This is a genomic window from Flavobacterium sp. LS1R10 (assembly GCF_003968825.1).
In the GTDB taxonomy this organism is placed as follows: domain Bacteria; phylum Bacteroidota; class Bacteroidia; order Flavobacteriales; family Flavobacteriaceae; genus Flavobacterium.
In genome coordinates this window covers 1-57,671 of record NZ_RYDH01000004.1, presented here as the reverse complement: position 1 = coordinate 57,671, position 57,671 = coordinate 1, and the positions used below count along the sequence as shown (strand labels likewise).

46 protein-coding genes and 2 pseudogenes are annotated in these 57,671 nt (G+C 34.4%); 20 read left to right on the top strand and 28 right to left on the bottom strand.

The genetic code is table 11. From position 1 onward, the window contains the following. Nucleotides 1–61 precede the first annotated feature (61 nt). From EKL96_RS08830 to EKL96_RS08815, 4 genes are all read right to left on the bottom strand, one after another. Nucleotides 62–2,209 carry a TonB-dependent siderophore receptor gene (locus EKL96_RS08830; RefSeq protein ID WP_126461005.1) on the bottom strand — a complete coding sequence of 716 codons (2,148 nt, stop codon included), beginning with the start codon at nt 2,207–2,209 and terminating at the stop codon, nt 62–64. A 188-nt stretch (nt 2,210–2,397) separates the two neighbouring features. Further along, a complete protein-coding gene (locus EKL96_RS08825) occupies nt 2,398–2,877 on the bottom strand; it encodes a DUF6265 family protein (RefSeq protein ID WP_126461002.1) in 480 nt (159 codons plus the stop codon). Between the two features lie 648 nt (nt 2,878–3,525). Then, on the bottom strand, nt 3,526–5,817 hold the full coding sequence (locus tag EKL96_RS08820) for a DNA topoisomerase 3 (protein WP_126460999.1): 2,292 nt from the start codon (nt 5,815–5,817) through the stop codon (nt 3,526–3,528). Nucleotides 5,818–6,819: 1,002 nt separating this feature from the next. Beyond that, complete coding sequence (locus tag EKL96_RS08815) at nt 6,820–8,622, bottom strand: phospholipase D-like domain-containing protein (protein WP_126460996.1); 1,803 nt, start codon at nt 8,620–8,622, stop codon at nt 6,820–6,822. A 573-nt stretch (nt 8,623–9,195) separates the two neighbouring features. On the opposite strand from EKL96_RS08815, the gene prfA reads away from it, so the two are divergent. The 5 genes from prfA (at nt 9,196) to EKL96_RS08790 (ending at nt 13,611) form a co-directional block, all read left to right on the top strand. Beyond that, complete coding sequence (gene prfA / locus EKL96_RS08810) at nt 9,196–10,272, top strand: peptide chain release factor 1 (protein WP_126460993.1); 1,077 nt, start codon at nt 9,196–9,198, stop codon at nt 10,270–10,272. A 63-nt stretch (nt 10,273–10,335) separates the two neighbouring features. Beyond that, a complete protein-coding gene (locus EKL96_RS08805; RefSeq protein ID WP_126460991.1) occupies nt 10,336–10,695 on the top strand; it encodes a four helix bundle protein in 360 nt (119 codons plus the stop codon). A 38-nt stretch (nt 10,696–10,733) separates the two neighbouring features. Continuing rightward, nucleotides 10,734–11,561 (top strand): orotidine-5'-phosphate decarboxylase, encoded by an 828-nt coding sequence (gene pyrF, locus EKL96_RS08800; RefSeq protein WP_126460988.1) that lies wholly within the window; start codon nt 10,734–10,736, stop codon nt 11,559–11,561. 201 nt (nt 11,562–11,762) lie between these two features. Beyond that, complete coding sequence (locus EKL96_RS08795) at nt 11,763–12,575, top strand: ABC transporter substrate-binding protein (RefSeq protein ID WP_197037203.1); 813 nt, start codon at nt 11,763–11,765, stop codon at nt 12,573–12,575. A gap of 250 nt (nt 12,576–12,825) precedes the next feature. Beyond that, on the top strand, nt 12,826–13,611 hold the full coding sequence (locus tag EKL96_RS08790; RefSeq protein WP_126461574.1) for an alpha/beta fold hydrolase: 786 nt from the start codon (nt 12,826–12,828) through the stop codon (nt 13,609–13,611). 274 nt (nt 13,612–13,885) lie between these two features. Here the strand turns inward: EKL96_RS08790 and purU are convergent, their stop codons facing one another. Next, nucleotides 13,886–14,740 carry a formyltetrahydrofolate deformylase gene (gene purU, locus EKL96_RS08785; protein ID WP_126460985.1) on the bottom strand — a complete coding sequence of 285 codons (855 nt, stop codon included), beginning with the start codon at nt 14,738–14,740 and terminating at the stop codon, nt 13,886–13,888. A gap of 239 nt (nt 14,741–14,979) precedes the next feature. Between purU and EKL96_RS08780 the strand changes: the two genes are divergently transcribed. From EKL96_RS08780 to EKL96_RS08770, 3 genes are all read left to right on the top strand, one after another. Next, complete coding sequence (locus tag EKL96_RS08780; protein ID WP_126460982.1) at nt 14,980–18,432, top strand: methylmalonyl-CoA mutase family protein; 3,453 nt, start codon at nt 14,980–14,982, stop codon at nt 18,430–18,432. A 470-nt stretch (nt 18,433–18,902) separates the two neighbouring features. Further along, on the top strand, nt 18,903–19,775 hold the full coding sequence (locus EKL96_RS08775; protein WP_126460979.1) for an alpha/beta hydrolase: 873 nt from the start codon (nt 18,903–18,905) through the stop codon (nt 19,773–19,775). Nucleotides 19,776–19,965: 190 nt separating this feature from the next. Further along, nucleotides 19,966–20,466: a hypothetical protein gene (locus EKL96_RS08770; protein ID WP_126460976.1), complete on the top strand. Its 501-nt coding sequence runs from the start codon at nt 19,966–19,968 to the stop codon at nt 20,464–20,466. 60 nt (nt 20,467–20,526) lie between these two features. Here EKL96_RS08770 and EKL96_RS08765 read toward each other — a convergent pair whose 3' ends face one another. Next, nucleotides 20,527–21,492: a TerC family protein gene (locus EKL96_RS08765; RefSeq protein ID WP_126460973.1), complete on the bottom strand. Its 966-nt coding sequence runs from the start codon at nt 21,490–21,492 to the stop codon at nt 20,527–20,529. Nucleotides 21,493–21,794: 302 nt separating this feature from the next. On the opposite strand from EKL96_RS08765, the gene EKL96_RS08760 reads away from it, so the two are divergent. The 3 genes from EKL96_RS08760 to EKL96_RS08750 all read left to right on the top strand — a co-directional run bounded on the left by EKL96_RS08760 (nt 21,795) and on the right by EKL96_RS08750 (nt 25,918). Further along, nucleotides 21,795–23,984, top strand: coding sequence for a glutamine synthetase III (locus EKL96_RS08760; protein ID WP_126460970.1), 2,190 nt, complete (start codon nt 21,795–21,797; stop codon nt 23,982–23,984). A gap of 333 nt (nt 23,985–24,317) precedes the next feature. Further along, nucleotides 24,318–25,496 carry an AIR synthase related protein gene (locus EKL96_RS08755; RefSeq protein WP_126460967.1) on the top strand — a complete coding sequence of 393 codons (1,179 nt, stop codon included), beginning with the start codon at nt 24,318–24,320 and terminating at the stop codon, nt 25,494–25,496. 62 nt (nt 25,497–25,558) lie between these two features. Further along, a complete protein-coding gene (locus tag EKL96_RS08750; protein ID WP_126460964.1) occupies nt 25,559–25,918 on the top strand; it encodes a hypothetical protein in 360 nt (119 codons plus the stop codon). Nucleotides 25,919–26,100: 182 nt separating this feature from the next. On the opposite strand, the gene EKL96_RS08745 is transcribed toward EKL96_RS08750, so the two are convergent. The 4 genes and pseudogenes from EKL96_RS08745 to EKL96_RS08730 form a co-directional block, all read right to left on the bottom strand. Next, on the bottom strand, nt 26,101–26,310 hold the full coding sequence (locus EKL96_RS08745; protein ID WP_126460961.1) for a hypothetical protein: 210 nt from the start codon (nt 26,308–26,310) through the stop codon (nt 26,101–26,103). A 125-nt stretch (nt 26,311–26,435) separates the two neighbouring features. Then, on the bottom strand, nt 26,436–28,280 hold the full coding sequence (locus EKL96_RS08740; protein ID WP_126460958.1) for a PLP-dependent transferase: 1,845 nt from the start codon (nt 28,278–28,280) through the stop codon (nt 26,436–26,438). A gap of 250 nt (nt 28,281–28,530) precedes the next feature. After that, entirely contained in the window at nt 28,531–28,998 is a 468-nt protein-coding gene (locus tag EKL96_RS08735; RefSeq protein ID WP_126460955.1) for a hypothetical protein, read from the bottom strand. A gap of 81 nt (nt 28,999–29,079) precedes the next feature. Beyond that, a pseudogene (locus tag EKL96_RS08730) lies at nt 29,080–29,407 on the bottom strand (IS1595 family transposase); the annotation flags it as partial. Nucleotides 29,408–29,694: 287 nt separating this feature from the next. Here EKL96_RS08730 and EKL96_RS08725 point away from each other — a divergent pair. From EKL96_RS08725 to EKL96_RS08710, 4 genes are read left to right on the top strand one after another with little or no spacing between them, the layout of a single operon-like run. Then, nucleotides 29,695–30,087, top strand: coding sequence for a hypothetical protein (locus EKL96_RS08725; protein ID WP_126460951.1), 393 nt, complete (start codon nt 29,695–29,697; stop codon nt 30,085–30,087). Beyond that, the gene (locus EKL96_RS08720; RefSeq protein ID WP_126460948.1) at nt 30,088–30,708 is read left to right on the top strand and encodes a hypothetical protein; all 621 of its coding nucleotides are present in this window, start codon (nt 30,088–30,090) and stop codon (nt 30,706–30,708) included. 14 nt (nt 30,709–30,722) lie between these two features. Then, nucleotides 30,723–31,514, top strand: a complete 792-nt coding sequence (locus EKL96_RS08715; protein WP_126460945.1) for a sensor histidine kinase — start codon at nt 30,723–30,725, stop codon at nt 31,512–31,514. 3 nt (nt 31,515–31,517) lie between these two features. Then, nucleotides 31,518–32,183 (top strand): response regulator transcription factor, encoded by a 666-nt coding sequence (locus EKL96_RS08710; protein ID WP_126460942.1) that lies wholly within the window; start codon nt 31,518–31,520, stop codon nt 32,181–32,183. A 133-nt stretch (nt 32,184–32,316) separates the two neighbouring features. On the opposite strand, the gene EKL96_RS08705 is transcribed toward EKL96_RS08710, so the two are convergent. Beyond that, nucleotides 32,317–33,036, bottom strand: a complete 720-nt coding sequence (locus EKL96_RS08705) for a DUF547 domain-containing protein (protein WP_126460939.1) — start codon at nt 33,034–33,036, stop codon at nt 32,317–32,319. A gap of 310 nt (nt 33,037–33,346) precedes the next feature. Between EKL96_RS08705 and EKL96_RS08700 the strand changes: the two genes are divergently transcribed. Next, nucleotides 33,347–34,606, top strand: a complete 1,260-nt coding sequence (locus EKL96_RS08700; RefSeq protein ID WP_126461571.1) for an asparagine synthetase B — start codon at nt 33,347–33,349, stop codon at nt 34,604–34,606. A 384-nt stretch (nt 34,607–34,990) separates the two neighbouring features. On the opposite strand, the gene EKL96_RS08695 is transcribed toward EKL96_RS08700, so the two are convergent. The 7 genes from EKL96_RS08695 to EKL96_RS14200 all read right to left on the bottom strand — a co-directional run bounded on the left by EKL96_RS08695 (nt 34,991) and on the right by EKL96_RS14200 (nt 41,491). Beyond that, a complete protein-coding gene (locus EKL96_RS08695) occupies nt 34,991–35,794 on the bottom strand; it encodes an endonuclease/exonuclease/phosphatase family protein (RefSeq protein WP_126460936.1) in 804 nt (267 codons plus the stop codon). Nucleotides 35,795–36,149: 355 nt separating this feature from the next. Beyond that, entirely contained in the window at nt 36,150–36,557 is a 408-nt protein-coding gene (locus EKL96_RS14205) for a hypothetical protein (RefSeq protein WP_126561875.1), read from the bottom strand. Between the two features lie 129 nt (nt 36,558–36,686). Continuing rightward, the gene (locus EKL96_RS08690) at nt 36,687–37,742 is read right to left on the bottom strand and encodes a type I restriction endonuclease (RefSeq protein ID WP_126460933.1); all 1,056 of its coding nucleotides are present in this window, start codon (nt 37,740–37,742) and stop codon (nt 36,687–36,689) included. Between the two features lie 164 nt (nt 37,743–37,906). Beyond that, the gene (locus EKL96_RS08685) at nt 37,907–38,131 is read right to left on the bottom strand and encodes a hypothetical protein (protein ID WP_126460929.1); all 225 of its coding nucleotides are present in this window, start codon (nt 38,129–38,131) and stop codon (nt 37,907–37,909) included. Nucleotides 38,132–38,866: 735 nt separating this feature from the next. Further along, complete coding sequence (locus EKL96_RS08680) at nt 38,867–39,535, bottom strand: response regulator transcription factor (protein WP_126460926.1); 669 nt, start codon at nt 39,533–39,535, stop codon at nt 38,867–38,869. A 10-nt stretch (nt 39,536–39,545) separates the two neighbouring features. After that, complete coding sequence (locus tag EKL96_RS08675; RefSeq protein ID WP_158615222.1) at nt 39,546–41,270, bottom strand: tetratricopeptide repeat protein; 1,725 nt, start codon at nt 41,268–41,270, stop codon at nt 39,546–39,548. 56 nt (nt 41,271–41,326) lie between these two features. Continuing rightward, on the bottom strand, nt 41,327–41,491 hold the full coding sequence (locus EKL96_RS14200) for a hypothetical protein (RefSeq protein WP_156063249.1): 165 nt from the start codon (nt 41,489–41,491) through the stop codon (nt 41,327–41,329). A 338-nt stretch (nt 41,492–41,829) separates the two neighbouring features. On the opposite strand from EKL96_RS14200, the gene EKL96_RS08670 reads away from it, so the two are divergent. Continuing rightward, the gene (locus EKL96_RS08670) at nt 41,830–42,690 is read left to right on the top strand and encodes a hypothetical protein (RefSeq protein WP_126460920.1); all 861 of its coding nucleotides are present in this window, start codon (nt 41,830–41,832) and stop codon (nt 42,688–42,690) included. A 104-nt stretch (nt 42,691–42,794) separates the two neighbouring features. On the opposite strand, the gene rplT is transcribed toward EKL96_RS08670, so the two are convergent. The 4 genes from rplT to thrS all read right to left on the bottom strand — a co-directional run bounded on the left by rplT (nt 42,795) and on the right by thrS (nt 46,168). Further along, on the bottom strand, nt 42,795–43,139 hold the full coding sequence (gene rplT, locus EKL96_RS08665; RefSeq protein WP_035633036.1) for a 50S ribosomal protein L20: 345 nt from the start codon (nt 43,137–43,139) through the stop codon (nt 42,795–42,797). A gap of 170 nt (nt 43,140–43,309) precedes the next feature. Further along, a complete protein-coding gene (rpmI, locus tag EKL96_RS08660) occupies nt 43,310–43,507 on the bottom strand; it encodes a 50S ribosomal protein L35 (protein WP_022827375.1) in 198 nt (65 codons plus the stop codon). 140 nt (nt 43,508–43,647) lie between these two features. Further along, nucleotides 43,648–44,205 carry a translation initiation factor IF-3 gene (gene infC, locus EKL96_RS08655; protein ID WP_370273076.1) on the bottom strand — a complete coding sequence of 186 codons (558 nt, stop codon included), beginning with the start codon at nt 44,203–44,205 and terminating at the stop codon, nt 43,648–43,650. A gap of 16 nt (nt 44,206–44,221) precedes the next feature. Next, complete coding sequence (gene thrS, locus EKL96_RS08650; RefSeq protein WP_126460917.1) at nt 44,222–46,168, bottom strand: threonine--tRNA ligase; 1,947 nt, start codon at nt 46,166–46,168, stop codon at nt 44,222–44,224. A gap of 432 nt (nt 46,169–46,600) precedes the next feature. On the opposite strand from thrS, the gene EKL96_RS08645 reads away from it, so the two are divergent. Continuing rightward, a complete protein-coding gene (locus EKL96_RS08645; protein WP_126460913.1) occupies nt 46,601–47,173 on the top strand; it encodes an FAD-dependent oxidoreductase in 573 nt (190 codons plus the stop codon). A 25-nt stretch (nt 47,174–47,198) separates the two neighbouring features. On the opposite strand, the gene EKL96_RS08640 is transcribed toward EKL96_RS08645, so the two are convergent. Beyond that, the gene (locus tag EKL96_RS08640) at nt 47,199–48,266 is read right to left on the bottom strand and encodes a DUF3810 domain-containing protein (RefSeq protein WP_126460909.1); all 1,068 of its coding nucleotides are present in this window, start codon (nt 48,264–48,266) and stop codon (nt 47,199–47,201) included. A 109-nt stretch (nt 48,267–48,375) separates the two neighbouring features. On the opposite strand from EKL96_RS08640, the gene EKL96_RS08635 reads away from it, so the two are divergent. Then, the gene (locus tag EKL96_RS08635; protein WP_126454018.1) at nt 48,376–49,839 is read left to right on the top strand and encodes an aminoacyl-histidine dipeptidase; all 1,464 of its coding nucleotides are present in this window, start codon (nt 48,376–48,378) and stop codon (nt 49,837–49,839) included. Nucleotides 49,840–50,193: 354 nt separating this feature from the next. On the opposite strand, the gene EKL96_RS08625 is transcribed toward EKL96_RS08635, so the two are convergent. The 5 genes from EKL96_RS08625 to EKL96_RS08605 form a co-directional block, all read right to left on the bottom strand. After that, nucleotides 50,194–50,961: a carboxypeptidase-like regulatory domain-containing protein gene (locus tag EKL96_RS08625; RefSeq protein ID WP_126460905.1), complete on the bottom strand. Its 768-nt coding sequence runs from the start codon at nt 50,959–50,961 to the stop codon at nt 50,194–50,196. A gap of 88 nt (nt 50,962–51,049) precedes the next feature. Next, nucleotides 51,050–52,972, bottom strand: a complete 1,923-nt coding sequence (locus tag EKL96_RS08620; RefSeq protein WP_126460901.1) for a DEAD/DEAH box helicase — start codon at nt 52,970–52,972, stop codon at nt 51,050–51,052. A gap of 204 nt (nt 52,973–53,176) precedes the next feature. Beyond that, nucleotides 53,177–53,755 (bottom strand): non-canonical purine NTP diphosphatase, encoded by a 579-nt coding sequence (locus tag EKL96_RS08615; protein ID WP_126460898.1) that lies wholly within the window; start codon nt 53,753–53,755, stop codon nt 53,177–53,179. 270 nt (nt 53,756–54,025) lie between these two features. Continuing rightward, nucleotides 54,026–55,039, bottom strand: coding sequence for a M28 family metallopeptidase (locus EKL96_RS08610; protein WP_126460895.1), 1,014 nt, complete (start codon nt 55,037–55,039; stop codon nt 54,026–54,028). 378 nt (nt 55,040–55,417) lie between these two features. Then, nucleotides 55,418–55,993: a GIY-YIG nuclease family protein gene (locus tag EKL96_RS08605; protein WP_233579284.1), complete on the bottom strand. Its 576-nt coding sequence runs from the start codon at nt 55,991–55,993 to the stop codon at nt 55,418–55,420. 275 nt (nt 55,994–56,268) lie between these two features. Between EKL96_RS08605 and EKL96_RS08600 the strand changes: the two are divergent. After that, a pseudogene (locus EKL96_RS08600) lies at nt 56,269–56,358 on the top strand (transposase); the annotation flags it as partial. Between the last annotated feature and the right edge of the window lie 1,313 nt (nt 56,359–57,671).

The window sequence follows — 57,671 nt, the reverse complement described above, 5'->3', positions numbered from 1 at the left end:
TAAATGGATTAAACTCCTCCAGGAAAAGAGGAGTTTAGTTAGACAAAACGAATTAGGAATCTTAAAATTTATATGTCAAACCGGCAGTTACACTTCTTAATCGCTGTGGAGTTACAGTAGACCAACCTGAATAATATTTTTCGTTTAATATATTATTTAATTTTAAAGCTAAATTGAATTTATCATTTGAATACGACAAAGCCGAATTTAATATGGTATAACTTGGTAAGGCAAACGTTCCGATATTCGCTCTGTTCAACGTTTTATATTCACTGGCATGGTTTCCGCCAAATCCAAGACCGAATCCTTTTAATTTCCCGGAAGTCAACGTGTAATTTGCCCAAAAATTTACTAGCGTTTCTGGTCCGGCTTCTTCAGGTCTTAATCCTAAATATCCATCACCGGGATTGTCTTTTGTAACTTCACTTTTGTTATTACTGAATCCAGCAATCACATTAAATCCTTTCATTGGGTTTGCCGTAAAACTGATTTCAACTCCTTTACTGTTGACTTCACCGCCCTGAATTGCGTTGTTAATATTGTTTGGATCCGTCATTAATCGGTTTTTTACATCAATGTTGTAGTAGCTAATCGATGCCGAAATGATGTCTTTGTATAAGTTTGTTTTTAATCCAAATTCATATTGATTAGCTTGCTCCGGATCAAAAGATTCCATTCTTGGATTAGAACCATCCACTTCAGAAACTTCTCGTGGCGTTACATTTACAAAGCCATTCATATAATTTGAAAAAACCGAAACTTTATCTTTAATCAACATATAAACCAGACCGAATTTTGGAGAAACGGCTGCTTGGCTGTTTTCTTCGGTCGCTGTTTTCGATTTGAAATGATCGACGCGCAAACTAATCATTGCCGATAATTTATCGGTAACATTCAACACATCTGAGGCGTACGCACTAATAACCTCAATTTCAGCAGTTGAATTTCCGTCAAACGAATCTACTAAAAGATTATCAACTCCCGCTTGGGTCAAATCTCCAGTATCTGATCCATCGATTAAGGAGACAATTCCGTTTCCAACCCAACCGGTACTCCCGTTTATAATATTTGATTTATAATAATCGACACCAGCAACCAATCGGTTTCTTAAGTTTCCAATTTTAAAGTCTCCAATAAAATTTTGTTGAATATCCGTTGCTAAAGTTTCTCCGTTTCTTTTAGAAATGAATCGTGTAAAATCATTTCCGTTTGATGCATCAAATAAATAGGAATAATACCCATTTGTTTTACTGTTGCTTCTGGATAATACCGTTTGTGAAGTCCACTGATCCGATATTTTATAAAACATTTGAGCCTGTAAATTATAAGTAGGATTGCTGATGGACAGCTCGTTTGAAGTGAATGATTTATTATAGTTTTTTTCGAATAATTCCATCGAATCAAATGATAGAGCGGAATTTCTGTTCAAGAAAAGCATCGGGGCATTTGATGAATTTCGGTTTGTAAATTCAGTATTGATCAAGAACGAAAGTTTATCACTAACTTTATAACTCAAGGAAGGCGCAAAGAAAAAGGATTTGCCAAAACCGGCATCCTGAAACGAATTTTCTTTTTGGTAGGCTGTATTGATTCGTACGGAAACATCTGTGTTTAGTGGGATATTTACATCTGCAGTAAGGCGATCCATACCATACGATCCGGCATTATAACTGATTTCTCCACCAAATCTTGAATAAGGTTTTTTAGTTACAATATTTATTAAACCTCCGTATGAAATCAAACTACTGCCAAATAATGTTCCTGAAGGTCCTTTGATCACTTCAATATTGTCCACGTTGGCCGGATCAATACTTCCATTGTTGATTCCGGGAAGCCCGTTGATCATTGTTGGCTGAACTGAAAAACCTCTCATGGAAAAATATTCAGCACCATCGCCGCCACGCCCGGTTGATTCCCAAAGACGCGTGATTCCAGTTGCATTTTTTAGCGCATCACTAAAGTTAGTAACCACTTGTTCTTTCATTAACTCGCTGGTAACGGTATTGTACACCTGTGGATTTTCAATATTATTCAAAGGCATTTTAGAGACTGTGGTGCTTTTTTCTCTTTTATACCTGTATTTGTTGGTGTTTATAATCACTTCTTTCAATGTTTTTAAGGTATCTTTTTCTTGCTCTTTCTTTTCTTGAGCAGTAACCGTTATTCCAAAAAGCAAAACGAACAGGTAAAAGGCAGGTATCTTTTTCATTTATTTAGATTAATTAAAAATAAGTTGCAAATATAAGAGTGCTTTTGCTCTTAACAAAACTTATTTAGACTAATTACAGATAATATTTAAAATTAATTTTTATTCCACTGCAAAACAGTTTTTTAACGGTATAAAAAAACCTTGCTTATTTCGAGCAAGGTTTTGATTGGAACTAAAATGTTAAAATTTTAGTTGATTTTTTTCATTGAATATTGTTCGGAACTAGGTTTTCCTTGCTGGATTCCTGAAATTTTTGTCACCATACTGTCTGGATTGATTTGACTATAAATAATTTTTTGAGGATAATCATATTTCGGGTTTTCAAAAACCAGTTGTTTCTCAGTTGTCGTTGTCAACTTGAATGCGACTGCTTTATCCTCGTTTTGTCCTTTTACCATAGTTGAATACGTTAATTCTTCTCCTTTTTGTTGCAAAATAATAGATTCAAAATGCAAAGTGTCTTTTTCTTTGATAAAATAGGATTGCGCTTCAAAAGTACTGTCGTTTACTTTTTTCCAAGTTTCAGAAAGATTTCCATCAACGGACTTATTTTCCCAATTTCCTAAAATCCAATTGGCGGCTTTCATTTTTTCTAATTCATTTGCATCCGATTCTTTGCAGGAAAAAATGGTTAACAAAAGTAATATAAGAGTTGTTTTTTGAAACATTGGTGTAAATATTTGGTTTTATTTTGAACTGCTAAATTAAGAAAAAATAGAATAACGTCGCTTTTTTAGTTTTGGAATCACAGGTTCACCATATAAGTCATATAAGTTTTTAATTTGAATAGAATAAAGGAAAAAAACAGTTCATTTAAGGAAAGTCGCATAGTTCATAAAGAATGTTTTAACTTACGTTCTCTTCAGCCAATGTGACAAATAAACTAACTTTCTTAACCCGTTGGGTGCAATTAATTTTTGATGATAATTTTCGTCAGTTCGAGTGATCCCGCTTTTGGGCGGGATTATATCGAGAACTAGAAAATTAGTATTAAAAACGGTTCTCGATACACGTCACTTCGAGTGCGAAGCGTATCGAGAAGTTTGTTCCGTTTTACTACACAAAAAACACTCGAACTGACGTTTTGAATAATTGCACCCAACGGGTTTTCTTATATAACTTAAGTAATGACTAAAATTTAATGTCGTATTTTAATAAAGCACTAAATTTCTTTGCCACAGATTTCACAGATTAGCACAGATTAATTCGTTATGTAATTTTAAAAATCTTTTTAATCCTTACAATCTGTGGCAAAAACTCTTTTTAATAATTGCGACAATATATCTTTCTTGCTACTTATATGGTTAAAACAAAATTTAATCACTTTCATTCAAAATAATATAAACCAATTCTTTAGTTGGTTTTTGATCTTTCAGTTTTGCTCTGACCACATCAAAAGGCACTTTGAAATCACAGCCTGATTTATAATCGCTGCAGCCATAAGCCATTTTTCCTTTTAGCACCGTTCCTTTCTTGCATTTCGGACAGGCTAATTCGTCCGGAATGACTTTTTTTAAAGCTTTCTTGGCTTCTAATTGAAGTTGGAAATTTTCGTCAAAACGAAGCAAACCTTCCACAGTGCCGATATCAGTTTTAAAATCTTTCATGTTTACAGTAGATCCTTTTTGTAGTAATCGCAAGTATTGGTTCTCGGATATTTTTTTCTCTGCAAAAGTGTAAGGCAATAGGAACGTGCAACCTGCTTTATAATTGGTACATCCAAATGAAGATTTTCCTTTGATAAGTGTTCCTTTTCTGCATTTTGGACAGGCTTCCGCCAAAATTCCTGCGGCTTTCTTTTTCTCGACTTTGACAACTTCTTTTTGAATGCTTCCCACATGCGAGATATTGGCACGTCTGGTTTCACTTCGCACTTCATAGACCAAAGCTTCTACCATGTTTTTCATGTTCTTAATAAACGCAGCAGCGGTAAAAGTTCCTTTTTCAATATCTTTCAACTGCTTTTCCCAAGAGCCGGTGAGTTCAGCTGATTTCACCAAATCATTTTGAATGGTGTCAATAAGCTGAATTCCCGTAGGTGTTGGCAATACCTGTTTTTTGTTCCTAATGATGTATTGGCGTTTAAACAGCGTTTCAATAATATTGGCTCGCGTGGAGGGACGCCCAATACCGTTTTCTTTCATCAATTCGCGTAAATCTTCATCATCCACTTGCTTGCCTGCGGTTTCCATGGCGCGCAATAAAGTAGCTTCGGTGAACTGATTCGGTGGTTTGGTTTCCTTTTCTAAAAACGAGGGTTCATGTGGCCCTTTTTCACCTACAACAAAACTCGGTAAAATATCGGCTTCTTTTTCTTTGGCGTTTGGATCTTCAAAGACTACGCGAAATCCCTTTTTCAGGATTTCTTTTCCTGTCGTTTTGAAGGCTACATCTGCTGCTTTCCCAATAACGATGGTATTGGCAACCAAACAATCGTCATAAAACACGGCTATAAATCGCTTGGTAATTATGTCATATACTTGCTGCTGATTGTATTGCAAGTTGGATTGAATCCCCGTTGGAATAATCGCATGGTGATCCGTAACTTTTTTATCGTTGAAAACTTTGGTCGATTTTTTTATCTTTTTTTCCAAAAGCGGTTGCGTCAATGCAGCATAATTCGTCAAGTTTTTCAGAATCCCAGCCACTTTTGGATAGATATCATTGGGCAAAAACGTCGTATCAACTCTGGGATACGTAACTACTTTTTGTTCGTACAAAGTCTGCACAATTTTGAGCGTTTCATCTGCCGTAAAACCAAATTTGGTATTGCAATACACCTGTAATCCTGTTAAATCAAATAGTTTAGGTGCAAACTCATTGCCATTCTTTTTTTCGACCGAAACTATTTCGAACTCACTTTCCTTGACCTTATTGGCCAAGAGTTCGCCATCTTCTTTTTTCAAAAAGCGCCCTTCTTCATAGCTGAAAAGCGTTTCTCTGTATAAAGTTTGCAACTCCCAATACGGTTGCGGTTTGAAATTCTCGATTTCCTTGAATCGGTCCACAACCATTGCCAATGTTGGGGTTTGTACCCTGCCAATAGACAAAACTTGTTTGTATCCGCCATGTTTTACGGTGTACAAACGCGTGGCATTCATGCCCAGTAACCAGTCGCCAATGGCTCTGGAAAACCCTGCATAGTATAAATTATCATAGTTGGCAGATGGTTTCAAGTTCTGGAAACCCTCTTTGATGGCTTCGGTGGTTAGGGAAGAAATCCACAAGCGTTGCACCTCGCCTTTATAATTGGCTTCGTTCATCACCCAACGCTGAATAAGTTCACCCTCTTGCCCGGCATCCCCGCAGTTAATGACCAACTCGGCTTTGTCGAAAAGGCTTTTTATGATTCGGAATTGCTTTTGGATCCCCGAATTCTCGACCACTTTGGTTTCGAATTTGTCGGGAAGCATGGGCAGATTGTTCAAATCCCAACTTTTCCAATGGGGCTTGTAATCGTTCGGTTCTTTTAAGGTACATAAATGCCCAAAAGTGTAGGTGACCTGATAACCATTGCCTTCATAATATCCGTCATGCTTGGTATTAGCTCCCAAAACGGATGCGATTTCGCGGGCGACACTTGGTTTTTCGGCAATACAGACCTTCATTTTTTCCTACTGATTTAAGGGTGCAAATTAGGAATTTAGAAATTGGTATTAAAAATAAATTTTATGGAGTTATGAACTGGTATGTGATTCATTGCGAGGAACGAAGCAATCCCATTCAGTTGGTCTATTATTTATTTGCTTATCGTTATGGGCACAGAATACAATTCTGCGCTAACGATTGTGGATATTCGAGCGATCGGTAATACAGACCTTCATTTTTGCTACTTATTTTGAGGGCGCAAATTAGGAATTTACAAATTGGTATTAAAAAGAAATTTTGTGGAGTTATGAACGGTTAGGACGTGCTGTTTTTAGGAGCAGAACGACTGTTTTTCTCAACGAAGAACCGTCCTGCTGTCTGCTGTATTCCCGATTAATAAAATCTACGACTGAAAAAGCCTTGTTTTTCTATATCGGGAGATGCCGCTTCCATCAGGGCTATTGATTACGTCTCATTTTCATAATAACGAAAGAGAAAATGCCGTAGATTACTTCATATATTCTCATTTACTGTTAGCGCAGAATTGCATTCTGTGCCCACTCCAATTGACACCCAAACTAATTTACAAAATTACTTCTAAATCAGCTTTAAAAATTAAAAAAAAAGCTAATATCGTTTTTCGGACATAGCTTTCTGACTTGTTTTACCTGTCCTCGTTTGTGGGCACAGAATGCAATTCTGCGCTAACGATTGTGGATATCTGAGCGATCGGGGTTAAGTCATTGCGAGGAACGAAGCAATCGCATCTAGTTAGTCTATTATTTTATTTGCTCATCGTTCTGGGCACAGTTTGCAAAACTGCGCTAACGATTGTGGATATCCGAGCGATCGGGTGTTAAACATTAAAAAAAAGCTAATATCGTTTTACTGACATAGCTTTCTGACTTGTTTTTTCCTGCCCTCGTTTGTGGGCACAGAATGCAATTCTGCGCTAACGATTGTGGATATCTGAGCGATCGGGGTTTATTGTTCGGCTTGCAGCCGCTACGGAACCCTAACTGTTATACCACGTTTTTTTTTAAGATTTTTAAGATTATGAAAATTGTAGTTTTAGAAAAAAAATGCAAAACTTTTTTGTTTTCGGCATACATTACAAATTTAGGAGAATATTTGTAATACTTACTGATAAAAATTCTGCCTAAAAAATGTAGTTGTAGATTTTGGTCTCTAAAACGTCTAAGGACTAATACGTCAGGATGTTCGTAATTTTTGTATACCATTGTTGCAATGTAGCATCCTTCCTTTTGTTTTTTTGCAATTGCTTCTTTTTCTAATTGAAGTTTAACTCTTTCTCTTTGATATTGATTGAAAAGAGTATTTATCGTTGTAATATTTGAATAATTAGATTTTAATTCATTAAACTCTTTAACTGTAATTGATGTATTAACACTTGAAAGACTGATTTTTGAAATGTCAAATTTGAAAGATTTAATATTTTGGTAAAAATCTTTATATTTATAATCAAAATCACTTAAAAAGAAATAATTCAAATTTTCATTCTTTTCTGTTCTGTCAATTTTAAATTTTTTAATAAGTGAATAATTGGCAATTGAATATCTATGAACAATCAAATCAACATTTGCGGTATTACTATATCTATCATACTTTATATAAGTTGATTCTCTAACATAGTCATTAGTTGTATTAATCTCTAAAATTGGATATTCAATAAAATCAATATAATCTTCATTTGTTTTGTAATAATAGTTATCAAATTGCGTCGCTATAACAACTTCATTATTTTTATTTAATAATCCACGAATAAATTTTGAATTTTGATAATGTGATATAATAAAAACATCGTTATTAATAATTTCATTGATGTCGTATTTAGTGAAGGTCTGCTTTAAGTTTTTATCAATAAAATAAGGTTCCCAACCGTTTCCTTGGATTTTCATTAAGTATAAATCACTTGATAACTTATTGGTATATCTATATTTTTCAGATGTTGGTTGTCCAGCTTTATCTATTGAGTAGATATAATACCTATCATAACCAGAATTATAGTTCTTATTTTTATGTTCCTCAATAACATATTTTTCATTTAGAAATTCGGCTACGTTATTCTTATCAACATTATTTAAATGCACATAATTAAATCTTATGGGTAATGAAATTTTTTGTTGTTTTATTTTTAGTATTTTATTGATTGAATATTTAGTATGCAATAAAAAATAATACCACAGGAAATTTTTTTCCCCTTCGTGATTATTCAGCAAATAAACATAACCCTTGATATTTGTAAATAAGTTCTCTTTTGATGGTTTAAAATTGATTAAATCAATGAAATAAGGAAATTTGTATTTAGGCCAATTTGAATAATAATTTTCAAATTCGTAATCTATATTTTCTAAATTCGATAGAGAATACTCAAAATGAGAATCAATACTTTTACAATTCGAGGCTAACTTTTCAAACTCGTCATTAAATTTATTTGCAAGAGAAAAATTGTTATAACTTATCTGAATATTTTCATCGTTCGAATTTGCATTTAAAGTCCAGTTATATGAACCATTCAAAACAGTTTTGTTATCAATTATACAGAATTTGTTATGCATTAATTTTTTTGAAAGATAAATTTGGGCTTTGTTATAATAAAGTTGCTCAAATAAATCTTTTTGATTTACACGATCATCATAAATAATAATTGAAACATCGACGCCTTTTTCAATTAAATGATTTACTTCGGAAATTATTTTTTTGTCGGTAAACCATGCTACAGCAATTTTTAAATCAGAATCACATTCCTTTAAATGCTTAATTATTTCATTTCTAATATTTGTAAAAAAAACTTCTTGATTCATTTTAAGTGCACGGTTTTATAAAATGTGGTATAACTCGTATGTAGGCGAAGTTTTCTTTCGCTAATCTAACCAAATTAATATGTATATACGAAGTTAAATCCCGCATTTGTTGTTTCAAATATATAACTTAATACCGAAAATACTGATAAAAATATTTCAATTTTAAATCTCCACCCAAAACTAACTCCTTTTGTTTCAAGAACTTTACGGGAAACCGTAAAACGTTTCTTTTTTTATAGCTTCAGAACGATTATAACTTTTCACAGGCTTCTAGATACGATTTTTAGTTGTAAAGCTGTCGCATTACTACTAAAAATCACTCGAACGGACGGTACAAGAAATTGATTTATTCGAATAAAATATATTGAGTAGTACAAATGCCATAGCCCTGATGGAAGGGAAAATCCTTTATTGATAAAACGCGGAGCAAGTTTTATCAATAAAGATTGGAATGACAGCAGGAATCAGCTCCTCGAAAAAAATGTGAAATCTGCAATCCAAAATGTGAAATCTTTTCACTAAATAATGTGAAATATTTCACTAAATTTGCACCCTAAATAAAGGACTAAGAAAATGTTAGATAGACTTCAAATAGTAAAACAACGTTTCGATGAGATTTCGGATTTGATTATTCAGCCGGATGTTATTATGGATCAGAAGCGTTATGTGCAATTGAATCAAGAGTACAAAAGTTTAAAAGCTTTGGCTGAAAAACGCGATGAATATGTTGTTTTGATGGCAAACATCGACGAAGCAAACGAAATAATTGCCGATAACAGTGATGCGGATATGACCGAAATGGCCAAAATGCAACTGGACGAAGCTAAGGAAAGATTGCCGGAACTGGAGGATGAAATCAAATTTATGTTGATTCCTAAAGATCCCGAAGATGCTAAAAATGTTATGGTGGAGATTCGTGCCGGAACGGGTGGGGATGAAGCGAGTATTTTTGCCGGGGATTTGTTCCGTATGTACACGAAATATTGTGAGAACAGAGGTTGGAGAACGTCGGTAGTGGATATGAATGAGGGAACTTCGGGTGGTTTCAAAGAGGTGATTTTTGAAGTTACCGGTGAGGATGTTTACGGAACCTTGAAGTTTGAAGCGGGTGTTCACCGTGTACAACGGGTACCGCAAACGGAAACACAAGGACGTGTTCACACATCAGCGGCGACTGTTATGGTATTGCCGGAAGCAGAGGAATTTGATGTGCAAATTGATATGAATGATGTGCGTGTGGATTTCTTCTGTTCGTCAGGACCTGGTGGACAATCGGTAAATACAACTAAATCAGCGGTTCGGTTGACGCACATTCCAACTGGATTGGTGGCGCAATGTCAGGATCAGAAATCACAACACAAGAATAAAGATAAAGCTTTTGGCGTTTTGCGTTCCCGTTTGTACGAACAGGAATTAGCCAAAAAACAAGCGGAAGATGCTACAACGCGTACGTCTCAGGTAAGTTCTGGTGACCGTTCTGCAAAAATCCGTACCTATAATTATGCACAAGGCCGTGTAACGGATCACCGTGTAGGTTTGACGTTGTACGATTTGGGAAATATCATGAATGGTGATATTCAGAAAATTGTAGATGAGTTGGCGTTAGTCAACAACATGGAAAAACTGAAAGAAGCCAGCGAGGTTTTTTAAATAGGTTTTGGGCGCCGGGTTTTAGGTCTTAGTAGGTTATAGGTTTTTGTAAAACTAAAATATATGAGAAACTTTAGGGATTTAGAAGTTTGGCAAAGTTCTGTTTTGCTTGTTAAAAAAATTTATATTATTACTGGTTCGTTTCCCAAAGAAGAAAAATTTGGACTGGTTTCTCAAATCAATAGATGTGCAGTTTCAATTCCTTCGAACATAGCGGAAGGTTGTTCCAGAACTTCTCAAAAGGATTTTTCTAGATTTTTACAGATAAGTTTAGGTTCGGCCTTTGAATTAGAGACTCAAATTGAAATAGCTAAAGAGATAGGTTTTGTGGATGTGTTTTTACACTTAGAAATTATTTCCGAGCTTAACATAATTCAAAAAAGAATTCAATCCTTAAAAAAGTATGTTGATTCCAAGGTTTAAAACCAACACCCAACATCTAAGAACCCACCACCTAAAAAATGACTACACAACAACTTATTGACCAAATCAGAAGCAAGAAATCATTCCTAGCAGTAGGACTCGATGTCGATTTGACTAAAATTCCACAGCATCTATTAGAATTGGAAGATCCCATTTTCGAATTCAATAAAGCGATAATCGATGCAACGCATGATTTGGCTGTGGCTTATAAACCAAATGTTGCTTTTTATGAAGCGTATGGTTTGAAAGGATGGACGTCTCTACAAAAAACAATTAATTACATCAACTCAACGTATCCGGATATTTTTACTATTGCCGATGCCAAACGCGGTGATATAGGCAATACGTCTGCCATGTATGCCAAAGCTTTTTTTGAAGATTTGAATTTTGACAGTATTACCGTTGCTCCTTATATGGGAAAAGATTCAGTGGAGCCTTTTCTGGCTTTCAAAAGTAAACATACGATTATGTTGGCTTTGACTTCTAACGAAGGTGCTTTTGATTTTCAGACTTTAAACTTAAACGGAAAAGAATTGTATAAACAAGTTTTGGAAATATCTAAAAACTGGAAAAACAGCGAAAACCTGATGTATGTTGTAGGTGCAACAAAAGCTGAATATTTCACTGAAATTCGCAAAATTGTTCCTGACAGTTTCTTGCTTGTTCCCGGAGTAGGAGCACAAGGCGGAAGTCTGGCTGAAGTTTGTAAATACGGAATGAATGCGAATGTTGGATTACTAATCAATTCTTCCAGAGCGATTATTTATGCTTCAAACGGAACTGATTTTGCCGATAAAGCAAGAACCGAAGCGTTGAAAATGCAACAGGAAATGGAGCAAATTATGCGTTTGAAGTTTAACGTTTAACGTTTTTGGGTTTTTATAAAATATTTTGAATTCAATCATTCTTCATTTTAAACCATTAAGAAATTAAGTTTTATTACCCTTGCGCTAAGATTTGAATCAAAAATTTTAGCGCTAAACTTTTTAAGCCTTAATTTTTCTAAATTTCTTAATGGTTTAAAAATATAATTTTTGATTAGATTTACTAAACATTAAACATTAAACTTGAGACAAAAAACTTTAATCGATCAACTCGGAATAACACATTCTTTTGAAACTTCGCCAAAACGCATTATATCATTGGTTCCCTCACAAACGGAATTGCTGTATGATTTAGGTTTGGAAGACCGAATTATAGGAATTACAAAATTCTGTGTGCATCCGTATCATTTTAAGTCGACCAAGAAAATAGTTGGTGGTACCAAAAAAGTGCATTACGAAAAAATCAGATTGTTGCAACCGGATATTGTCATTTGTAACAAAGAGGAAAATACCGCTGAAATTGTGGAAGAGTTGCGTAAAATTTGTCCGGTTTGGGTGACCAATATCATCACGATTGAAGATAATTTTCAGATGATTGCCGACTTTGGTCAACTTTTCAATTGCAGAACCGAAGCCCAGAAATGGAACGATAAATTGGCTTTTGCCCTGAGCGATTTTAAAAACTTTATAAAAGATAAGCCGCAACAAAAAGTAGTATATTTCATTTGGAAAAATCCTTTTATGGTTGCCGGTTCTAATAATTTTATCAATGAATTACTGAAACTAAACCATTTTCAAAACATATATGCAGGCAATGCCGAGACTTCTGGACGTTACCCGGAAATTGAACTCAAAAAAATGCGTTTAGAAGGGGATCCGGATTTGGTTTTTCTTTCATCAGAGCCGTATCCTTTCAAAGAGGAAGATGCTTTCGAAATAGGAAGGCATACACACCACGCAAAAACGGTATTTGTAGATGGTGAAATGTTTTCCTGGTATGGAAGCCGATTGCTAAAAGCGTTTGACTATTTTAAAAAAATGCATCAAAAATTATAATTCGCATTCTTCTAAAATCAATTTTTCTGTTATCACGATCGATTTAACAGAAGAATTTTCGATATGGAAATTTAGTTCTGAGAACTTTTGGTACTCTTTTTTAAGCTTTTCTATTTCACTTTTCTCTTGCAATAATCCTTTCATGGGTGATGATTTTATGCAAATTTACATTTTACGATCTTAAAAGAAGCATTATTATTTGTTAAGATTGGGATTTAAAATTAATGTGCTATTTTTACAAAAAAAAGACGTGATCAATTATACCATTTACGAAAATAAAAACAGCGACCAATGGGTAACTTTTGTTCACGGTGCTGGTGGAAGTTCGTCTATATGGTTCAAACAAATACGGGATTTTAAGAAACAGCATAGTGTTTTATTATTGGATTTACGCGGTCACGGGGAATCAAAACCTACGCTGAAAACAGCTTTCAAACAAAAATATACTTTTTCGGCTTTGGCCAATGATATTCTGGAAGTCTTAAACCATCTCAAAATTGAAAAATCACATTTTGTCGGAATTTCATTGGGAACCATACTCATCAGACAATTGGCTGAAATGTATCCGGAACGCGTGCAAAGCATGATCCTTGGCGGTGCGATATTGAAAATGAATTTCCGTTCTCAAGTATTGATGCGATTGGGTAATTTGTTTAAATATGTACTGCCTTATTTGGTTTTATATCAGTTTTTTGCCTTTGTCATCATGCCAAAAAAAAGTCACAAACAGTCTCGGGTGCTTTTTATCAACGAGGCCAAGAAATTATACCAAAAAGAATTTATCAAATGGTTTAAACTCACCGCCGAAATAAATCCGGTACTCAAATGGTTCCGTCAGGTCGAGTTAAATATTCCTACGCTTTATGTGATGGGCGAAGAGGATTATATGTTTTTACCATCAGTTAAAAAAGTGGTAGAAAATCATTACAAATCGTCCACGTTGTTTGTAATACAAAACTGTGGACATGTAGTCAATGTGGAACAGCCTAATGTTTTTAACGATGCTGTTCTTTCTTTTATAAACACTGCTAAATAAAAATTGCCTGCATTTTTTATGCAGGCAATTCTTTAACTAACCAAAACCAAAATAATAAATAACCAGTTTATTACTCTGCAAAGATCACACTTACAGAGGCGTTTTGCTGTTAAGATTTTGTTATTACTTTGTTGTACATACGTTAAGTTTTTTTTTACTTTGTTTCAATGCATACTTTTTGTTCACTCGGTAGCAAGTTACACGATGGACTGTCTCAGGTTTTAATTTTGAGTTATCTTTTTGTTTAAGACCTGGATTTTAAAGGGTAATAAGTCTATAGAAATACTATCGTTTTATTGTCATATACTATTGTTTTTCTCTCGGCATGCAGTTTTATGGCTCTTGCCAAAACCGTACGTTCCAGATCACGTCCTTTCATGATGAAATTTTCAATAGAATGACTGTGTGTAACTCGGGTAATATCCTGCTCGATAATTGGACCTTCATCCAATTCCTCAGTCACATAATGACTGGTAGCGCCTATGATTTTAACACCTCTCATGAAAGCTGAGTGATAGGGTTTTGCCCCGGGAAACGCAGGGAGAAAGGAATGATGAATGTTGATGATTTGATTCGGGTATTGCGCAATCAATTTAGGGGTGATAATCTGCATGTAGCGAGCCAAAACAATAAAGTCAATAGTATACTGCTTCAGTAAATCCAGTTGTTTTTGCTCGCCTTCGGCTTTTGTATCTTTGGTAAAAGGTACATAATGAAACGGAATATTAAAACGGTCTGCTACTGGTTTCAAATCCTCATGGTTGCTTATTATCAAAGGAATTTCTAGTGGCAATTCACCAGCGCTGTGGCGTCCTAAAATATCATACAAACAATGGTCGTATTTTGAAACAAATAATGCCATTTTTGGTTTTTCATCTTGGGTGTACATTGCCCAGGACATATTAAACGGTGAAGCCAACGTTGCTTGAAAATCATTTTTAATAGCTTCAATATTCCAATTTTTGGTATTGAATTCACATTCTAAACGCATGAAAAACACATTCTCATTAGCATCAACGTGTTGGTCTAGGTAGATTATATTGCCATCAATGAAGGCAATATAATTTGTAACGGAGGCAATAATTGCTTTTTGATCTTTGCAATGGATTAGGATTGTAATTTTTTGCATTAGCATTTTGTTTTTAGCTTTGTTTTTTAGTAATGATTAGTGTTTTTCAAAACTAAATGTATCTGTGTTTATAAAAAAGTTAGATTGGGTTGTTTTATGTTTAAAAAAATAGCCCAATTTTAATCTATTTGTTGTCCTGCATGGCATAAACTTTATTATTTATTAATAACCAACAGTAACAACGGATAATTTTTAAAATAAAATTGTAAATTGCAGTCTTAAATTATCATATTCATAAAATGGAACAACAAAAACCATATATCCCTAACAATAAAGTAAGAATTGTTACCGCAGCTGCGCTTTTTGACGGTCACGATGCTGCAATCAATATTATGCGTAGAATCATTCAGTCTACAGGCGTTGAGGTAATCCATTTGGGTCACGATCGCAGTGTGGAAGAAGTGGTCAATACCGCGATTCAGGAAGATGCGAATGCTATTGCGATAACTTCGTATCAAGGCGGACACAACGAATATTTCAAATACATGTATGACTTGCTTCAGGAAAAAGGAGCTGGGCAAATCAAGATATTTGGTGGGGGAGGAGGAGTAATCCTGCCTTCTGAAATTGCCGAATTGCAAGCGTACGGAATCACCCGTATTTATGCGCCGGATGACGGTCGCGCGATGGGATTGCAGGGAATGATTAATGATTTAGTACAACAATCTGATTATCCCGTTGGAGATAAACTGACGGATGAAATAAAACATTTGGAAGAAAAAAATCCAAAAGCAATTGCCAGAATTATTTCATCAGCAGAGAATTTCCCAGACATAGCGGCCAAAACTCTGGAAGTTATCCAAAAAAAGAATCAGGGTTGTAAAACTCCGGTTCTTGGAATCACAGGAACAGGTGGAGCAGGAAAATCTTCTTTGGTGGATGAATTAGTGCGTCGTTTTCTAATCGATTTCCCGGAAAAAACTATCGGATTAATATCCGTCGATCCATCAAAAAGAAAAACCGGCGGTGCCTTGTTAGGTGATAGAATCCGAATGAACGCTATTAATAACCCTCGAGTTTACATGCGTTCTTTGGCCACACGCCAATCGAATTTGGCTTTGTCTAAATATGTTGCCGATGCAATCCAAGTGATTAAAGCAGCAAATTATGATATCATAATCCTGGAAACCTCAGGTATAGGACAATCCGATACAGAAATCATGGATCACTCTGATGTATCCTTATATGTAATGACGCCTGAATTTGGCGCTGCAACTCAATTGGAAAAAATCGACATGCTTGATTTTGCTGATTTGGTAGCGATAAACAAATTTGACAAACGCGGATCTCTGGATGCATTGAGAGACGTGAAAAAACAATACCAACGCAACCATAATTTATGGGATGCGAATTTAGATACGCTTCCGGTTTTTGGGACTATTGCTTCGCAGTTCAACGATCCGGGAATGAATACGCTGTACAAAGCGATAATGGATAAAGTCCATGAAAAAACGAATTCTGATTTGAAATCAACATTCCAAATCACTCGTGAAATGAGCGAGAAGATTTTCGTTATTCCGCCACACAGAACCCGTTATTTGTCTGAAATTGCCGAGAGCAACCGGAAGTATGATGTTACGGCCGTTAGCCAAGAGCAAGTGGCTCAGAAATTGTACGGGATTTTTAAAACGATTGAATCGGTTACTAGAAAAATCCCTGAATTGAATAAAACAGGAATTAATGACGATTCGGTTTTGCCAAGTGCTTTAGAATCTGAAAAACCGGGTGCTGCTGAGGACAAAATATTTTTAAATCTTTTACTAAATCAATTTGATAAAATAAAAATGGATTTGGATCCATACAACTGGGAAATCATTTTGACTTGGGACGAGAAAGTAAACAAGTACAAGAATCCGGTGTATACGTTCAAAGTTCGGGATAGAGAAATCAAAATGGCCACGCACACGGAGTCCCTTTCACATTCTCAAATTCCGAAAATTGCATTGCCAAAGTACAAAGCTTGGGGTGATATTTTACGTTGGTGTTTGCAGGAAAACGTTCCTGGAGAATTTCCCTTTACCGCAGGTTTATATCCTTTTAAACGTGAAGGAGAAGATCCATCTCGTATGTTTGCCGGAGAAGGCGGACCGGAAAGAACGAACAAACGTTTTCATTATGTAAGTGCGGGATTACCGGCAAAACGATTATCAACGGCTTTTGACAGTGTGACTTTATACGGAAACGATCCACATGTACGCCCTGATATTTATGGAAAAATAGGTAATGCCGGAGTTTCTATTTGTTGTTTGGATGATGCTAAGAAATTATATTCTGGTTTTGATTTGGTTCATGCAATGACTTCGGTGAGTATGACTATTAATGGACCGGCACCTATGTTATTAGGGTTTTTCATGAATGCAGCGATTGACCAACAATGTGAGTTTTACATCAAAGAAAATGGCCTTGAAAAAGAAGTTGAGGTAAAAATCAACAAAATATATGCAGCAAAAGGAGTTGAAAGACCGCATTATCAAGGGGATTTGCCCCAAGGGAATAACGGTTTAGGGTTGCTGCTTTTGGGTGTAACCGGAGATCAGGTTTTACCTTTGGAAGTGTATAACGAAATAAAAGCAAGAACGTTATCTCAAGTTCGTGGAACCGTTCAGGCCGATATTCTTAAAGAAGATCAAGCGCAAAATACCTGTATTTTCTCTACTGAATTTGCGTTGCGATTAATGGGTGACGTACAGGAATATTTTATTACTAAGAATGTAAGGAACTTTTATTCGGTTTCTATTTCAGGGTATCATATTGCCGAAGCGGGAGCAAATCCAATTACACAATTGGCTTTCACACTTTCTAATGGGTTCACGTATGTAGAATATTATTTGAGTCGTGGTATGAATATTAACGATTTTGGACCCAACTTATCGTTTTTCTTTTCGAATGGTGTAGATCCTGAATATGCCGTTATCGGTCGTGTGGCACGTAAAATTTGGGCGAAAGCCATGAAAAATAAATATGGCGCTAACGAGCGTGCGCAAATGTTGAAATACCACATTCAGACTTCGGGGCGTTCTTTGCACGCACAGGAAATAGATTTCAATGATATTCGTACTACTTTGCAAGCGTTGTATGCCATTTATGACAACTGTAATTCCTTGCATACCAATGCGTATGATGAAGCAATTACAACACCTACAGAAGAATCTGTGCGTCGTGCGATGGCAATTCAGTTGATTATCAATAAAGAATTAGGACTGGCCAAAAATGAAAATCCAATTCAAGGTGCTTTCATTATTGAAGAGTTAACGGATTTAGTCGAAGCGGCAGTTTTATTAGAATTTGACCGAATTACAGAACGTGGTGGCGTGCTTGGAGCTATGGAAACCATGTACCAAAGAAGTAAAATTCAAGAAGAAAGTTTGTATTATGAGACTTTGAAACATACAGGTGAATTTCCTATCATTGGTGTGAATACGTTTTTGAGTTCCAAAGGTTCTCCAACAGTAATCCCCGCCGAAGTAATTCGCGCCACAGAGGAAGAAAAACAATACCAAATTGATATGTTGAACCATTTGCATCAATCCAATCAGGATGTAGTGAAGGATCATTTAAATACGCTTCAGGAAGCAGCCATTAAAAACGAAAATTTATTCGAGCATTTAATGGAAGCGACCAAGGTTTGTTCCTTGGGACAAATAACAGCTGCTTTATTTGAAGTAGGTGGACAATACAGAAGAAATATGTAAGCAGAGAACCACTTTTTGCATCGCAAAAAGTGTGTGAATCGCTTATCCCGCTTTTGGGCGGGATCTTAGGTAATCAGTATTGAATTGCATCGCAAAAAGTGTGTGAATCGCTTATCCCGCTTTCGGGCGGGCATGATCTTTTTTTTTAAGACCTTACAGTAATGAGAGGTCTTTTTTTGTTCATGTAATTATTGCGACTTTATTACATTTATTCTAAAGTAGCTGTTGGGTGTAATCCAATGCGTTTAATTTTTTAACCACATAGAAACATAGATTTTAAAATTATGTAAGTCGTTTCACTTTTTTGGAGAAAATCATAGCTATATGAAGCCAAAAATTGGGCTGTCCAACTCTTTTTTTCTATGTTTCTATGTGGTTCATTTTTTTAGTTAAGATTAATTGAAATTTTCATTAATTACACCCAACGAGTTAAAGTACTATATTTACATTTTACCTTAAAACCGAATAGTATGAAAAAACTTCAAATTGTATTCTTATTTTTTCTTCTTGGTCATACTGTAGTTTCTTATGCAGCAAAAGCCGATACATTGCAAATTCCTAGTATGGCAATGAATAAAACGTATAAAGCTGCGGTAGTATTACCAAGTTCGTATGCAAAAAGCAAGATTAATTATCCCGTGCTTTATCTGTTGCATGGCGCTTATGGTCATTTTAATGATTGGTTGTCTAAAACTCCGGATAAGAATTTATTGCACAATTTAGCAGATCAGTATAATATCATAATCGTAATGCCGGAAGGAGAAACATTCAGTTTTTATCTGGATAGTCCTGTGAATAAGGGAAGTCAGTTTGAAACGTATATTACAAAAGAAGTAATTCAGAAAGTAGACAACACTTATCGGACAATAAACAACAGAAAAGGACGTGTAATTACGGGACTTTCTATGGGAGGTCACGGAGCATTGTATCTTTCGGCAAGACATCCAGAACTATTTTGTGCAGCAGGAAGTATGAGCGGCGCTGTTGATATGGGAAGCATGATTAATCCGGAATCTAAGGAAAGAGTTACTAAATTAATGGAACCTGTTTTTGGGATTGAAGGAGCGCCACAGGAAGTATATGCCTCCAGTGCAGTTTTGAATATGGTGGATAAAATAAAAAGTAACAAACTGGAATTGATTATAGATTGCGGTGTAGATGATTTTTTGATTGAATCCAATAGAGAATTACACCGAAGGCTTGTTTATAATAAAGTTGCTCACGATTATACGGAACGGCCAGGAGCGCATACGTGGGAATATTGGGAAAATGCGTTACCTTCTCATGTGTTGTTTTTTAGCAAAATTTTAAACAATAATGGCGTGGCTGTTGTGGAGAAATAATAACCGAATAGTAATAAAATTTTAAAAAAGCCTTTCATCTGAGAGGCTTTTTTAGTTCCTTTTAAGCCCAGGATTATTAGGTATAATTTAAGTTTTTTTTTCCATAATTGAAAAGCACTTTTTTTTGAAAATAAAGTTTGGCACAATTCATGAATAGAGTTTTTTAATATAAATTATAAAACGATAACGAATGAAAAAAATTACCTTATTTTTAGTTTTCATCGGGATGATGACTCTACAAAGTTGTGAAGTGACAGAACTATATGATACCGTTGATAACGGTCCTCGAACTGAAGTGTATGAAGTTACAACTTCGTTCAACTCCAATAATAATTATAGCAGCTTGGTTGTATTTGATCCGCCAATTTATTCTTCGGATTCTGTTTTAGTATACCATTTGTATGATACGGTAAATGGAGCAGATATTTGGAAATTAATGCCTCAAACGTATTATCTGAATAATGGTGGTGAATTAGATTTTAATTTTGATTATTCCAGGTTTGATGTTAAAATTTTTCTTGCGGCTAATTTCAATCTGAATACTTTAGATTCCAGTTGGACACAAAATCAAACTTTTAGAATAGTAATTGTACCAGCAAATTTTGCCTCTACAATAAACAAAAATAATATGGATGCAGTTATGTCCTCATTGAAGGTTAGTAAAAGTGAAATTCAAAAAATAAATTTATAATTTCAGAGAAGTCAAAAAAAAAGGAAATCGAAAGATTTCCTTTTTTTATAGACCTTAAAATTAGGAGACAAACTCTTTGCTGTTTTTTCTAAGTGAAACTACAATTCCCACTATAAGAGCCACCGCTATAAAAGCCAGTGACATCCATTCCGGAATTTCATAATTGTATTTTTTTAGTATGTCATGGGTTAACATTTTCACACCAACAAAACTTAAAATAGCGATTAGACTGTATTCCAGATAACTAAATTTAGCTAACATATTAGCCAGAAAGAAATACATGGATCGCAATCCTAGAATGGCAAAAATATTAGAACTGAAAACTAAAAAGGGGTCATTAGTAATGGCTAAAATAGCAGGAACACTATCAATGGCAAAAACCACATCCATGACTTCAATAACCACAAGAGCTACAAATAGAGGGGTTGCGGCAGTAATGTGTCTTCTTTTGACAAAGAAATGCTCCTCATCCATATGATTAGATATGGGCATTATTTTTTTTAGGCTTTTATAGACGAATGATTTTTTAGGTTCAAATTTTTCATTTTCATTTCCAAACAACATTTTCATGGCAGTATAGATCAGGAAAGCACCAAAAATATACGTCATCCAAGAAAATTTATTGATTAGCATAACGCCAAAAAAGATCATTAGGCCTCTAAAGAATATTGCCCCTAATATTCCCCAAAATAAAACACGATGCTGGTATTGTGGCGGAATTTTAAAAGCAGAAAAAATTATGGCTATGACAAAGATGTTGTCAATGCTTAATGATAATTCAATTAAATATCCGGTAATGAACTTTATGGATGCTGTTGTGGGAGTTAATTGATCCGGATTTGCGATATAATTATTGTTGTAGAGCCAATAAATAACGCCGGAAAACAGGAATGATAAAGTAACCCATATTGCAGTCCACTTACCCGCTTCTTTTGAACTTATAATATGTGGCGTTTTGTTGAAAACACCTAAATCAAGAGCCAAGAAAATCATTACGGCTACTAAGAAAGAAATCCAGACAATCATATATCATATATTTAAAAAGTTGCACAAAGATACTTTTAGATTGTTTAACTTCAATAAATATTTAATCGAAAGTTTGCTGTTGTTTGTGATTGTCTATGTTTATTTTATTTTATGAAAATATCAGTAAAAATAAATAGGGGTGTTTAAATTGCTAAGTTGTTATTATAATTAATATTTTTTGTTAATTTAATAAATTTGACGTGGTTACCCATAAAAAACAGAGGTAATATTTTATAAAAGTAATTATTAAATTATATTTGCATCAAAATAATAGGGGGTTTAATTAATTAAAACAAAATTGTATGTCATCATTACGTTTTCAAGCTTTGAAAGAAGCATCAAACAGAGTTCCAGTAAAATTTGAAGAGACTGATAGAAAATCAACTATTTTTGGTTCAAATGTCTTTAATGACAAAGCAATGAAACAGTTTTTAACTTCAGATGCTTTTAAAGGAGTGCGCGATGCAGTTCAACATGGAACTAAAATAGACAGAAAATTAGCGGATTATATCGCAATGGGAATGAAAGAGTGGGCCTTGGCTAAAGGGGTGACTCATTATACACACTGGTTTCAGCCACTTACAGGAACAACCGCTGAAAAACATGATGCTTTCTTTGAAACTTCGTATGATGGCAGTGATCCAGTAGAGAAATTTGGTGGCGCTCAATTAGTACAACAAGAACCGGATGCATCTAGTTTTCCAAATGGTGGAATCAGAAATACATTTGAAGCTAGAGGGTATACAGCTTGGGATCCAACATCTCCAGCATTTATTTTTGGAACTACTTTGTGTATTCCAACGGTTTTTATTTCCTATACGGGGGAAGCTTTAGACTATAAAACACCTTTGTTGAGAGCTTTGACCGCTATGGATGACGCTGCTACCGAAGTATGTAAATATTTTGATAAAAATGTAAAAAAGGTAACTGCAACTTTAGGTTGGGAACAAGAATATTTCTTGATTGATAGATCTTTAGCAAATTCGCGTCCTGATCTCATGATGACCGGTAGGACTTTGTTAGGACATACATCGGCTAAGGGGCAACAATTAGATGACCATTATTTTGGGTCTATACCTACTCGTGCCTTAATGTATATGAGAGACTTGGAACAAGAATGCATGTTGTTAGGAATTCCTGTGAAAACACGTCATAATGAAGTAGCACCAAATCAATTTGAATTGGCTCCTATTTTTGAAGAAACAAATCTTGCTGTTGATCATAACTGCTTGTTGATGGATGTGATGCAAAAAGTAGGAGAACGCCATGATTTGAAAGTGTTGTTTCATGAAAAACCTTTCAAAGGAGTGAACGGTTCCGGAAAGCATAATAACTGGTCCTTGGCAACAGATACAGGAGTGAATTTATTGAGCCCTAGTAAAACTCCAATGAGTAATTTACAGTTTCTGACTTTCTTTATCAATACAATAAAAGCAGTAAATGATTACGAGTCTTTATTAAGAGGTGCAATTGCTACTGCAAGTAATGATCATAGACTAGGGGCAAATGAAGCACCACCAGCAATTATATCCGTATTTATTGGGGCGCAGTTGACTAAAGTTCTAGCAGAATTAGAAGGTGTAACTGCAGGGAAACTATCTCCAGAAGAAAAAACAGACTTAAAACTAAATGTAGTAGGGAAAATTCCAGATGTTCTTTTGGACAATACAGATAGAAATAGAACATCACCATTCGCTTTTACAGGAAATAAGTTTGAGTTCAGAGCAGTAGGATCATCAGCTAACTGTTCTAATTCAATGACGACTTTGAATACTATTGTAGCAAAACAATTAAAAGATTTCAAAATTGAAGTAGATGCGCTGATAGAATCTAAAGACATGAAAAAAGATGATGCTATTTTCAATGTTTTGAGAGAGTACATCAAAGTTTCTAAGAAAATCCTTTTTGAAGGTGACGGATACAGTGAAGCATGGGAAATTGAAGCGGGTAAAAGAGGGTTAAGTAACTTTAAAACAACTCCTGAAGCACTAAAAGCAAGAGCTTCTAAGCAAGCTTTAGATTTGTTTTCTGAAATGGGTATCATGAATCATATTGAAGTGGAGGCACGTTATGAAATAGAATTAGAGGAGTATACTAAGAAAATTCAAATTGAAGGTAGAGTTTTAGGTGATCTTTCTCAAAACCATGTTATTCCAACAGCCATTCGCTACCAAAACACTTTGATTGAAAATGTGAAGGGACTAAAAGAGATTTTTGGTGCTGATTTTGAAAAAATTGCAAAAGAACAAATCATTTTAATCAAAGAAATTTCCGGACATATTGAGGGGATCAATTCTAAAGTTCATGAAATGACCGAAGCTAGAAAGAAAGCCAATGCAATTACTGATGCACATGAAATGGCTCTAGCTTATTGTGATAAAGTAAAACCATTTTTTGAAGAAATTAGAAGCCATTGTGATAAACTGGAGCTGTTAGTGGATGATGAGATTTGGACACTAACAAAATACAGAGAATTGTTATTTACGAAGTAATCTACTTATTAACACATCGAGTGTCATTATAAGTCAAATAATATCTGGATTTACCGGTGCTCTAGGGTAGTATTATTTTTTGACGCATGCATGCTTGATTGGGAGTAATTTATTGCGCCATTGAAATTTAATAAAAATGTCTATCTGTTTCAGGTAGACATTTTTTTGATGTTTTGCACCTTGAAAGGCTAAATTGAAGGGTGTAAACAAATATTCTTAGTATGACAATTTTAGCAAGAAACACTTCTGATGACTCGATAGGCAAAACCCAAAAAAATAATTACCTTTGCCGCACAACTACCTGCATAAAAGCAGACTTCACAACTAGACTACATGAGTTCAGATACTTCAAAAAGATATGCGCTTCGCGGTGTTTCGGCATCCAAAGAAGATGTTCATAATGCGATAAAAAATATTGATAAAGGATTATATCCACAAGCTTTCTGTAAAATTGTCCCTGATTATTTAACTCAAGACGAAGAATATTGTCTGATCATGCATGCTGACGGAGCGGGAACTAAATCCTCTTTGGCCTACATGTATTGGAAAGAAACAGGCGATATTTCTGTTTGGAAAGGCATTGCCCAAGATGCTTTAATCATGAATATTGACGATTTATTGTGCGTGGGTGCAACGGATAATATTCTGCTTTCATCAACCATTGGAAGAAATAAAAATTTGATTACCGCTGAAGTAATTTCAGCAATTATTAACGGAACCGAAGAACTGATTAAAGAACTGGAATCTTTTGGGGTGACCATTCATTCAACAGGTGGAGAAACTGCTGATGTAGGCGATATTGTTCGAACTATAATTGTAGATTCAACAGTAACTGCTCGTATGAAACGCAGCAAAGTAATTGATAATGCTAATATTAAAGCCGGTGATGTAATTGTAGGATTGGCTTCTTTTGGCCAGGCTACCTACGAGAAAAACTATAATGGCGGAATGGGAAGCAACGGGTTAACATCGGCGCGTCATGATGTTTTCGGGAAATATTTGGCAACCAAATATCCGGAGAGTTTCGATGCTTTAGTTCCTGAAGAATTAATCTATTCTGGACAAGTAAAATTGACAGACGCCGTTGAAAATTCACCAATCGATGCCGGACAATTAGTGCTTTCGCCAACCAGAACGTATGCACCAATCATTAAGAAAATTTTAGACCAATATTCTTCCAATCAAATTCACGGAATGGTGCATTGCAGTGGAGGAGCCCAAACTAAAATTTTACACTTTGTAGAAAACCTACACATTATAAAAGACAATTTATTTCCAGTTCCGCCATTATTTCAGTTAATTCAAGAACAATCTAAAACGGATTGGAAAGAAATGTACCAAGTTTTCAATTGCGGTCACCGTATGGAAATTTATGTTCCGGAAGCTGTTGCACAAGACATTATTGCGATTTCAAAATCATTTAATGTTGATGCGCAAATCGTAGGTAGAGTAGAAGCTGCTACTTCAAAAAAACTGACTATTACCAGTGAATACGGAACTTTTGAATATTAAAAAGCTTCAATTGAAGTTCATTTTTCAATCTTTCAATTCTTTAATCTTTTAATTTTTTATCTATGTACGAATTGGTTTTTTGGAAATATCTGGAGGGGATTTATCTCAACCATCACGAAGTTTATGAAGCTGTTTCAGAAGAACAAGCTGAAATTGAAGGTCTTGAAGAACTTCCGGTACAAGTCATTTTGAACAGAATTGCTTCTGTATTCTCCAAATGGGAAAAAGTAGACGAGAACAGTTGGAAAAATAACTATGGTGCAGGTGCTTTTCATATCAGGATGACGCCCCAAAGTGTAAAAATTGATTGTTATGGCACTGAAGGAAAAACAATGGATACTTTAGTGAATATAATGGATGAATTCAAATGTTCGCTGTATGATCCCCAAGTTCCGGAGCGATATGATGAAATGAGTGAATAAAATTTTCACATCTATCGCGGCTATGAGAATCAGTGATGTAAGTAAGTCGAAAGTTTAAAAGTCGTAAAGTCAAAAGAATTAACTTTAAGTAAAACAGCTTTAAATCATATTGTTACATAATTTTATCCTGATTTTAAAATACGACATTATACCATGGTTATTACTTATAACCCAAATTAGTTTTAAATCAGCTTATTTACCGCTGGTGTATTCAGAAGAATTGGCGTTCCATAACCAATTTTCTTCAGCTTTTTTAACTGCGTTTCAGCATCACCTACCACTAAATAGATCATTTTATCAGCATTCAAATACTTTTCTGAAAGCTTTTTTATGGAGCCAATAGTAATTTTGTTTGGTATTAATAACCAAATCTTTGACCTATCCCTCCACATTGGTTTACTTGTAATGATTGTCTGTTTCTGTAAAAAAAAAATCAGAAAATTCTATTTTAGTTAATATGGATCATTACTTAGTTTTTTCCTTCAAGGTTAAATAGAGGAATGGTATAGGATCAGAATTAAATTTGGCTGACAAAATCTAAAAAAACTTTTTTGTGAAGTTCTAAATCCATGGTAGGAGAAAGTGCTACACGTACGATGTAATCTTTGTCACCCTCTTTAGTCGTCCCTTGAGTTGATGTTGCCGGAATAGTCCAGTAACATCCTTTTAACTGCCCATAACTCACACAAAACTTGCTTTCATTAGGTATTTCTCTAATCATTAAATTTATTAACCTAAGATTTAACTCTCTTTTATGAGCTTCTTTTTCTTCCGTTGTGTTCCCTTTACTGGGAAGGTCTAATGAAAACACAGAGGGGGTAAATCCTTGGTCTGCCAATGCTGACGAAACAAAATTAATTTTCGCCGCTGGTAAAGTTTTGTTTATGAAGTTTACAAATTCATGTGTATTATGATATGCATCCTTTATTCTTTGATTCATAGAAGGCAATTGTTTTGCCAAAATCTCCATTTGAAGATTGGTAGCCTCATTATCGCAAAGTTTTAGATGAAATTCTATTTTTTTCATCAACCCTTCCGTTTTTTTATTTCCCACACAATAGCCCGCAGTACATTGCCCGCCACTTGGAAATTTAGATCCGCTTACATATGAAATGGTCCTAATTGGTGATAATATATCCTCTTCACCTAAAAAGTGTACATTTGGACAAAAGGTTTGATCTAAAACAAAAATAGGATCTGTAGCAATTTTACCAGTTGCAGTTTTTCGCTGTTTACTCAAAGTAGCGCTTAATTTGAAAAGATCCGGAACTTCAACTCTGGGATTTGTTGGAATTTCAGCAATTATGATTGGAATAGCATCCTCGTCAGCAATTTTATCTAAAAGAAGCGCAATACTTTCAACCATATCTTTACCACCGTCAACCAGTAAATCCAGTATTTCAACAGAGTCAATGCAAGCAGCAACTCGTCTGGCTTGGTCGTTTGTACCACCGTAACAATTGGGGGGAACAATAATTTTGATCGCCTTTCCTTTATGGTTTTCCTTCGCATCATGAATTAATCCCATGACAACCGCATATTGAATTGATAGTCCACTGGAAGCAATTAGTGCTTTTGTCTTGCTTCCGGTAATGGTCGCAATCGAATCTAAAACCATTGCTTTGTTTGTCTCGATAGTATTCTCTTTTGGTTCTAAAGAAGATTGTGCTGTCAGAATTTTCAACATAGCAAGACAATTGGCTGGCGTCATTGCAATGGTCTCTCTTCTTCTGACATGCTGAATTTCGGGGATATAACTTTCGTTTTGGTCTCCATTTACAACTAAAATACTTCCAAAGTCAGAATGAACATTGATAAAAAAGTCAATGTTTTTGGTAAAATCAAAAGTGCTAATTTCATCTTGCTGCGTAATGAAAATGGTACTCCCGTCAAACTTGGAAATGGCTGTTTCTTTTTCAATCTTCTTTAAATCAAATGTATAGCCATAAATGTGCTGAAGTACTTCAACATCAAAAAATTCTGGTAATTCACCAGTGTAAATAATTTGAGTGTTTTTGCCAGCTAATAAATTTTTCCTTAGTACTGCCAAAATTGGAGTCGTCTTTGAGGAAAAACTAATTACATTTTCTGGTTTTAAATGATGTAAGTGGGCAATCACCCATTCTAATATACAAGATAATGGATGCCCTAATCGAATATAGTCATAAGCAGTGGGTAACTCTCCTAATGCCTTTGATTCAGAATTATTGCTATTAAATAAAATTTCAAACTGTTCTAAGAATTGAGTTTTCGCCAATTTTTCGTCATAAATATCTAGTCTGTGAGTTGTTAGATTCAACCAGCCAGTTGGCTTATTTTCTAACACGTCTTTAATATAACGTAATATTTTATTGTCTTTCATAATTTCCACCTTTAGATAAGATGGTAATATACAGTAATTAGATTTATTTAAAAGTGTTACAAGAGGTTTTATTATTACAGATCTGTTGTCAGTGTTGTGAAAGTGTCAGGAATAAATCCTCTAGGAGTGCTCTTTTTGGTTAGTCAGTAAATAAATATATGGCATAGAAACTTCAATCAGAATTCTTTAACAAAAATTATTTCGTCGGTCTTAAAAAAGATATTATTAAAAAAAAATAGTTTACCCGTAATTAAAAAATCCCTAAACGAATGCTCGGAGTGCTTACTCGCACCGGAGTGTTTATTATAGTACGATTTGGTCTTCTCTGATAGTTGTGTCTGTTGTCGTATTGGTAATAATAAAACTGGGCATTGCTATAAAAATAATCGCTATGGTGATCGTGATTGCAATGTTGGTGATGTTCTGCGTATGCCTCTTTTTTTCCTTGTATGTAGGCGCGATAAGCTTTTTTGTTGTTTTTCTTTAATTGTTTTTCGTATTTTTTTTGTTCTTTCCAAAAAGCTTTGTCTTCGCTGTTGTTTTGAGCAGTAAACTCCTGCTCATATTTTGCATCCTCTGCAGCGCGTTGTTGGTAATAAGTTACCGTAGCTTGTTTTGTGTTTTTTTTTGGTTCATCGGTACTATTGGCTTCTTGCGCATTTATATTTATGGCAAAACCAATAGTGATCAAAATGAGTAAGGCTTTAAATGTGTTCATAATTTTTATTTTAGTGATTATTGAGTGCTTCTTTATTGATAGCATTCTCAAGTAAGACAACTCTAAAGCAATTTACCCTACCAAGGGTTCATAATGTTTGTGACCCAACATACGTTGTATTTCTAATGCCGAAAAACTCTTTTGTGACAGCATCACGAGTTCAATACAGAGCATCCAATATTGGAAAAGGCAAATTAGTATTCTCCATAACGGTGCCTGAACGAAGACTGACACGACTACCGCATTTTTTGCATTGAAATTTTAAATCTGCCTTACGAAAGTAATGTTCGGTGTGTTGACACTTTTTACATACAATTACCATTTCAAGTAGTTTAGCTTTGAATCCCTTATTACGTGTGGCTTAATCAGGGTATTTCTCTAAAAATTCAGGTAGGTTCATAGCTCGTATTTAATAGGTTGATGACTCAAAAACAAGCTATTTTTAGCATTGGTACAAGTGACGGATAGTCATATTAAATTAATACCATTCAGCAGGGCTAATACAAATTAGGTTCTCTACAAACCAAATTAGGGTTACAAAAACTAAATAAGCGATCAGGGCGATCGGTGCTTATTTTGAAAACTAACCCTATAGCTTGTATAATTACTAAGCTGGTTTTGTATAAACAATAAAAAACAGTAGTTTAGCTAATAATTTTTTATTTATAAAATCCGTAATCTGCAAACCTAATAAATATGTCACAAGAAACTACTTCTGGAAGCCTAAAAAAAGGAAAAGTTGTGAATGTCATTCCGTTAAAAACAGCCCAAAGATGGGCAAAACGATGGTCTAAACGAGAAGGGGATTATAACAAACACCATCATTTAAATGCTTTTTTGATCCCTAAAATTGATTTAGTAGAAGTCCTCAAAGAAGGGGTCGATGCAGTGAGAGCATACATAGGAGTTGATGATGATGGAGTAGAAAAATTAATGATTGTGGGAACAAAATATGATCCCCTAACTCAAATTTATGTTGATATGATCACTCAAGACAATGGTGACGCTGGTGCAACGGAAGATGATATTTATGATTTTACGTCTCCTTGTCCATCTACTTGTGATCCTGAAACTCTAATGCTGCAATAGATGTTAAATGTATTTATATATGTAGGTCTCTTGGTTTTATTTTTGAATTTTGTTTTATTTATCCGGTGCTTTTCTCTTCAGGATAAAGTATTTAAGATTTTTACAGGATATTTAGGGTTGGTTTTAGTTATCCAAATAATTTCGAATGTCTTGGCAAGAGTTAATATTAATAACCTTTATTTGTCTCATTTTTATTTTGTGGGTCAGTTTATAATACTCAGTTTTTTTTACAAAGTTTTATTAAAAGAGACGTATCAAAAAAAGATTGTTACAGTGGGTTTGTATGCTGGTTTAGCAGTCATTGGAATTCAATACGTACTAGATCCGAGTTTGTTTTTTAAATTCAATTTATTCGAAATATTCATTACCTCTTTTTTAATAGTTAGCTACGCAACCCTACATCTTTACAACATATTAAATGAGAAAAAAGAGTATTATTATATCAATATGGGTATTTTACTCTATTTATTTGGAAGCACCATTTTATTTATAGTAGGAAATTTGACAAATATATTGAGACTGGAATACACAAAAATACCTTGGGTATTGAACTCAGGACTCTATATAGTCTACCAATTATTCATTTTACTAGAGTGGAAAAAAAGTTTTTCCAAAAAGTAATTAAATAAATATTTATGAAGGCAGAATTAATAAATGAAAGTGATATAATCGAAATAATTATTTATTCCTGTGTTGCTTTTCTTTTGATGGGATTCGTCTTAATCTTGTTTTTCTATTTTTCGAGAAAAAAAATTATCCAGAAAGAATTAGAAAAAAAAGATCTGGAAATCCAGTATCAAAAAGAGCTATTGAGTGCCGTAATTATTACGCAAGAAGAAGAGCGCAAGCGTATTGCCCAAGATTTACATGACGACATCAGTTCTCAGCTTAATATTGTGTCTTTGAACAGTCATTTGTTAAATACTCCAAATTTGACCAAAGATGAGGTAGGAACAATTACCGAGAATATCATCAATCTGACTGCCAAAGCGCTGGATAGTTCCAGGAAAATCGCACACGGTTTGTTACCTCCGGTTTTAGATAAATTTGGACTAGATGCAGGAGTGGGAGAATTATGCATGGAATGCAATAGTTCTCAAGTTGTCACGGTAAATTATGAAAATACAACCTTCTTTGATATTAAAGATAATATGAAGCATTTACACGTATTTAGAATCTTGCAAGAGTTGATCAATAATTCCATTCGGCACGGTAAGGCAACTGTCATATCTATTCTTTTTGAGGACAATTACGGACTCAAAAAATGCTCTTATTCTGATAATGGAATTGGTTTTGATATGAAAAATAAAGACAAGCAAAAAGGTCTTGGGATGAAAAATATTAATAGTAGAGTCGCTTTTTTAAACAGCACTATTGTCATTAATTCAGCTGTAAATAAAGGGATTACGGTCACTTTTAATTTTTAAATAATGAATGATGTTATTCAAATAATTTTAGTAGATGATGAAATTCTTTTTAGAAAAGGAATCTCTTTTTTGCTGGAACGGGAAACAAATATTGAGATTGTTTTTGAAGCCTCCAATGGGGATGAATTGATTTCCTACCTTCGCAGTACTAAAAATCATCCCGATATTATTATCATGGATCTGAAAATGCCAATTTTAAATGGAGTCGAAGCCACTAAGATCATCCATAAAGAATTCCCTGAAATAAAAATTATAGCGCTAACCAGCTATGATTCTAAATCTTTTGTGGCGAATATGATTGATGTTGGTGCTGTTTCCTATGTGATAAAAAATGCGACACCACAAGAATTGCTTACAACCGTAAATGAAGTGGCTTTAAAAGGATTTTACTATACGGAATATGTCATGAAAATTATTCAAACCAATATTTTGAACACTAGAAAAACGAAAAGTAACTTTGATAGTGGATTTTTGAGTGTACGTGAATTGGAAGTACTCAAACTTATTTGCTATCAAAAAAGCACCTTAGAAATTGCAGAGCAACTTTTTATAAGTCCAAGAACGGTGGAAGGACATCGAAATAACTTGTTGCTTAAAACAGAATCCAGGAATATTGCAGGATTGGTTGTGTATGCGGTTCAAAATGAAATTATGCCGTTTGAAGATTAATCAGAACCCATTTGTACTAAAAGCAATGCTGGATGCACTTTTTTTTGCAAAAAAAGAGAAGATTTTTTTAAAATTTTAAACAACTTAAATTCAGGTTTTAAGATAAGGGATTCCTTTAACAAATGCCAATGGACTAAGAAATAGGGTGCTTTTTTTCGATTCTGTTATACGGCTTGAACTTTAACGAATATCCTTTGAAATCTTTTTTAAAAATAGTTTTCAGCATTTTTTTTATGGATTGTATTCCGCCAAAATCCCGTAAATAGGTAAACAGAAATTGCGATACGATCATTTTTTTTGATTCATGGTCAAATTCAGTTTCAAATTTGATAAAATCAGTGGTGACAGTAGCAAGCTGTGATTCAATTTCATCACAATTAAAATAATCAAACGGATCAGGATTTAAATTTGTAGTTCTTAACGCAAAGTGAATTCGGTAGTCTAGTTTACTGACGGCTAAGGTTTTTATAAAACCAGAATAAAATGGATTGGTTACATATCCTAATCCTATTTTGAATTTATTTTTTCTTAAAATACCATGTTCAATATCATTTAACGAGAATATGGAACGTGCAATCTTTATCCTTTTAAGACGATACATAGTGTCGTCTTGTTTTGTTTCGTTTAGAATAATGAGATAAAAAGCATTATAGATATTAATCCAAAAAGTTTTTTTTAAAGCATCAGTGTCCAGACTCTTTTCGATTTTTGTATGTCTGATATAATAAAGTTGTCTTCTGAGGGAAGTCGTATCTTTTCCTAATTTTGCAGTTGATAGGATTTCTTCTGATAACGCGGCATAATAATTTTTTGAAACAATTGGTTGTGGTGTTTTTTGGTCTCGATTTAGCATTACAGAAGAAAATAATTAAAACATAAAGTGTAAAAAACAACAATAAGTCCTACTAACAAAGAAAATCCAATTTTTTTAAAAATAGTTTTAAAATTAAAATGGTTATTGTTTTCCTTTGAATTTAGTACTAAATTTTTCATTTAATGTAGATTAGGTTATAGTTACAAATTTATAGATACTAATTCGTCTGGCTTTAGGTGTTTTTACGTGGTTTTATTTAAATTAGATTGGTGCATTCATTTTAAAGTTAAATTATTCTCATTTGAACGGCTTCCTTTCTATCTTTGAAATATAAAAAGGCAATACAATGATGTACAAGCGATTTATATATATTCTGATTTTTCTACTATCAATTTCCGCAAAAGCTTCTTTTATTTTGTTGCCAATGGATGAAACTACGCAACAAAATCACTTGAAGGCGTATGGAATTACGTTTTGGTGTTTGGAAAAAAATCACAAAGTCAGCTGGCTACTCAACTACCGTGGCGGTTCTTTTTTAGTGCCTGATGCGCAGGAAATACGCAAAGAGTGCCAGATTAGAGGAGTGAGTTTTGAAATAATCTCTGATGAGGAAGAAGTGATACTCTTAAATGAAATCTCCAGTCCGTCCCAGAATATGGAATCCGTTATTTTAGAGAAAGCACCAAAGATTGCAGTGTATACACCAAAAGGGAAACAACCGTGGGATGATGCAGTGACGCTGGTCTTGACCTATGCTGAAATTCCTTTTACAGCTATATATGATCAGGAAGTGTTGGGAGACCAATTGTTGCTTTATGACTGGTTGCACTTGCATCACGAAGATTTTACCGGGCAATACGGTAAGTTTTACGGAGCGTATAAAAATGTACCTTGGTATATTGAACAAAAGAAAGAAGCTGAAATACTGGCGACAAAATTAGGGTTTTCAAAAGTATCTGACGAAAAGGGAGCTGTGGCTAAAAAGATTAGGGACTTTGTAATAGGAGGTGGGTTTATGTTTGCAATGTGCTCCGCAACAGATAGTTTTGATATTGCTCTTGCAGCGGATGGAGTAGATATTTGCGAAGCTATGTTTGATGGGGATGTGAGTGAAGGCAATTACCAATCGAAGATGAATTATAGTAATTCTTTTGCTTTCAAAGATTTTATCTTAGAGCGAAGACCTGAACAATATGAGTTCTCTGATATTGATATGACTTCTAAACGAAGAATTCCCATGGAAAAAGATTATTTTACCTTAATGGAATTTTCGGCAAAATGGGATCCTATTCCCACTATGTTGTGTCAAAATCACACACAACTTGTCAAAGGATTTATGGGACAAACAACATCATTTGATACGGTACTTGTAAAATCGAATGTTTTAGTCATGGGGACAGGTGAACTTAATGGCGAAGCCCGTTACATTCATGGGCAGAAGGGGAAAGGGATGTTCACTTTTTATGGGGGTCATGATCCGGAGGATTTTCAGCATCAGGTAGGCGATCCCCCTACAGTTTTGGACTTGCATGCAAATTCACCCGGATACCGTTTGATTTTGAACAATGTGTTGTTCCCTGCAGCTAAAAAGAAAAAATTAAAGACATAAGTAAGTCGAAAGTTTAAAAGTCGTAAAGTCAAAAGAATTAACTTTAAGTAAAACAGCTTTAAATAAGATTGTTATGTAATTTTATCTTGATTTTAAAATTAGACATTATACCATGGTTATTACTTAGTATGAAAAATACAATCAGTACCGATTGGTTTTTTTAGCCCTGATGGCAGTGGTATACCACGCTTTTTAGCGTGGATAAAACGAACAGCAGGAATAGCTCCAAATAATTTAAAATCAAAAAAAAAGCCACCTGTTACGGTAGCTTTTGTGATGTAAAAGATAAATGATTAAACGCTTCCATCTTCATTTTCCTTGTCTAAATATTCCTGAACAATATCAATTGCATTAGTCACAACATCACTTAATGCGGTGTGGATATCAATTCAAAGAAAATTCAAACCAAATAGGAACGTGATCGGATATTTTTCGAGCTTCTTTTAGTGTGCTAAAATTTTTATAAAAAGGAATAATACCGGAATTTAGAAGTGTAGTTTTAGAAGTTTTGTAATACATATTATCAAATTCAGAAGCGAGACAAATCTCTTTTTTGCATTCTTGTTTCAACGAGGTTTTTTGGTTTACTAAAATAGATTGAAATCCCATTTTTTTCAACGAATTGAAAACCGAATGTGATTGCGGACAGTTGAAGTCTCCTGCAAAAATTAAATTCAAGGTGGGATATTCATCAGGTAAAAATTTGAAATATTTAATCTCGGTTTCGGGTTGCTTTTTTTTAGTAATAGCATGAAAATTCACCAGCGTGAATTGTTTGTTTTCATATTGAAAAGTGCAATAATAAGGCTCTCTCTCAATCTCTAGATGGTATTTTTTTTCGAGCCAAGCTTTTCCTATTTTCTTTACTTTGCTCGTTTTCCAAATGAAGGCATATCTTTCGGTTTTATAGGCACTGCTGCTGGTGGGGTCACTGATCACATACTCCCATTTAGCTCCTTTTCGGTTGAGTTCATCTGTTAATCGTGCTACTGCCTGTGCGCCTCCATATCCGGCAACCACTTCCTGAATGGCAATTATGTCATAATCTTTCAGCGTTTTTGCAATATAAGTAATGGTTTCTTCGGATTTCGATTTTCCAAAATTGGCTATGTTCCAGGAAAGGATTTTGGTTTGAGCGAAAGCAAAAGTGGCTAGGAAGAGGAACAGTAAGGAAAATAGGGGTTTCATTTAATTAGGAGAATATTAGTATCACTTTTTACGGATAGAATTAGAGTAGCTCAAACGTATGATAATTAAATGGAATTTGAGGAATTTTTCGAGTCTTATGGATTGTTTAATATTGTTTTCTGATGTATTTTATTTTGGTTATATCGACAAAGGAGAAATTTCATTACTTAGACTTGTTATAGGATTCTCCTTTTTTGAAATAATAATAATTGTATGTACTAGAGGCAGTATGGTACAAATAACGGGTAGTCTTGAAAGATAATTACAATTTTAATATTTGATTTTTTTTGAGATTCATATAATTTTTTTTAAAGTTTGGTATAAACAATCAAATGATCATAGTTAGGAACTAAAGCTAATTCTTTTTGTTATTTATTTTATAGTTGTAAATCCCTTTTTGGACTTCATTGATACTGTTGATAGTCTCCAGTTTTAATTTTGCCAATATTTTTTCTTCTATAATTTCACCATTTTTCAAACGGATTTTTATGCTATAGCTTTTGTGTTCATTCATTTTTAAAAAAATAAATACAATCAGAAAAAAAGTAATCAGTAAGATTAGGTCTATTTGCAGGTATAAATAGGAAAGAAAACCCAAGGATAGTAATGCCCAAATAATTATAAATGTATAAACCGGCCTCATTTTATTTACTTTAACGTGAGTCTTGTCTAACTCAGAAAATAATATTTTTTGTGTTTTATAAGTCAATATTATTCCGTTTTCAGTTACCGTTATTTTTCTGAAATTGTTATTAAAAATCATTTGTTTAATTATAATTAAATATTCTTGTCAACTTTTAGAATTTATGGTGCAACAGGTACTTTAATGACTTAGGTTTAAAGGTCATATTACAGGATTTATTTCGTATTGTAAATACTTTTACAAAGCAAATCACTTCCCTTCATAAGCCCCAACAGTTTCCAATAATTCCTTTTCAAATTGATAAATGTCATCAATTGACTGAATGTGATGTTTTATTTCGATTTTGTTTTCATTGAAAAGGCCAAGATATTTTTTAGTTCCGTTGAGATGCAACCTGCATAAAGGTTTGCGGTTGTTGTCATCAAGTAAAATCCCAAAGTAGGATTGAGTATCCCGAGGAACGATTCTGTTTACAGGAATTTTACGCCTTAGAATAGCCACGACAATTCGATAGGCTTCCAGTTCTTCGTCACTGGTAACCACTTTGCTCGCTTCTTCAATGGGTTCCGTTTTTTCTTCCTGTTGTTTTATTGTTTCTTTATTTAGTGCGGCATTCAAGCGGTCATTAATTTTTTCGTTGATAAATTGATTAAATGCTTTTTGAACTAACATTTTGAATTCTTCCATCACTTTTTCCGTAAGTCTTCCAGCATATACTTTATTAGCAAAGAGTTTTATAAAATCATTCGAGGGATTTTCCAGTTCGTCATTAATCTCTTTTTTGATTTCTTTGGTATATTTTAAAGCACTCGCATTGTTTAGAATGTGATCTACATTAAAACTTGATTTATGGAATTTAGCAATTTCAATGATCGAATTTTCTTTGAGATTGATGATGTCAAACTCCAGAAAAGGCTTCTGGTCCATTTTGTTTTTCTCGTCTAAATCGGTATAAAATTGATATTGAATGCCATTAGTTAAGAGTGCAAAACGAGTTTTTGTGACATGAAAATAGCGAAATAGTTGTGAGCTGTGCACTGAAAGGTTTTCTTTCCAGCTTTTGCATTCAACAATTAGGATGGGTTCACCGCTCTGGAAAATAGCATAGTCTACCTTTTCTCCTTTTTTTAATCCAATATCGGCAGTGAATTCAGGGACTACCTCCAGCGGATTGAAGGCATCATAGCCAAGCATGTTGATAAATGGGAGTACAAATGCGTGTTTGGTTGATTCTTCGGTTTCGATTTTGTCTTTTAACTGAATGATTTTATCCGCTAGGGATTTTAGTTGAATGGTTAATTCCATAGTATTTTGTTGCTAATTGGTTTCAAAATTACTTCCGTAAAAGATAACTTCTTTACGGTTTTCCTCATTTGGATTGTTTTTTCCGAATTTTATACGCTATATCAATAATCCGCCGATACTCAGTACAACTATTTGTATTGAAAACAACAGGATGTATTTCATAATTATAATTTTTTCCATTGATTCTTTTTTTTACGTTCCGATGTATAAATAACTTTACCTTTTCGTTGTCTTGAAGAGCTTTTTAGCTTTTCTTGAGGTATAGCAATCCCAATTGGACTTTGTATTGGATTTGCAAGAGGTATTTGATTTTTTCTTTTTAACGAATCAGTTTGCGTATTTGTTTTTTTGTCTATAGCTGTATCCGTTTGTTTTGGTACTACTAACACATCGTCATCATATTTTCGATGTATTTGGTTGTGAAGTATTTGTCGGTGTTGAGGTTGTTTTTTTGGTTCTGATTTGCAAGATGTTAGGATGCAAAATGACAGTATAAAAAAGATGGGTTTTTTTATTTGGTTTTTGAACTCCCGATAGTTGTCCTTTGTCAAGATCCTTCCTTCGGAATATCGAGCGAATACTAAATTGGTTATTGTAAACTGGAGCATTTGTTTCATTTGATTTTTTATAAACCAAATCTAGCAACTTTTGAAATCTATTTTTTACGGGAAACCGTAAAGACATCATTTTTATTAAAATCAGGCTATGATTTGCCAATACAATGGTCAAAAAAAGAAGTGAATTTAAGCTAATATCGCATACTTAAGTAGCAAGAAAGATATATTGTCGCAATTATTAAAAAGAGTTTTTGCTACAGATTGTAAGGATTAAAAAGATTTTTAAAATTACATAACGAATTAATCTGTGCTAATCTGTGAAATCTGTGGCAAAGAAATTTAGTGCTTTATTAAAATACGACATTAAATTTTAGTCATCACTTATCTTTGGTATAATCGTAAAAAACATATCAATTCTACCGCTATGTTTTAGGATTTAATCACCGTGTCAAAAATCTTTGGAGCGCTGTAAATGACCTTAGCAATTGATTGTTTTTGATGCTTTTAAATTGCAGTAATAACGTTATTGGAATATTTTTTTTAGTTTTTAATAGTCTGAAATGCGAATTAGACTAATCCTAAATCTTTAGTGATGGCTATAAGATGTACGTTATTGTTTGCTTTGAAATATATTTTAAGCCTATTGATGCGTTTTTCAAGACTACTGGTGCCACTAGGAATAATTCCGGAATTTTTAAATTCCGAAGCAATATCCTCCAGGGTTAATCCATTGGATAAAGATTTTAAAAGTAAAATATCATAGGCTTCAATTTCAAAAAGGGATTTGTTTCTTAAAGCATGGCGTACTTCCTCAGATGGATGAAGGTTCTTATTATTATAAATATTTTGTATCGTTTTCTTGAGTTCCGGAATACTGTCTCTTCCTTTTGATACATAGGCATTTATTCCTAAATTAGTATACAGTGATTTTATTCTAAAGGATTTGTCTTCTATCGAAAACACAATGGTTTTAAGTTCAGGCTGTTCTTTTTTTACGGCTTCAATGAGTTCCTCACCAGAGGATAATCGATCCTGACGGTGATCGGGTTTAAATGATAAATCACTAATCAACAAGTCATAGGGAACTTTGTCATGAAGGGCTCTTTTTATTTTTAGGAAAGCTTCATCACAGTATTTGGCATGGTGAATTTCTAAAATAGAAAGCTCTCTTAGTGCTTGAATTATTGCGATGCTTATAGTGTCTAAATCTTCGGCAACTAAAACTTTATGGAACATATGGACTAGATTATATTGGAAAAATAAAACGGACTCTAAACCCTTTGTTGGATTTACTGTCAAAATTAAGGGTTCCTTTTATGGCATGAATACGGTTTTCCACATTTTGAAGTCCATTTTTTGAAGTTAATTCTTCAAGCGTGGCTCCAATACCATTATCAGTGTAATCGACTTGTAATTTATTTTTATTTTTTTTGAAAGTTAATACAACTAAACTGCATTGGCTGTGCTTTTTCATGTTGACCAGTAACTCTTGTACCACTCGGTAAAGCGTTATTTTTTTAGTACTGTTTATAGCGTTCCACTGAATTGTATCCATTCCATTGGTTAATATATTGATTTCATTTGTTTGAAAACCGGACATCATTTCTTTTAAACTAGTTTCAAACAGTGCTCCTGCTTCAATAGTGCTGTTTTCTCTGGAAATGTTTCGTGTCCGGGAATAAATAGTGTCTAGGCTGGTTAGTAAAACTTCTTTATTTTGTGCGGTGGATAAATCTTGTGTTTCTGCAAATGCCATGGTTTGATACACATCGTTAGCTAGTTCATCATGTAGTTTTTTTGAAATTCGAATTTCAGTGGTATATGAAATTTTCACCTTTTCTCTTCGGTTTTTAGCCATAAGAAAATTTGCTGCGGAAATGCTTATTATTAAGGTGAATACGATAACAAAGGATAAAATTAGATTTCTATTTTTTTGCTTTTCTAATAAAAGTGCATTTTCTATTTTTTGTGTTTTTAGTTCTAAATTTTCATCTTTATCTTTTTTAGAATCATATTTTATTTTTGCAAATTGATTTTTTGCTTTTTGTCGGGCTTTATTGATGCTGTCATTGATGTGGAGGTGAAGAATGGAAAATTTTTTTGTTTCCTTCCCAACGCTATTTCGTATTAATAATGCGATTGCTTTCAATCGGTCATCAACATTGTTAATTTTTGTTGCTTTTTCGTAAGCTAATTGTGCATATTTATAAGATAATCCAGGATTGGATTTTTTATAGAACTCAGCAATATTAAGATAACTGGTTGTAATTCCAAAGTCATCTTTTATTTTTTTTCTAATGATTAAAGCGGTATTCAGATAGTGAAGACTTCTTGAATCACCCATTTTGAAATAGCAATAGCCCAAATTATCAAGAACCCTGGCATTATTTTCCTCATCGTTTGAAATGTTTGTATGGAGAGTTAATGGCAACAGAAGCTGCAGTGCGCTTTTGTAATCATTTTTGCCTATATACGCTACGGCAATATTATTTGTAAGGATTGTTTTTTGTGATTCATCCGGGATTTGATTGAGTGCTTTATTATAGTAGAGTATTGCATTGTCATAGTCATAAAGTCGCTCATAATTAATACCTAATATATTGTATACAGCACATTTGTAGTAGCGATTTGTTGTTTTTTGGAATAAGGAAATAGCCTCAGTAGCCGTGGTTTCACTACTCAAATAATCCCCTTGTATTTGCTGAATTACAGCCATTTTTAATAAGGAATAAATTATTTTTCCAGTATCCATTCCTTCATTACAAGCTAATTTTGATTCGTTGTAGTAATAAAAAGCACTATCATAAACTTGGTTTTCAAAATGTTTTTCTGCACGTAAAAAATGCTGTTGGTAGTGCGGGTTGCTTTTGATTTGTGTTGCAATGTTACTTTCTTTTTTGCAAGATATAAATCCTGTAAATAAAAGGATGAGTGAAATTAAAAACGGGGAATTCAACTTTTTAAGTTTCATTCCCCGAAAATACATAAATTAATTTTAGATATGGATTTAATTCTATATTTGTATTGTTATTTTGGAGGAGGAATTTTAGTTTGTCCATTCGCACCTCCTCCTGTATCATCTGCGGATACTTGTTGTTTGTTATCTGGAGTGGTTTGTACTTCGTCATTGGTACAGGAAACCATTGCAATTCCGGCAATGATTAAACACGATACTAGTAGTATTCTTTTCATTTTTTTTTGAATTAAAATTAAATATGGGTTGGTCAGTCCGATTTCGAAATCGAATTGTTATCAGGATTAGCCTACCATAAAAGATTTGCTTTTTGGGGAAGTAAGTGTGCTGAAAACAGAATAGGACCATCTATACTTCCCGAATAGACCGACCAGGCTGTTTTGTAGCACTTTTTTTAAGAACTAGTTTTGTACATTTGTCTTGATTGCAATTCAAGACAGCAAAGAATTCTTAAGCAAAGGAATGAGGATAGTGCAGTTTGTTCTCAAAGGAATTCCGGTAATTCCGGTAATTCTGATAGTTTCCGACTAATGCTTATAAATACCAAAATAGGAGTATGAATAAAATTACTTTTGAGGAGTATAAACGTGCCATTAAAGCAGAATATCAAGTATCTAAAATGGATGAAGTGTCGGGAATATTATTAAATCCAACCCCTGCACAATTGCGGAATCTATGCTTGATGAAATTGGGTAATGGCCTGTCTAATGCAGATGAAAATGTATTTAAAATGTTTTTTGATGCTAAAGCGGAGGATACTTTGAGACGGGTAATTGAAAATTTTGATCTCGGAAAATTTAAACCCATTATATCCTTTCTAAAAGGACAGAAAGATTCTGATACTGCGGCTAGAATAGAATTAGCAGCCATTTTGGTAGATTTTATTCCAAGGCCTTATAATACGTATTTACTCCATGGTAAGAGTAGCGAAAGAGATGCTCAAGAAAGTGTTAAAGCGTTTCAAAAAAAGAGAATGACCGATGTTGGTATTCAATTAGTGAACCCTACTAATAATGTTCTAGCAGGAATCTCTCAATATGCGCATTTGAGAAAATCAGGAATTATTCTTGCTATTTTGATGGCATTATTTTTTATGGGATATACTGTAAAAGGAATTTTTTTTCCAGAGAAGGACTGTATGAAATGGGAGGGGAATTATTATGTAGCAGTAGATTGCTTGAAAGACAATGGACAGTTTGGAATTAGTAGTTCCATTGATGAGGAGGTAATGAAATTAAAGAAAGTAGATTGTAGTAGTACGTTGCAATTCTTTAATAAAGAGACACCTATCGTGTGGTATTGTAAGCGTGATGGAGTGATAGAACTTTTCAATATGGCAGGATTTCACCCAGTAACGGGAAAACCACTAAAGCCTATTACCAAGTACATTATCAAAAAGTATAATTTAATGCAATGATGGTGTAGAAGCAGTTAAGCGGAACAGTATGTAAACAAAAAAACCCAATCTTTCGGATTGGGTTTTTTATATAAGTAAGTAATCTAAATTGAGTTATAAAACGTTTATTTTACTTTATTAAGTACAGCTTTGAAAGCTTCTGGGTGATTCATTGCTAAATCAGCAAGCACTTTACGGTTCAATTCGATTCCGTTAGCTTTTACTTTACCCATGAATTGTGAATAAGACATTCCTTCCAATCTAGCTCCAGCGTTGATACGTTGAATCCATAATGCACGGAAATTTCTTTTGTTCACTTTTCTGTCACGGTAAGCGTAGCACATTGCTTTCTCTACCGCATTCTTAGCAACTGTCCAAACGTTTTTACGTCTACCAAAGAAACCTTTGGCTTGCTTCATTATTTTTTTTCTTCTTGCTCTTTTTGCAACTGAATTTACCGATCTTGGCATAATTTTTATTGTTTTTTTGTAGCAGGCGGCTTGAATTAAATCAAAAGCGCTTAATGGCCGTACTCCAAGGTTATTTTAAATTGTTTTAACCTAAAGACTATTTAGTCAAAAGTTTTAAAGTCGAATATCCAAAGGCTTTAAGACCTTTGACTTTGCAACTTTAAGACTTATTAAATAATTCTTAATTGTTGTTTGATGCTTTTCATATCTGTTTTGTGAACTAGCGCAGAGTGTGTCAATGCTAATTTACGTTTTTTAGACTTTTTAGTCAAAATGTGACTTTTAAAAGCATGCTTTCTTTTAATCTTTCCAGAACCAGTAACTTTAAAACGTTTCTTGGCGCTAGATTTGGTTTTCATTTTAGGCATTTTTTCCTAGTGTTTTAATTTATTCGTACTTACTTATTTTTTCCTCTCCCCAGCCCTCCCCAAAGGGGAGGGTGACGAGAAGTTATATTTGTTTCTCCTTTTTTTTTGTTCCCTTCCTTCGGAAGGGTTAGGGGAGGATATTACTTTTTCTTTTTAGGAGCGATGAACATGATCATTCTCTTTCCTTCCAGAACAGGCATGGCTTCTACTTTTCCAAATTCTTCAAGATCTGTTGCCAATCTCAACAATAAGATTTGACCTTGGTCCTTGTATATGATTGAACGCCCTTTGAAGAAAACGAATGCTTTCAATTTGGCTCCTTCTTTCAAGAATTTTTCTGCATTCTTTCTCTTAAACTCATAATCATGCTCATCGGTCTGTGGGCCAAAACGGATTTCTTTCACAACAACTTGTGTAGATTTCGCTTTTAGGATCTTATCACGTTTCTTTTGTTCGTAAACAAATTTCTTGTAATCCATGATTTTGCACACCGGTGGTTCTGCATTTGGAGAAATCTCAACAAGATCCAATTCAAATTGATCCGCTAATCTTAGAGCTTCCGAAAGTTTAAAAACTCCTGGCTCAATGTTCTCTCCTACAAGTCTTACTTCTTGTACACCACGAATAAGACTGTTTATTCTGTGTGCATCTTTTTTTTCTACGCGAGGTTGGTAACCTCTGTTGCTTCTTATTGCTATGACTTTATAATTTAAGTTAAACTGTAAATACTTTTAATGTTTTATTGATCTCTTCATTTACAATAGCAACAAATTCGTCTATTGTAACGCTGATATTTCCCTTTCCTTCTTGTCCGTGACGACGAATAGAGATGGTTCCGTTTCTCTCTTCTTCCTCGCCTACGATCAACATAAACGGGGTTTTTTGCATTTCGGCATCTCTGATTTTCTTCCCGATTGTCTCGTTTCTATTATCTATGAGGGCGCGAATTTCGTGATTTTCTAGCAAATCTAAAACTTTTTTCGCATATATTTCATATTTCTCGCTCAAAGACAATATTATAGCTTGTTCCGGCATTAACCAAAGAGGGAAATTTCCTGCAGTATGTTCTAATAAAATAGCAATAAAGCGTTCCATTGATCCAAAAGGAGCTCTGTGAATCATCACCGGTCTGTGTAATTCATTGTCAGATCCTTTGTAGGTCAAATCAAAACGTTCCGGCAGGTTATAATCTACTTGAATGGTTCCTAATTGCCATTGTCTTCCCAAAGCATCTTTTACCATGAAATCCAATTTTGGACCATAGAAAGCGGCTTCACCATATTCAACGACGGTGTTCAGCCCTTTATCTGCAGCAGCATTAATAATCGCATTTTCTGCTTTTTCCCAATTTTCATCACTACCGATATACTTATCTCTGTTTTCTTTGTCTCTCAAAGAAATCTGAGCGGTAAAGTTTTCGAATCCTAATGAACCAAATACATACAATACCAAGTCAATTACTTTCTTGAATTCTTCATCCAGTTGTTCCGGTGTACAAAAAATATGGGCGTCATCCTGTGTAAATCCTCTTACACGGGTTAATCCGTGCAATTCACCACTTTGTTCGTATCTGTAAACGGTTCCAAATTCAGCATAACGTTTTGGTAAATCTTTGTAGGACCATGGTCTTACATTATAAATTTCGCAGTGATGGGGACAGTTCATCGGTTTCAATAAAAACTCTTCACCTTCAGCAGGAGTGCTTATAGGTTGAAAACTATCAGCACCATACTTAGCATAATGTCCTGAAGTGACATACAATTCCTTCTGACCTATATGTGGGGTAATTACTTGCTCATAACCCGCTTTCTTCTGTGCTTTTTTTAAAAACTGTTCTAAACGATCTCTCAATGCAGCTCCTTTTGGCAACCATAACGGTAAACCTGCTCCAACTTTTTGTGAAAAAGCAAATAACTCTAATTCCTTTCCTAGTTTTCTATGGTCGCGACGCTTTGCCTCTTCTAGTAATAAAAGGTATTCCGTAAGATCCTTTTGTTTAGGAAACGAAGTTCCGTAAACCCGGGTCAACTGTTTGTTTTTTTCATCACCGCGCCAGTAGGCACCGGCTACACTCATTATTTTCATCGCTTTGATGATTCCAGTATTTGGAATATGACCACCGCGGCATAAGTCAGTAAACGTATCATGATCGCAAAACGTAATCGTTCCGTCCTCAAGATTGGTTATCATTTCTGTTTTATAAACGTTGTCTTTGTATAATTCTAAAGCGGCTTTTTTAGATACAGGACGTAGCTTGAATTCATGTTTTCCTCTTGCTATTTCAAGAACACGATCCTCAATTTTCTTAAAATCCGCGTCCGTTATTTTTTGATCTTCAAAATCCACATCATAATAAAATCCATTAGATATTGCTGGTCCGAGCGTTAATTTGATTCCTGGGTACATTTCCTCCAGAACCTGTGCCATAACATGCGAAGTAGAGTGCCAGAATGCTTTTTTTCCGCCCTCGTCATTCCAGGTGTACAAGATAAGACTGCCGTCTGTCGTCAAAGGAGTTGTGGTTTCAATAGTTGTACCATCAAAAGAAGCCGAAATCACATTTCTGGCAAATCCTTCACTAATGCTTTTAGCAACATCCATCGGTGTTACCCCTGAAGCAAACTCTTTAACTGACCCGTCGGGCAAAGTAATCTTAATCATTGTTTATTATTTTAAGAATGCAAATATAGCGCATTGCAGAAATACACACAATATATAAGTAAGGTTTGTTGCTATATGGGTGTAAATACAAAATCATAACGGATTATAAACAAATGAAAAGCAATCATTTATTTTGGGGAGTTGTCTGCTTTTTTAGTTCGTTTCGTTCGTTTTCTACTATACTATTGCACGCTTTTCTTTCGTAAAACAAAGGAAAAGCCTTTTCACATTTATCAAAACTCAATTACACGATTAGTTTTCTGACGGACTTTAAAAAAAAATAAAATCCTGATCTTGCGGAATAAAATCCAATTTTGAAAATGTTTAATTTGACTCTTTACCATTTACTTCTCACCCTTCACTTTGTCAATTCACATTTTAAAACGTTGTATCTTTGATTCTTTAGCACCTTTAAAAAATATTTCAATAAAAATGAACATCCCAAACTCACCTTTACCCAGAATAGTTATTATAGGCGGTGGCTTTGCCGGAATTGCGTTAGCTAAAAAACTCAAAAATAAAAAAGTCCAGGTTGTCCTTTTAGATAAACACAATTACCATACTTTCCAACCACTGCTGTATCAAGTTGCTACAGGCGGTCTTGAAGCTGGTTCTATTGCTTCCATGGAATCCGAAACCTATCCGCAAGGACATCCCATGATGGCGCAACCTGCGATGCAGCAAGGGAAATTATTGGGCGAAAACTTAATAAAATTAATTGAAAATAAACCCATGGAAGCTTTTGAATATAATGATAAAGGTTCTATGGCAACCATAGGAAGAAATAAAGCGGTAGTCGATTTGCCGGGATACCATTTCAGCGGTGTTTTTGCCTGGTTTGTCTGGATGTTTGTCCACTTGTTTTCACTGATTGGTTTCAAAAATAAAGCCGTCGTATTCCTGAATTGGGTCTACAACTACATTCGTTTTGATCGGGAAGGCCGTTTGATTATCAGACCCTACAAAAAGAAAAGTTTTACGACATTTACCAGCGATGAAGTATAGAAAATCATGAATTTTAAAGTCTTATTTATAACTCATAACTTCTTTCCTTGTAATAATTTACCATCAAATTTATAAATTTACTATAGCCCTCGATGCCGTCTTTTTGCTGGTTTGCTTTCAGGAATTGATCATAAAAAGCATGGAATCCTTTGTCGATAATCGTGTCGTATTGCTTCCAGAAATGCTCACTTTCTTTGTAGTTTTTGATAATACCGGGATGAACAGTGTTTAATAATTGTTTAAAAACCACCTCGTCTCGGGCCTTCCAGTTGCTTAAACAATATCGCAAAGCCATGCTGTACCCTGAATATTGAATATACAAATCATCATTTTTGACCGAAGCTAAATACCCAATAAAATTGCATTCACTTTCGCTTGCAAAGCCTATTTGGTGTGCCATTTCATGATTAGTAGTCATGGGGAAACTGTACATTGGACCTAGGTAATTAACCTGTGCTTCATTGGTAAACGGATTCAAATAGCCTCCAAAACCCATGTAGGTCAAGGGCAAACTAATTAGCGATTTTTTAGTGCTTAGCTTTGAATAGGCGAAGTAAGGATGTTCCGCTTCCAGGTTTTTATATCCATTCATACTCATTTCAAAAACCTGTTCTTGAGAGTACGGGAATACCACTTTCAAGCTGTCATTTTTTGTGAGTTGGTTTTGAACGGCATTGGTTTTGGCAATTATTTTTTTGGTGAAAGCCAACAAATCAGCATCTGAATAGTCTTTTTGAATTTCCATTTTTTCAAAAAGCGGTTCACGGTAATAATTCAGTGCCCAAAGTACATGAAACAAAAAGTAAAAAACCGAAACAAAGCTCAGTATACTCAAAAGGGTGTCTTTCCAATTGGATTTCCATGTTTTTCGTTTGTTCCAAAGCCATTTGAAAACAAATAAAATGACTATGAAATAGAGACAATCGCCTATGGAAAATGGAATTTCTCCCAGAATGGTTCTCGAGAACAACGAAAGTATCGGGTAGAGACCATTGCTATACCATTCTTCTACCTGTTCCGGATAGAAGGAAATAATTTGTAAAAGCAGTATTTGGATAAATAGAAAGGAGGAAAGGAAATATTTTGTTTTCAATGGTTGAATTTTGGAAATGTAAATATAATTACAATATCAATTACTATCGTAAGGAATTTAAACTTTGTAACTTTGGGACTTGTAAATGTTAAACCTCAAACACAAATAAATGAGTCAAGAAATAAGAAGTCTGGAACCAAAAGCACTTTGGAACAAGTTTGCCGATTTGAATGCCGTGCCTCGTCCTTCTAAAAAGGAAGATCGTGTGATTGCGTTCATAAAAAAATTTGGCGAAAGCCTTGGATTAGAGACTTTTGAAGATGAAATTCGAAACGTAATTATCCGAAAACCGGCAACTGCTGGTATGGAAAACCGAAAAGCTATCGTACTTCAAGGACATTTGGATATGGTGCACCAAAAAAATGCTGATACTGTTTTTGATTTTGATACCCAAGGAATCGATATGTATGTAGATGGAGATTGGGTTCGTGCTCGAGGAACAACGCTTGGTGCTGATAACGGTCTTGGAGTTGCTGCGATTATGGCAATTTTAGAAAGTACTGATATTCCGCATCCTGCAATAGAAGCTTTGTTTACTATTGACGAAGAAACAGGAATGACAGGAGCACTGAACTTAAAAGGAGGTATTCTGCAAGGTCAAATTCTTTTAAATATGGATACGGAAGAAGATGATGAAATAGATATTGGTTGTGCAGGAGGAATTGATGTGACGGCCACTGCAGAGTATGATGAAGAGGCCACTCCCGAAGGTTCTGTGGGGTATACAATTACTGTAAAAGGCCTGAAAGGCGGCCACTCCGGAATGGATATTCATAAAGGGTTAGGTAATGCCAATAAAATTATGAACCGATTGTTATTTGATGGTTTTGATAATTTTGGTTTGCAAATCTCCGAAATAAAAGGAGGAAGTTTACGCAATGCAATTCCGCGTGAAAGTCAAGCTAAAGTAATTATTGCCGAGGTATATGATGAAGCTTTTGTTTTTGACATGCAGCAAATTGTAAACGAAATCAAAACGGAACTTAAAACGACAGAGCCAAATTTAGAAGTTGTTTTTGAAAAAATGGAGGCAGCTCCTGCTAGAGTAATGCCTACAATTGCTCAGTTTTATTTTGTACGATCTATGTATACGGCGCACAACGGAGTGTACAGCATGAGTGCTGATTTTGCAGATTTAGTAGAAACATCGAATAATATTGCCAAAGTAATTGTAGGTGATGGACAACTTTCAGTACAATGTTTAACACGTTCTTCTGTTGAAACGGCTAAATTTGATTTGGCCAATGCGTTGCGTTCCGCTTTTGAACTAATGGGTTGTGAAGTAGAATTTTCAGGTGCATATCCTGGTTGGACACCAAATTCAGAATCTGAAATTTTGGATGTTTTGGTGCCAATCTACGAAAAACAAAACGGTGAAAAACCAAAAGTAGTGGCGTGTCACGCAGGATTAGAATGTGGAATTCTAGGGACAAATTATCCGGATATGGATATGATTTCCTTTGGGCCAACCATTCACGGAGCGCATTCCCCTGATGAAAGAGCTAGTATTTCTTCTTCTCAGAAATTTTGGAAATTTGTTTTGGAAATTTTAGCTACTATTCCAGTCAAATAAAACAAAGTGTTCAGTAATCAGTTTTTAGTATTCAGTCTATTTGTAACTGAATACTAAAAACTGCTCACTGCTCACTAATAATTAGTCTCTTTTGGGAGTGTTTTTCTTGTCTCTTTTTTCTTCTTTCTTTTCTTTAGCCGTTTTTAAAGGCTCTTTCTTTGCGGTTTTCTTCGCGTCTTGACTTTTTGCCATAATAGGAGTATTTAGGTTTTGTTTTTAATTCTTGATGTAGGTAAATGTATATAATATTTTTGATTTGTTTGAAATATTACTTTAAAAAAGCCCCAATTTCTTTAAGAATTGAGGAATGATTTAATTTATGGAAATGGCAAAATTTCAATATAAGAGTATGTTTTATTTTATCTTTAAAACTTTATATTCTTCATAACAGCCACTGATGGCATCCATGATTTGTAGGTCGTTTGCTGTTTTTATAAACGATTCAGAGTAGTTGCAGCGTTGCAAAATTTCAGGAATTTCGTTTTTGTCAATACCTAAAAGTACCGCAATAGTTTCTCTGTCGAATTTTGATTCCAAAAGATTTCGAACGGTATCATCCTTTTTTAATTCTTTTAGTTTCTTGAGTTCTTTGGGGTTGTTACCAAAGAAATTATAAAGCATATCTGCTGGATTAAAGATGGAGCCCAATACTCTTCCAAATGCATTTGGGGAATATTCACCTGCCTCGTATCCTTGTGTTAATCCGGAAATACTGTAGCGGTAATTTTCACTGATAGGAATGATTTTAGTATCTACTTCAAGATATCCGGTTAGATTAAAAGGTCTTATAACTATTTCTTCAAGAGCAATTGCTTTTTCTGTTAGCTGTATTTTGGTGCTTTTATTTTTTATCCAGTCATTAGTAACTCGTACACGAAGCGATTGGAATCCGAGACTGGTAATGTGAAGTGTGTCATTTAGTTGTACATCGATTTCAAAATGGCCTCTTGAATCGGTTGTCGCTCCTCTGACTTTATTAATATTAATGATGTTTACACTAGATAATGGTTCTCTAGTTGTGTTACTGATGATGACACCATCAACTTTCTGGGAAGGTTTCTTAACTTGCGCAAAAGCAGGTACAGATAGTACTAAAAAAAAGAAAACTACAAAATATTTCATAAACTGATTTAAGACTTTAAAAGTAATAAAACAGGATTAAATATTTTGTAGTTTCAGTATATAATTATAAGAATATTAACAATGAATGTTAGTCTCTTCTTGGTCTTCTTGGTCTTGGTGTGTCACCAAAGCTTTCAGAACGTCTTGGTGCTCTGTCAGAACCTTCTGTTCGAGGTCTGTCAGATGAAAAACCACCTTCTCTTCTTGCTCCGAAACCACCTTCTCTAGGAGCAGAATTTCTGTCGCTTCTAAATCCACCAGAACCTTCTCTTCTTGGAGCAAAACTACCTTCTCTTCTTGGAGCTGAACTTCTTTCGCCACCAGAACGACCTCCGCCAAAACTTCCGCCAGAACTTCTTCCGTTATGATCACGTCTTCCGCCACCATCGTTTTTAGAAATTTCAACATTGATTCTACGTCCTTCTAATTGAACATTGTTCAATACTTCCATTACTTTATCGGTATGTTCCGGATCTGTGTTAAAGAAAGAGAATCCTTCTTTTACATCTACTTTGAAAACGTCATCACGACCTAAGTCTAATGTTTCTTTCAGGTAATCTTTCAATGACATCCAGTCAAAGTTATCTCTAGAACCTATGTTCACAAAATATCGTGTTGCGCCACCATTGTTGTTTTCTCTTGGAGCACCATCTCTATCGTCGCGCTCACGTCTTTCAGAACCTGAAGCTTGATTAGAAATATCTCTAGTTTTCTTGTAATAATTGATAAAACGGTTAAATTCAACCGAAACCATTTTCTTGATTAATTCCTCTTTCGATAAATCTTCAAGAACGCTGTTAATTGCAGGAAGATAGTTGTCAATTTCGTGATCAACTTCTACATCTTTAATTTTATTAGCTAAGTGTAATAATTGGATTTCGCAGATTTCAATTCCAGAAGGAATCGTTTTTTCTTCGAATTTTTGTTTGATGATTCTTTCAATTGAAGAAATCTTGCGCAATTCGCTTTTAGTTACGATTACGATAGAAGTTCCTAATTTACCAGCACGGCCAGTACGACCTGAACGGTGATTGTAAGTTTCAATTTCGTCTGGTAATTGGTAATTTACTACGTGAGTAATGTTATCAACATCAATTCCACGTGCAGCAACATCAGTAGCGACAAGCATTTGGATTTGTCTTCCTCTAAAAGATTTCATTACACCATCACGTTGCGCTTGAGATAAATCTCCGTGCAATGCAGCAGCACTGTATCCATCTTCAACTAATTTTTCAGCAACAGCTTGCGTATCTCTTTTGGTACGACAAAATACTACTGAGAAAATATCTGGATTAGCATCGGCTAAACGTTTCAAGGCTTCGTAACGATCACGAGCATTTACAAGGTAAAATTCGTGAGAAACTGTAGCAGAACCTGAATTTTTAGCTCCAACTGTAATTTCAATTGGGTCTTTCATGAATTGTTTTCCAATTCGTGCTACTTCGGCAGGCATTGTAGCTGAAAACAACCAAGTGCTTTTTTCGTCTGGCGTAGTAGAAAGGATGTTTACGATATCTTCGTAAAAACCCATGTTCAACATTTCGTCAGCTTCGTCAAGAATACAATAGTTGATTTGAGAGATGTTTACCAAACCTCTATTAATCATATCTTGCATTCTTCCTGGAGTTGCTACAATAATTTGCGCGCCTCTCTTTATGTCTCTCGCTTGATCTGTAATGCTAGCTCCACCGTAAACTGCTACCACATTAATACCTTTTTCGTATTTAGAGTAGTTTTTAATTTCGTTGGTAATCTGCAAACAAAGTTCGCGTGTTGGAGATAAAATTAATGCTTGAGTATTTCTGTTGTTGGCATCAATTTTCTGAATAACTGGAAATCCAAATGCTGCCGTTTTCCCTGTCCCTGTCTGAGCCAACGCAACCATATCTGTGTCTTTTTCCAATAATAGGGGAATCGCTTTCTCCTGTACTTCGGTCGGATTTTCAAATCCTAGATCTAAAATCGCCTTCAGTAACGATTCACTCAATCCTAATTGTTCAAATTTATTCATATGTATTTTTAAAATAGGGTGCAAAATTACTATTTATAATTCAGATAAACTAATGCTATTTTAAGATTTTACGATTTATTATAATTTGATTATCAGAATGTTATCGTTTTGTTTGAAAATTAATCGTTTTGATTTGGTGTATTTAGTGTGAAATTTTTATTTGGAATTCAAGTTTTTGTTATAAAAATAGTACAATTGAATCGTTTATTTATTCGTCTTTAGAAAATGAATCAGTTTTTGTGTTGCTTTTCCTCTATGGCTTATTTTGTTTTTTATATCTAATGATAATTCGGCAAAAGTTTCCTGATAGCCATCAGGTTGAAAGATCGGATCGTAACCAAAACCTTGATTACCAGTTTTCTTTAAGGTTATTTCACCACCAGCAATTCCGGTAAACAGATATTGTTTCCCGTTTAGATTTAGTGCTATAACTGTTTTGAATTGTGCTTTTCTATCCTCTTTATCCAAAAGGGCATCTAATAATTTAGTCATATTATCATTTGCATTGCGTTGCTCGCCTGCATATCTGGCAGAATAAACGCCGGGTGCTCCATTTAAGGAATGGACTTCGAGTCCAGTATCGTCTGCAAAACAATCGCATCCATATTTTTCAGTGATGTAATTTGCTTTCTGAATGGCATTGCCTTCAATCGTTTCGCTTGTTTCCGGTATGTCTTCAAGACAACCGATACTTTCTAAACTTACAATGGTTATGGTTTTAGGAAGCATGCTTTGTAATTCGAAAATTTTATTTTTATTGCTGGAAGCGAAAACGAGTTGCATTTTTTTAGTTTAGGTTGTCAAATATACATTTTTTAAAAACAGTGTTGTCCGGTAAAATTATTTAGATAGAATTTGAAGTTTTTTATTGGACTGCAAATGAATTAATAAATGAGACAATCCGTTCCTTGTGGGTTTGCACAAGGGATAGCAGTGGAAATCCTTTTATATTTTGTCAGGGTTTTTAATCCTGACAAGATATAAAAGATTGTAACGAATAGCCCGACCACGCTGTAACGCTAGTGAAAGCGTGGATGTGCCCAAATACAAACTTTATTTTTTATCTACCATAGGTCTTTCGGCGCGGTTTGCCAGTTCCCAGGCGGTTACAAATGCAAACTGGGCTCTTTTAGTCAAGGCATCATATTCAATTTTGTCCGGACTATCAGTAGGTTTGTGGTAATCAGCATGGACGCCATTAAAAAAGAAAACAGAAGGCACACCGTTTTTGGCAAAATTATAATGGTCAGAACGTTCGTAAAAATGATTTGGATCTTTTGGGTCATTGAATTTGTAATCCAAAACAAGATTGGTGTATTTAGCATTTGCAAAGGTACAAATGTTATCCAGATCAGTTGATAATCGATTGGCACCAATGACGTATACGTAATTATTGCTGCTGGCGTGGGCATCATCGCGACGGCCTATCATGTCAATATTGATATTAGTTATTGTATTGGCTAATGGGAATAGAGGATTTTCAGAATAATATCGGGAACCATGTAGACCATGTTCTTCGCCGGTAACATGGAGAAATAGGATGGAGCGTTTTGGACCATGACCTGCTTTTTTAGCTATTTGGAATGCTTGTGCAATTTCTAACAAAGCAACAGTTCCGGAACCATCATCATCAGCGCCGTTATAAATTTCTCCGTTTTTTGTCCCTACGTGGTCGTAATGGGCAGAAATGACCAAGACCTCATTTGGTTTTTCAGAACCCTCAATATAGGCCCAAATGTTTTCAGAATCCGGTAAGTTTTCATTGCGTTTTGCATTTAGGAAGGCGGCAGGAATTTTTTGGTAATAGTCGGAAGCGCCTGTAGGAAAGGGAACCGCATTTTTATTATATTGATCAATGAGGTACATCCCCGCTTTTTTTTGTCCGGCAGATCCTGTTTCACGGCCTTCCATTTCGTCTGAAGCAACAATATAAAGGTGCGTTTTAAGTTCGTCAGCTGTTATTGTATTCATGTATTTTGTAGGATCAACACGAGCAACGCTAGATTCTTGAGAAGCACAGCTGATGGTTAGAAGAATCATGAAGGATAATAAAGAGAATTTTTTCATTTTTTTTTAATGTAGGTTAATAAAGGTTTATAGGGCAAAAGGAATACTATAATAAGGACTAGAATAAAGTTAATAAAAAATAACAGGCTGCTTTTAGGAAAGAAATCAATCGAGTTTCTTCATAAGAACGGCTGTTTTAAATGTTCTAGTTTGCTAAATGTTATTGGCTGGTTTTTTTTACGATTATATTTTTTCAAAATAACGAATAGGATTTGCCATTCCTCTAATTTTAGGCACTATTTTATTCATATATATCAAGAATTTCTTTTGAAATAATTTCTGAACCTTCAAATCCCCATCTTTTTGTGCCTCTATATTCAATATCTTGAACCCATTTTTCAGGTTTAAATATTGCTCTTATTACACCTTTATATTCGGCTAAAACAAGCTCTGAATTTTCTGCTCTGTTTTGTCTAATACCCACCAACCTCTAGTTGCTTCGTAAATATTGGGTCTGTCATAAACTGGATTTTCACTTTTCTTTTTTCGTTTATTATCGTATGTTTTATTTATATTAATTACTAAAACTGTATGTTCAATATTTTCTTTTTTTAATTCTTCACAATTGTAAAGTATTTCACATTCATTAACAGTTTTAATTCCTTGGTTAAATGAATTATGTCTAGCGACGATATTTGAAATTTTAGCAATTTCTGCAAAATCCCTAAAGGTCAAAAAATCAATTAAAACAGATTCAACTATTAGAGCTTCATTTTCTTCTAATCCGTGTCTAATTATAAAGTGTTTTACTTTTAAATTTTCTATTTTAATTGCTCTGATAATTTCTAATTTTTCAGTTTCGCTTGGATTAAATATTGCTTCATTAATATGAGAAAAAACACGATTTCCATAACCTTTTCCAACATAGAATATTTTGTTATCTCTTGGGTCAACTAGAATATAAACATAAGATTTTAATTCTTCTTGTGTCTTTTGTGAAAATTGTTCAGTCATAATTCGTTATTTTTCTCCGATTTTAGGTATACTTGACACATAACGTCAATTCTCCTGAAGGATCGGGATAAAAACCTCTAAACGAACTGTGTTTTGTTAATCATTGAGTAAATATATGTTATTTAAACTACAATTAAAATTCGTTCTGGTAAAAGTCGCTTATGATTATTAAAATAAAACAGTCCGTAAAAAGGGTTGAAAATTGCTCTTAACATCACAAAACATAAAGTGATCCTTTTAGGAAATGGCAATGAATACTAACAAATCCGGCAGGATTCATGGTATTTGCTAAGCAACCTTTTGGCGGTTCAAGTCAGGTGGTGGAATATTCGGGGAGATACACCCATAAAATCGCCATCAGCAATCACATGTACAGTTTAAACCGGAATAGGGTGTTCAGTTTGCCCCGGAATATCCAGTGGAAGAGGAATTGCACCGCTCAACTTTTGGTTGGTTAAAAGTTAAGCGAATACAATAGGCATCTGTTTTCATCGCTAAAATTCTAGTATTTGTTTACTAATTCAAAATATTAGAAAAGGAAAATATTACAGCGCAAATTTTTAGCACGAAAGGACATACTGCAATTCCGTCAACAATTTTTTTGTAACCCACTCATTAAAATCCTTAATTATTCTTTTTTTAGCTGAGGGAATATATTAATTATCTAATTACAAAGGTGGGTTTTTTTATTTATAAGTTTTTATTAATGTTTGTAATAATATGCATTAAATAAATTTATGTTGTTTAAATGGATTACTTCTATTCTGTTTAAAGCAAATAAATCTCGGAGCATGGTAAAACTGGATATGCAAACTAATAACCGATTTACAAAAAGGACATCTCAGTTTTATTCTTAATGAAAAAAAACTCAAAAGCAAATTCATATTAGTGAAACTAAAAACGAAACACTAAAACACCTGGCTTTTAATAAAATCAAAAGATCAATATGCCGGTGATAGTGACATTTTGCTACAAGACAAATCCGTAATTTCTAACGTGACCCTATAAAAGGTAGAAAACTAAAGGCGTTAAGCTATTATTTGAGCGTTCCTCCATATATAAAAAGAGGAATTACTATAGCGTGTAGTAGTCTCTTTTTATATAAGGAGTCGGGCTATCCGCTACAAGTCCTCATAAAGTTGCGTTACACTCCACTTTCTTGCGGGCTTTTCACTACTATCCCTAACGCGTGCTTTCTTAGTTTAGAACTTTTAGTTGTTTTGATGTATATAATGATACCTTATATATAGGATATAAAAGCAATAGTACAATTTAACACACTATCCCATCTATATAGCACAAAACCATTAGTTGGATTAATTTTAGACTTCAATAATGGAGGTAAAGCACCCTATGAATCAGAAAAGCGAAACGAAGAGCGGGTAAAAGGGCAGCTATAGCTGTATTTCGAAATATTTGGCAAAGAAAGAAAAGGAATCGAAGTGTTAGTATTGCAGTTGGAATAGTCGTTTTAGAGAAAGAAAGGGTATACTTTGGAGGCGGGTAGGGTTATAAAGAAAAAACTTCGATCTTCAAAAAACGTGATATCAGCTAGTTAAAGAAAAAGTTAAGAAAAGGATAAAAAAAAGGGATTAAAAAGCTTGTAAAAGCGAATAAAGGGTGTAGTTTTGCACCCGCAAACAAGTTTACCGAACACCAATTAGAATATAATTATAGT

What these genes read in the sequence shown, in the direction of transcription:
- EKL96_RS08610 (WP_126460895.1), bottom strand. Translation starts at nt 55,039, where the DNA reads ATGAAAAAATTCTCTTTATTATCCTTCATGATTCTTCTAACCATCAGC.
- EKL96_RS08635 (WP_126454018.1), top strand. Translation starts at nt 48,376, where the DNA reads ATGAGTCAAGAAATAAGAAGTCTGGAACCAAAAGCACTTTGGAACAAG.
- EKL96_RS08750 (WP_126460964.1), top strand. Translation starts at nt 25,559, where the DNA reads ATGTACGAATTGGTTTTTTGGAAATATCTGGAGGGGATTTATCTCAAC.
- EKL96_RS08715 (WP_126460945.1), top strand. Translation starts at nt 30,723, where the DNA reads ATGAAGGCAGAATTAATAAATGAAAGTGATATAATCGAAATAATTATT.
- EKL96_RS08745 (WP_126460961.1), bottom strand. Translation starts at nt 26,310, where the DNA reads ATGTGGAGGGATAGGTCAAAGATTTGGTTATTAATACCAAACAAAATT.
- EKL96_RS08780 (WP_126460982.1), top strand. Translation starts at nt 14,980, where the DNA reads ATGGAACAACAAAAACCATATATCCCTAACAATAAAGTAAGAATTGTT.
- rplT (WP_035633036.1), bottom strand. Translation starts at nt 43,139, where the DNA reads ATGCCAAGATCGGTAAATTCAGTTGCAAAAAGAGCAAGAAGAAAAAAA.
- EKL96_RS08645 (WP_126460913.1), top strand. Translation starts at nt 46,601, where the DNA reads ATGAACATCCCAAACTCACCTTTACCCAGAATAGTTATTATAGGCGGT.
- EKL96_RS08605 (WP_233579284.1), bottom strand. Translation starts at nt 55,993, where the DNA reads ATGACTGAACAATTTTCACAAAAGACACAAGAAGAATTAAAATCTTAT.
- EKL96_RS08670 (WP_126460920.1), top strand. Translation starts at nt 41,830, where the DNA reads ATGAATAAAATTACTTTTGAGGAGTATAAACGTGCCATTAAAGCAGAA.
- EKL96_RS08740 (WP_126460958.1), bottom strand. Translation starts at nt 28,280, where the DNA reads ATGAAAGACAATAAAATATTACGTTATATTAAAGACGTGTTAGAAAAT.
- EKL96_RS08725 (WP_126460951.1), top strand. Translation starts at nt 29,695, where the DNA reads ATGTCACAAGAAACTACTTCTGGAAGCCTAAAAAAAGGAAAAGTTGTG.
- EKL96_RS14200 (WP_156063249.1), bottom strand. Translation starts at nt 41,491, where the DNA reads ATGAAAAGAATACTACTAGTATCGTGTTTAATCATTGCCGGAATTGCA.
- prfA (WP_126460993.1), top strand. Translation starts at nt 9,196, where the DNA reads ATGTTAGATAGACTTCAAATAGTAAAACAACGTTTCGATGAGATTTCG.
- EKL96_RS08765 (WP_126460973.1), bottom strand. Translation starts at nt 21,492, where the DNA reads ATGATTGTCTGGATTTCTTTCTTAGTAGCCGTAATGATTTTCTTGGCT.
- rpmI (WP_022827375.1), bottom strand. Translation starts at nt 43,507, where the DNA reads ATGCCTAAAATGAAAACCAAATCTAGCGCCAAGAAACGTTTTAAAGTT.
- EKL96_RS08755 (WP_126460967.1), top strand. Translation starts at nt 24,318, where the DNA reads ATGAGTTCAGATACTTCAAAAAGATATGCGCTTCGCGGTGTTTCGGCA.
- EKL96_RS08735 (WP_126460955.1), bottom strand. Translation starts at nt 28,998, where the DNA reads ATGAACACATTTAAAGCCTTACTCATTTTGATCACTATTGGTTTTGCC.
- thrS (WP_126460917.1), bottom strand. Translation starts at nt 46,168, where the DNA reads ATGATTAAGATTACTTTGCCCGACGGGTCAGTTAAAGAGTTTGCTTCA.
- EKL96_RS08700 (WP_126461571.1), top strand. Translation starts at nt 33,347, where the DNA reads ATGTACAAGCGATTTATATATATTCTGATTTTTCTACTATCAATTTCC.
- EKL96_RS08690 (WP_126460933.1), bottom strand. Translation starts at nt 37,742, where the DNA reads ATGGAATTAACCATTCAACTAAAATCCCTAGCGGATAAAATCATTCAG.
- EKL96_RS08805 (WP_126460991.1), top strand. Translation starts at nt 10,336, where the DNA reads ATGAGAAACTTTAGGGATTTAGAAGTTTGGCAAAGTTCTGTTTTGCTT.
- EKL96_RS08720 (WP_126460948.1), top strand. Translation starts at nt 30,088, where the DNA reads ATGTTAAATGTATTTATATATGTAGGTCTCTTGGTTTTATTTTTGAAT.
- purU (WP_126460985.1), bottom strand. Translation starts at nt 14,740, where the DNA reads ATGCAAAAAATTACAATCCTAATCCATTGCAAAGATCAAAAAGCAATT.
- EKL96_RS08775 (WP_126460979.1), top strand. Translation starts at nt 18,903, where the DNA reads ATGAAAAAACTTCAAATTGTATTCTTATTTTTTCTTCTTGGTCATACT.
- EKL96_RS08820 (WP_126460999.1), bottom strand. Translation starts at nt 5,817, where the DNA reads ATGAAGGTCTGTATTGCCGAAAAACCAAGTGTCGCCCGCGAAATCGCA.
- EKL96_RS08830 (WP_126461005.1), bottom strand. Translation starts at nt 2,209, where the DNA reads ATGAAAAAGATACCTGCCTTTTACCTGTTCGTTTTGCTTTTTGGAATA.
- EKL96_RS14205 (WP_126561875.1), bottom strand. Translation starts at nt 36,557, where the DNA reads ATGATTTTTAATAACAATTTCAGAAAAATAACGGTAACTGAAAACGGA.
- EKL96_RS08675 (WP_158615222.1), bottom strand. Translation starts at nt 41,270, where the DNA reads ATGAAACTTAAAAAGTTGAATTCCCCGTTTTTAATTTCACTCATCCTT.
- EKL96_RS08815 (WP_126460996.1), bottom strand. Translation starts at nt 8,622, where the DNA reads ATGAATCAAGAAGTTTTTTTTACAAATATTAGAAATGAAATAATTAAG.
- EKL96_RS08770 (WP_126460976.1), top strand. Translation starts at nt 19,966, where the DNA reads ATGAAAAAAATTACCTTATTTTTAGTTTTCATCGGGATGATGACTCTA.
- EKL96_RS08620 (WP_126460901.1), bottom strand. Translation starts at nt 52,972, where the DNA reads ATGAATAAATTTGAACAATTAGGATTGAGTGAATCGTTACTGAAGGCG.
- EKL96_RS08710 (WP_126460942.1), top strand. Translation starts at nt 31,518, where the DNA reads ATGAATGATGTTATTCAAATAATTTTAGTAGATGATGAAATTCTTTTT.
- EKL96_RS08625 (WP_126460905.1), bottom strand. Translation starts at nt 50,961, where the DNA reads ATGAAATATTTTGTAGTTTTCTTTTTTTTAGTACTATCTGTACCTGCT.
- pyrF (WP_126460988.1), top strand. Translation starts at nt 10,734, where the DNA reads ATGACTACACAACAACTTATTGACCAAATCAGAAGCAAGAAATCATTC.
- EKL96_RS08680 (WP_126460926.1), bottom strand. Translation starts at nt 39,535, where the DNA reads ATGTTCCATAAAGTTTTAGTTGCCGAAGATTTAGACACTATAAGCATC.
- EKL96_RS08705 (WP_126460939.1), bottom strand. Translation starts at nt 33,036, where the DNA reads ATGCTAAATCGAGACCAAAAAACACCACAACCAATTGTTTCAAAAAAT.
- EKL96_RS08760 (WP_126460970.1), top strand. Translation starts at nt 21,795, where the DNA reads ATGTCATCATTACGTTTTCAAGCTTTGAAAGAAGCATCAAACAGAGTT.
- EKL96_RS08615 (WP_126460898.1), bottom strand. Translation starts at nt 53,755, where the DNA reads ATGCAACTCGTTTTCGCTTCCAGCAATAAAAATAAAATTTTCGAATTA.
- EKL96_RS08825 (WP_126461002.1), bottom strand. Translation starts at nt 2,877, where the DNA reads ATGTTTCAAAAAACAACTCTTATATTACTTTTGTTAACCATTTTTTCC.
- EKL96_RS08695 (WP_126460936.1), bottom strand. Translation starts at nt 35,794, where the DNA reads ATGAAACCCCTATTTTCCTTACTGTTCCTCTTCCTAGCCACTTTTGCT.